This window comes from Streptomyces sp. NPDC021622 (genome assembly GCF_040640795.1).
GTDB lineage: Bacteria > Actinomycetota > Actinomycetes > Streptomycetales > Streptomycetaceae > Streptomyces.
The window spans coordinates 1-56,445 of the sequence record NZ_JBFACK010000018.1; the positions used below are offsets into that span (position 1 = coordinate 1).

General features: G+C 69.7%; 52 protein-coding genes and 1 pseudogene (1 of these 53 only partly in view). 30 read left to right on the forward strand and 23 right to left on the reverse strand.

The window, feature by feature from the left end; all coding sequences use genetic code 11:
* Nucleotides 1-294 precede the first annotated feature (294 nt).
* From AB0G47_RS30780 to AB0G47_RS30795, 4 genes and pseudogenes are all read left to right on the forward strand, one after another.
* Nucleotides 295-579, forward strand: a complete 285-nt coding sequence (locus tag AB0G47_RS30780; RefSeq protein WP_360776703.1) for a hypothetical protein — start codon at nt 295-297, stop codon at nt 577-579.
* A gap of 163 nt (nt 580-742) precedes the next feature.
* A pseudogene (locus tag AB0G47_RS30785) lies at nt 743-829 on the forward strand (chaplin family protein); the annotation flags it as partial.
* A gap of 182 nt (nt 830-1,011) precedes the next feature.
* Entirely contained in the window at nt 1,012-1,689 is a 678-nt protein-coding gene (locus AB0G47_RS30790) for a vitamin K epoxide reductase family protein (protein ID WP_360776705.1), read from the forward strand.
* Nucleotides 1,690-1,801: 112 nt separating this feature from the next.
* Entirely contained in the window at nt 1,802-2,260 is a 459-nt protein-coding gene (locus AB0G47_RS30795) for a hypothetical protein (RefSeq protein ID WP_360776707.1), read from the forward strand.
* A 70-nt stretch (nt 2,261-2,330) separates the two neighbouring features.
* On the opposite strand, the gene AB0G47_RS30800 is transcribed toward AB0G47_RS30795, so the two are convergent.
* Nucleotides 2,331-2,618, reverse strand: coding sequence for a chaplin (locus tag AB0G47_RS30800; protein WP_360776709.1), 288 nt, complete (start codon nt 2,616-2,618; stop codon nt 2,331-2,333).
* A 159-nt stretch (nt 2,619-2,777) separates the two neighbouring features.
* Between AB0G47_RS30800 and AB0G47_RS30805 the strand changes: the two genes are divergently transcribed.
* Entirely contained in the window at nt 2,778-3,053 is a 276-nt protein-coding gene (locus AB0G47_RS30805; protein WP_360776711.1) for a hypothetical protein, read from the forward strand.
* Between the two features lie 22 nt (nt 3,054-3,075).
* Here AB0G47_RS30805 and AB0G47_RS30810 read toward each other — a convergent pair whose 3' ends face one another.
* Nucleotides 3,076-4,170 carry a S1 family peptidase gene (locus tag AB0G47_RS30810; RefSeq protein ID WP_360776713.1) on the reverse strand — a complete coding sequence of 365 codons (1,095 nt, stop codon included), beginning with the start codon at nt 4,168-4,170 and terminating at the stop codon, nt 3,076-3,078.
* A gap of 455 nt (nt 4,171-4,625) precedes the next feature.
* Between AB0G47_RS30810 and fusA the strand changes: the two genes are divergently transcribed.
* On the forward strand, nt 4,626-6,707 hold the full coding sequence (gene fusA, locus AB0G47_RS30815; RefSeq protein WP_360776716.1) for an elongation factor G: 2,082 nt from the start codon (nt 4,626-4,628) through the stop codon (nt 6,705-6,707).
* A 72-nt stretch (nt 6,708-6,779) separates the two neighbouring features.
* Here the strand turns inward: fusA and ychF are convergent, their stop codons facing one another.
* Entirely contained in the window at nt 6,780-7,868 is a 1,089-nt protein-coding gene (gene ychF / locus AB0G47_RS30820; protein WP_360776718.1) for a redox-regulated ATPase YchF, read from the reverse strand.
* Between the two features lie 199 nt (nt 7,869-8,067).
* On the opposite strand from ychF, the gene AB0G47_RS30825 reads away from it, so the two are divergent.
* Nucleotides 8,068-8,706, forward strand: a complete 639-nt coding sequence (locus tag AB0G47_RS30825; RefSeq protein ID WP_360776720.1) for a DUF6542 domain-containing protein — start codon at nt 8,068-8,070, stop codon at nt 8,704-8,706.
* A 12-nt stretch (nt 8,707-8,718) separates the two neighbouring features.
* Here AB0G47_RS30825 and ppgK read toward each other — a convergent pair whose 3' ends face one another.
* Both ppgK and AB0G47_RS30835 read right to left on the reverse strand, forming a co-directional pair.
* On the reverse strand, nt 8,719-9,462 hold the full coding sequence (gene ppgK, locus AB0G47_RS30830) for a polyphosphate--glucose phosphotransferase (RefSeq protein ID WP_360776722.1): 744 nt from the start codon (nt 9,460-9,462) through the stop codon (nt 8,719-8,721).
* Nucleotides 9,463-9,492: 30 nt separating this feature from the next.
* Nucleotides 9,493-10,479, reverse strand: a complete 987-nt coding sequence (locus tag AB0G47_RS30835; protein ID WP_266870440.1) for a 4-hydroxy-3-methylbut-2-enyl diphosphate reductase — start codon at nt 10,477-10,479, stop codon at nt 9,493-9,495.
* Between the two features lie 85 nt (nt 10,480-10,564).
* Here AB0G47_RS30835 and AB0G47_RS30840 point away from each other — a divergent pair, with 85 nt between their 5' ends.
* The 4 genes from AB0G47_RS30840 (at nt 10,565) to AB0G47_RS30855 (ending at nt 14,605) form a co-directional block, all read left to right on the forward strand.
* Nucleotides 10,565-11,959 carry an APC family permease gene (locus AB0G47_RS30840; protein ID WP_360776725.1) on the forward strand — a complete coding sequence of 465 codons (1,395 nt, stop codon included), beginning with the start codon at nt 10,565-10,567 and terminating at the stop codon, nt 11,957-11,959.
* 415 nt (nt 11,960-12,374) lie between these two features.
* Nucleotides 12,375-13,592, forward strand: coding sequence for an exodeoxyribonuclease VII large subunit (xseA, locus tag AB0G47_RS30845; protein WP_360776727.1), 1,218 nt, complete (start codon nt 12,375-12,377; stop codon nt 13,590-13,592).
* Between the two features lie 9 nt (nt 13,593-13,601).
* Nucleotides 13,602-13,859 carry an exodeoxyribonuclease VII small subunit gene (locus AB0G47_RS30850; protein ID WP_266870437.1) on the forward strand — a complete coding sequence of 86 codons (258 nt, stop codon included), beginning with the start codon at nt 13,602-13,604 and terminating at the stop codon, nt 13,857-13,859.
* Nucleotides 13,860-14,014: 155 nt separating this feature from the next.
* Complete coding sequence (locus tag AB0G47_RS30855) at nt 14,015-14,605, forward strand: malonic semialdehyde reductase (RefSeq protein ID WP_360776729.1); 591 nt, start codon at nt 14,015-14,017, stop codon at nt 14,603-14,605.
* Nucleotides 14,606-14,702: 97 nt separating this feature from the next.
* On the opposite strand, the gene AB0G47_RS30860 is transcribed toward AB0G47_RS30855, so the two are convergent.
* Entirely contained in the window at nt 14,703-15,221 is a 519-nt protein-coding gene (locus AB0G47_RS30860) for a DUF4245 domain-containing protein (RefSeq protein ID WP_360776731.1), read from the reverse strand.
* A gap of 217 nt (nt 15,222-15,438) precedes the next feature.
* Between AB0G47_RS30860 and glpX the strand changes: the two genes are divergently transcribed.
* Nucleotides 15,439-16,470, forward strand: coding sequence for a class II fructose-bisphosphatase (gene glpX, locus AB0G47_RS30865; protein WP_360776733.1), 1,032 nt, complete (start codon nt 15,439-15,441; stop codon nt 16,468-16,470).
* Nucleotides 16,471-16,569: 99 nt separating this feature from the next.
* Here the strand turns inward: glpX and AB0G47_RS30870 are convergent, their stop codons facing one another.
* Nucleotides 16,570-16,947, reverse strand: a complete 378-nt coding sequence (locus tag AB0G47_RS30870) for a WhiB family transcriptional regulator (protein ID WP_360776735.1) — start codon at nt 16,945-16,947, stop codon at nt 16,570-16,572.
* A gap of 116 nt (nt 16,948-17,063) precedes the next feature.
* Nucleotides 17,064-17,744, reverse strand: coding sequence for a DUF1707 domain-containing protein (locus AB0G47_RS30875; RefSeq protein WP_360776737.1), 681 nt, complete (start codon nt 17,742-17,744; stop codon nt 17,064-17,066).
* A 158-nt stretch (nt 17,745-17,902) separates the two neighbouring features.
* On the opposite strand from AB0G47_RS30875, the gene AB0G47_RS30880 reads away from it, so the two are divergent.
* Nucleotides 17,903-19,570 carry a fumarate hydratase gene (locus AB0G47_RS30880; protein ID WP_360776739.1) on the forward strand — a complete coding sequence of 556 codons (1,668 nt, stop codon included), beginning with the start codon at nt 17,903-17,905 and terminating at the stop codon, nt 19,568-19,570.
* A 28-nt stretch (nt 19,571-19,598) separates the two neighbouring features.
* Here AB0G47_RS30880 and AB0G47_RS30885 read toward each other — a convergent pair whose 3' ends face one another.
* Nucleotides 19,599-20,090, reverse strand: a complete 492-nt coding sequence (locus AB0G47_RS30885; RefSeq protein ID WP_360776741.1) for a dirigent protein — start codon at nt 20,088-20,090, stop codon at nt 19,599-19,601.
* Between the two features lie 121 nt (nt 20,091-20,211).
* Nucleotides 20,212-21,762: a ricin-type beta-trefoil lectin domain protein gene (locus AB0G47_RS30890; protein ID WP_360776743.1), complete on the reverse strand. Its 1,551-nt coding sequence runs from the start codon at nt 21,760-21,762 to the stop codon at nt 20,212-20,214.
* A 122-nt stretch (nt 21,763-21,884) separates the two neighbouring features.
* On the opposite strand from AB0G47_RS30890, the gene AB0G47_RS30895 reads away from it, so the two are divergent.
* The 5 genes from AB0G47_RS30895 (at nt 21,885) to AB0G47_RS30915 (ending at nt 28,563) form a co-directional block, all read left to right on the forward strand.
* Nucleotides 21,885-23,285 (forward strand): class II fumarate hydratase, encoded by a 1,401-nt coding sequence (locus AB0G47_RS30895; RefSeq protein ID WP_360776745.1) that lies wholly within the window; start codon nt 21,885-21,887, stop codon nt 23,283-23,285.
* 65 nt (nt 23,286-23,350) lie between these two features.
* On the forward strand, nt 23,351-24,037 hold the full coding sequence (locus AB0G47_RS30900) for a DUF402 domain-containing protein (RefSeq protein WP_360776747.1): 687 nt from the start codon (nt 23,351-23,353) through the stop codon (nt 24,035-24,037).
* Nucleotides 24,038-24,164: 127 nt separating this feature from the next.
* On the forward strand, nt 24,165-24,854 hold the full coding sequence (locus AB0G47_RS30905) for a class I SAM-dependent methyltransferase (protein WP_360776749.1): 690 nt from the start codon (nt 24,165-24,167) through the stop codon (nt 24,852-24,854).
* A gap of 54 nt (nt 24,855-24,908) precedes the next feature.
* Nucleotides 24,909-27,026: a SpoIIE family protein phosphatase gene (locus tag AB0G47_RS30910; protein ID WP_360776751.1), complete on the forward strand. Its 2,118-nt coding sequence runs from the start codon at nt 24,909-24,911 to the stop codon at nt 27,024-27,026.
* 91 nt (nt 27,027-27,117) lie between these two features.
* Entirely contained in the window at nt 27,118-28,563 is a 1,446-nt protein-coding gene (locus AB0G47_RS30915; protein WP_360776753.1) for a catalase, read from the forward strand.
* 30 nt (nt 28,564-28,593) lie between these two features.
* Here AB0G47_RS30915 and AB0G47_RS30920 read toward each other — a convergent pair whose 3' ends face one another.
* Nucleotides 28,594-30,861 (reverse strand): transglycosylase domain-containing protein, encoded by a 2,268-nt coding sequence (locus AB0G47_RS30920; RefSeq protein ID WP_360776755.1) that lies wholly within the window; start codon nt 30,859-30,861, stop codon nt 28,594-28,596.
* 259 nt (nt 30,862-31,120) lie between these two features.
* On the opposite strand from AB0G47_RS30920, the gene AB0G47_RS30925 reads away from it, so the two are divergent.
* The 3 genes from AB0G47_RS30925 to AB0G47_RS30935 are packed head-to-tail and all read left to right on the forward strand — an operon-like array spanning nt 31,121 to nt 34,745.
* On the forward strand, nt 31,121-31,648 hold the full coding sequence (locus AB0G47_RS30925) for a PadR family transcriptional regulator (RefSeq protein WP_360776757.1): 528 nt from the start codon (nt 31,121-31,123) through the stop codon (nt 31,646-31,648).
* Entirely contained in the window at nt 31,645-32,331 is a 687-nt protein-coding gene (locus AB0G47_RS30930) for an ABC transporter ATP-binding protein (RefSeq protein ID WP_360776759.1), read from the forward strand. The genes AB0G47_RS30925 and AB0G47_RS30930 overlap by 4 nt, the downstream gene beginning before the upstream one ends.
* Complete coding sequence (locus tag AB0G47_RS30935; RefSeq protein ID WP_360776761.1) at nt 32,328-34,745, forward strand: FtsX-like permease family protein; 2,418 nt, start codon at nt 32,328-32,330, stop codon at nt 34,743-34,745. The genes AB0G47_RS30930 and AB0G47_RS30935 overlap by 4 nt, the downstream gene beginning before the upstream one ends.
* An 81-nt stretch (nt 34,746-34,826) precedes the next feature.
* On the opposite strand, the gene AB0G47_RS30940 is transcribed toward AB0G47_RS30935, so the two are convergent.
* Nucleotides 34,827-35,765, reverse strand: coding sequence for a LysR substrate-binding domain-containing protein (locus tag AB0G47_RS30940; RefSeq protein WP_360776763.1), 939 nt, complete (start codon nt 35,763-35,765; stop codon nt 34,827-34,829).
* Nucleotides 35,766-35,895: 130 nt separating this feature from the next.
* On the opposite strand from AB0G47_RS30940, the gene AB0G47_RS30945 reads away from it, so the two are divergent.
* Nucleotides 35,896-36,450: a peroxiredoxin gene (locus AB0G47_RS30945; protein WP_360776765.1), complete on the forward strand. Its 555-nt coding sequence runs from the start codon at nt 35,896-35,898 to the stop codon at nt 36,448-36,450.
* A 15-nt stretch (nt 36,451-36,465) separates the two neighbouring features.
* Nucleotides 36,466-36,999 carry an alkyl hydroperoxide reductase gene (locus AB0G47_RS30950; protein ID WP_266870419.1) on the forward strand — a complete coding sequence of 178 codons (534 nt, stop codon included), beginning with the start codon at nt 36,466-36,468 and terminating at the stop codon, nt 36,997-36,999.
* A gap of 62 nt (nt 37,000-37,061) precedes the next feature.
* Here AB0G47_RS30950 and AB0G47_RS30955 read toward each other — a convergent pair whose 3' ends face one another.
* From AB0G47_RS30955 to AB0G47_RS30980, 6 genes are all read right to left on the reverse strand, one after another.
* Nucleotides 37,062-38,345 (reverse strand): hypothetical protein, encoded by a 1,284-nt coding sequence (locus AB0G47_RS30955; protein WP_360776767.1) that lies wholly within the window; start codon nt 38,343-38,345, stop codon nt 37,062-37,064.
* Nucleotides 38,346-38,359: 14 nt separating this feature from the next.
* Nucleotides 38,360-41,770: a PQQ-binding-like beta-propeller repeat protein gene (locus AB0G47_RS30960; RefSeq protein WP_360776769.1), complete on the reverse strand. Its 3,411-nt coding sequence runs from the start codon at nt 41,768-41,770 to the stop codon at nt 38,360-38,362.
* Between the two features lie 53 nt (nt 41,771-41,823).
* A complete protein-coding gene (locus AB0G47_RS30965; protein ID WP_360776771.1) occupies nt 41,824-43,230 on the reverse strand; it encodes an AI-2E family transporter in 1,407 nt (468 codons plus the stop codon).
* Between the two features lie 130 nt (nt 43,231-43,360).
* Entirely contained in the window at nt 43,361-44,101 is a 741-nt protein-coding gene (locus AB0G47_RS30970; protein WP_360776773.1) for a transglycosylase SLT domain-containing protein, read from the reverse strand.
* A 391-nt stretch (nt 44,102-44,492) separates the two neighbouring features.
* A complete protein-coding gene (locus tag AB0G47_RS30975) occupies nt 44,493-45,815 on the reverse strand; it encodes a PhoH family protein (protein ID WP_360776776.1) in 1,323 nt (440 codons plus the stop codon).
* A gap of 332 nt (nt 45,816-46,147) precedes the next feature.
* Nucleotides 46,148-46,921, reverse strand: a complete 774-nt coding sequence (locus tag AB0G47_RS30980; RefSeq protein WP_360776778.1) for an isoprenyl transferase — start codon at nt 46,919-46,921, stop codon at nt 46,148-46,150.
* A 110-nt stretch (nt 46,922-47,031) separates the two neighbouring features.
* Here AB0G47_RS30980 and mgrA point away from each other — a divergent pair, with 110 nt between their 5' ends.
* A complete protein-coding gene (gene mgrA, locus AB0G47_RS30985) occupies nt 47,032-48,069 on the forward strand; it encodes an L-glyceraldehyde 3-phosphate reductase (RefSeq protein ID WP_360776780.1) in 1,038 nt (345 codons plus the stop codon).
* 120 nt (nt 48,070-48,189) lie between these two features.
* Here the strand turns inward: mgrA and AB0G47_RS30990 are convergent, their stop codons facing one another.
* Nucleotides 48,190-48,672 carry a hypothetical protein gene (locus AB0G47_RS30990; protein ID WP_360776782.1) on the reverse strand — a complete coding sequence of 161 codons (483 nt, stop codon included), beginning with the start codon at nt 48,670-48,672 and terminating at the stop codon, nt 48,190-48,192.
* 562 nt (nt 48,673-49,234) lie between these two features.
* Complete coding sequence (locus AB0G47_RS30995) at nt 49,235-49,636, reverse strand: helix-turn-helix domain-containing protein (RefSeq protein WP_360776784.1); 402 nt, start codon at nt 49,634-49,636, stop codon at nt 49,235-49,237.
* Between the two features lie 64 nt (nt 49,637-49,700).
* Between AB0G47_RS30995 and AB0G47_RS31000 the strand changes: the two genes are divergently transcribed.
* Complete coding sequence (locus tag AB0G47_RS31000; RefSeq protein WP_360776786.1) at nt 49,701-50,864, forward strand: winged helix DNA-binding domain-containing protein; 1,164 nt, start codon at nt 49,701-49,703, stop codon at nt 50,862-50,864.
* A 24-nt stretch (nt 50,865-50,888) separates the two neighbouring features.
* Here the strand turns inward: AB0G47_RS31000 and AB0G47_RS31005 are convergent, their stop codons facing one another.
* Nucleotides 50,889-51,644, reverse strand: coding sequence for a methyltransferase domain-containing protein (locus tag AB0G47_RS31005; protein WP_360776788.1), 756 nt, complete (start codon nt 51,642-51,644; stop codon nt 50,889-50,891).
* Between the two features lie 162 nt (nt 51,645-51,806).
* Between AB0G47_RS31005 and htpX the strand changes: the two genes are divergently transcribed.
* From htpX to AB0G47_RS31020, 3 genes are all read left to right on the forward strand, one after another.
* Nucleotides 51,807-52,706 carry a zinc metalloprotease HtpX gene (gene htpX / locus AB0G47_RS31010; RefSeq protein WP_360776790.1) on the forward strand — a complete coding sequence of 300 codons (900 nt, stop codon included), beginning with the start codon at nt 51,807-51,809 and terminating at the stop codon, nt 52,704-52,706.
* A gap of 2 nt (nt 52,707-52,708) precedes the next feature.
* Nucleotides 52,709-53,272: a hypothetical protein gene (locus AB0G47_RS31015; protein ID WP_360776792.1), complete on the forward strand. Its 564-nt coding sequence runs from the start codon at nt 52,709-52,711 to the stop codon at nt 53,270-53,272.
* A 74-nt stretch (nt 53,273-53,346) separates the two neighbouring features.
* Nucleotides 53,347-53,691, forward strand: a complete 345-nt coding sequence (locus AB0G47_RS31020) for an antibiotic biosynthesis monooxygenase family protein (protein WP_360776794.1) — start codon at nt 53,347-53,349, stop codon at nt 53,689-53,691.
* Nucleotides 53,692-53,755: 64 nt separating this feature from the next.
* Here the strand turns inward: AB0G47_RS31020 and AB0G47_RS31025 are convergent, their stop codons facing one another.
* Complete coding sequence (locus tag AB0G47_RS31025; RefSeq protein WP_360776796.1) at nt 53,756-55,069, reverse strand: hypothetical protein; 1,314 nt, start codon at nt 55,067-55,069, stop codon at nt 53,756-53,758.
* 218 nt (nt 55,070-55,287) lie between these two features.
* On the opposite strand from AB0G47_RS31025, the gene AB0G47_RS31030 reads away from it, so the two are divergent.
* Nucleotides 55,288-55,818 (forward strand): hypothetical protein, encoded by a 531-nt coding sequence (locus AB0G47_RS31030; protein ID WP_360776798.1) that lies wholly within the window; start codon nt 55,288-55,290, stop codon nt 55,816-55,818.
* Between the two features lie 111 nt (nt 55,819-55,929).
* Nucleotides 55,930-56,409, forward strand: coding sequence for a Uma2 family endonuclease (locus AB0G47_RS31035; protein WP_360776800.1), 480 nt, complete (start codon nt 55,930-55,932; stop codon nt 56,407-56,409).
* Between the two features lie 19 nt (nt 56,410-56,428).
* On the opposite strand, the gene AB0G47_RS31040 is transcribed toward AB0G47_RS31035, so the two are convergent.
* A protein-coding gene (locus AB0G47_RS31040) for an OmpA family protein (protein WP_360776802.1) crosses the window boundary here: on the reverse strand, nt 56,429-56,445 show its 3' portion. Its footprint extends 643 nt past the window's final position; 17 of the gene's 660 nt are visible here — the last part of the coding sequence; its start codon lies beyond the right edge, outside the window; it ends in the stop codon at nt 56,429-56,431.

A 56,445-nucleotide genomic window follows, 5' to 3' on the forward strand; every position in this document is an offset into this window, starting at 1 on the left:
GTCCTTGCGCCGGACGCGGTCGTAGCGGTGCAGGTGTCGGTGGGCGTCCCGGATGACGCGGGGCCCCCGCCGCGTCGGCCTTTCCGGGCCGGCGCGGCGGCCTTTTCATGTCCGCGCCCTATGCCCTTCCCGCCGCCCATCTCATACGAGCATGAGACACCGCCTTCGTTCGGGTGGGTTCCTGGAATTTCCCGCCGCACAGAGTTTCCGCTGTACAGAGCGCTCGTTAGCCACGGCGAAGTGAACGGTGAAAATCCCCTCTGGCGACCACCCGTCGCCCAAGAAAGGAACACGATGAAGCCCCTGAAGGCTGCCGCTGTCGTTGCCGGATCCATGGTCATCGCTGGTGCCGCCGCACCCGCCTTCGCCGCCGACCTCACGCCCACCAGCCTGAACGGTGCACTGAACACGATCGGCACCCAGTCGACCCTCGACGCGTCCCCGGTAGCCACCAACTCCCTCGACTCCGAAAACCCCAGCTCGGTCGTCAACACCGTGAAGGGTGCCACGGAAAAGGTGCGCGCGAGCGGCAACGGCGCGCCGTCGCAGCTTCTCGGCGGACTTCCCCTCGCGAAGTAGAGCTGAATCGGATCTCTGCTCCACCCCTTCCTCTCGGCTTGTTGCACCGAATGAGGGAACCAAATACCTGGGCGTGCCCCTGCGGAATCCCCCGCAGCCAAGTCCATAAGGCAACGAAGACCCGAAGGGCAGGTTTGAATATGAACACTGCCGGCTCCCGGTCCACGTTCCGGTGAACGTCTCGGGCAACACCGCCAACCTGATCGGCGCCCTGAACCCGGCGTTCGGCAACCAGGCCACCAACAGCTGACGCGCTCCCCCGAGGAGCGCCGCCGCGGCCGTACGGCGCGCGAAGGCGAGGGCCGGTTCCGCGGATGATTCCGCGGAACCGGCCCTCGGGGCATGCCGTCCCTCGGAACGTGCCGCACCTCAACACCCAGTGCGCCGTGCCCGCCGCCCCCCCCCCCCCGAATTCAGTGAGGACCGCAGCCCATGCACACCGAGGCGCCTCTGCCCGGAGCACGTACGCCGGAGGACCGCAGGCCCGAAGTCCGTACGTCCGAAGCACCCGCACACCAGACGGACGCACCACCCGGTGTCGCCGGCAGCCGTGCCTTCGCGCTGCTTCTGGTCATCACGGGGGCAGCGGGCCTCCTTGCCGCGTGGGTCATCACGCTGGACAAGTTCAAGCTGCTCGAGGACCCGAACTTCACGCCGGGCTGCAGCCTCAATCCCGTCGTCTCGTGCGGCAACATCATGAAGAGCGAGCAGGCGTCCGCCTTCGGGTTCCCCAATCCGATGCTGGGCATCGCTGCGTACGCGGTCGTGATGTGTATCGGCGTGGGCCTGCTGGGCCGGGCCCGCTTCCCGCGCTGGTACTGGCTGTCCCTCAACACGGGCACGCTCTTCGGGGTGGGGTTCTGCACCTGGCTGCAGTACGAGTCGCTCTACACGATCAACTCGCTGTGCCTGTGGTGCTCTCTGGCCTGGGTCGCCACGATCGTCATGTTCTGGTACGTGACGTCGTTCAACATCCGTAACGGCCTGCTGCCCGCGCCCTCCGGGCTGCGTACGTTCCTCGGCGCATTCACCTGGGTGCTTCCGGTACTGCACGTCGGCGTGATCGGGATGCTGATCCTGACCCGCTGGTGGGACTTCTGGACCAGCTGAATATCGGGGAATTGCTGCGACCGGGGGAATTCTGCGCTGATACCGCCCGCGGGGTCGTTTCCCGGTCATGAAGACGACTACTCGAGGAACTCTTGCGGGTCTCATCACCTGCGTGGCCGCCGCGACCGCGTCGGCGGCTCCGGCCGAGGCCGCGGAGCACGCCCCCGTGGCCATCCCGCTCAGCGCCCTGGGATGGGCCCTGGACACCGAGGCCCCGGAGATCAGCACCGGCGTTCCGATCCCCAGGCCGGGCGTGCCCGACCGCCCGCACATCGGGAAGGACCGGCTGTTCCCCGACCCGAGCCTGCCGCAGGTCCCGTTCGGCACCGTACTGCCCGCAACCCGGGTGGCGGCGCCCCTGTCCGACGCCCTCGGCAGTACCGGTCCCGATCAACTCGACGTCACCGCGCCGGAATCAGACCTGAACACCGCGACACCGGGGGCCTCGATCGGCGCCCCCCTGACCCGCCCCCGGCGCGAACGCCCCATCCCCGGGACGGCGCTTCCCCATGCCGCCCTGCACGCACCGGTGTTGCAGACGGCGCCGGCAGCCGTGGCCGGCCTCACGTAAGAGAAGTCCAGCAGCGGTCATCACAGAAAACCCCCGGCGGTGGTCACCGCCGGGGGCTTCGCGCCGAGGGTCAGCGGCCGTAGCCCTTGCTCTTGCTCTTGGTCTTGCCGTTGCCACCGTCGCTGTTTACGCAGGTGTTCCCGAACGCCGGGTTCAGCACCCCGATGACGTTCACGGTGTTGCCGCAGACGTTGGCCGGGACGTGGGCCGGGACCTGGACGAGGTTCCCCGACAGGACGCCGGAAGAGTCAACGGCCATGCCCTTGGCCCCCGCGTCCGCCGCGGCCAGACCGGCCCCACCGAGCACCATGGCGCCCGTGCCGAGAGCGACGCCGGCTGCCTTCGCGATGCGAGACATCACGTTCTCCTTTGAATTGACGAGTACGGGCGCATGGACGCGCCCGTACTTCCCTTTGAACGGCGCCACCGACAGCAGGTAACGGCACTGATAGGTACATCATTGGCGAAATCGGCCGTAAGGCCGTGTCCACCACAGGGGAGAGCCGTTGCGCAGAACATGATTTCAACACGACGCATCGTTGCCGCCGTCGCTCTCGCCGCCGGGGCCTCGGCCCTGGCCGCCCCCGCGGCGAACGCCGCCACCGCCCCCATCGCCCCCGTCTCCCCCGTCTCCCCCGTCTCCCCCGTCTCCCCCATCGACACGATCGACGGGCTCGCCAAGTCCGGGATTCCCGAGGAGCGCCGGGGCAAGGTCCCGACCGTCGCCGGTCAGCTCGGCCAGTTGAGCGAGCTGGCCGAGCCGGTCAAGGGCGGCGTCCCCGCGGTGCAGTAGCCGGCGTGCGGAGCCGGGCCTGTCAGAGCTCGGCCCCCGTGGCGCTCAGCGCGTCGGTCACCGGTTGGAAGAAGGTCTCGCCTCCCGACGTGCAGTCGCCGCTGCCGCCGGATGTCAGGCCCACGGCCGCGTCGCCGGAGAACATGGCGCCGCCGCTGTCGCCCGGCTCGGCGCACACATCCGTCTGGATCAGGCCGTTGACGATGTCGCCGTTGCCGTAGTTCACCGTGGCGTCCAGGCCGGTCACCGTGCCCTCGGAGGTCCCCGTGGTGCTTCCGCTGCGGGTCACCTGCATGCCGACGCTCGCCTCTGCGGCCTGTGTGATCTCCTGCTGCGAGCCATTCTGCAGGTCGACCGAGCTGGGCGCCTCGGTGGCCGGGTCGTCGTACTTCACCAGGGCGAAGTCGCTCTCCGGGAAGACCGATTCGACGACCGTGCCGAGCGGTTCGGCGCCTGCCTGATCACCGGTCCAGGTCTGCGATGCGTTGCCGCAGTGGCCCGCGGTGAGGAAGGCGGGCTCCCCTTGCAGGGTGACGTTGAAGCCGAGCGAGCAGCGTGAGCCGCCGCCGAAGATCGCGTCCCCGCCCTCCGCGAACGGCTTGAACTCCCCCGCCGACCGCTTGACTGTCACCATTCCGTCCATGCTCTCGGCGGCCGCGTTCAGCTGGGCCAGGCCGCCACGCGTGACCGTCCGGTCCGCGATCACCGACACCTTGTTGGTCTTCGGGTCGATCGCCCACGAGGTGCCGGGCACCGCGGCCTTGTCGCTCAGCGTCCCGGTCGCGGCCTTCAGCTCGGCGGTGCTGTTCTCCACCACCCTGGCCACCGCGCCCTCGGCCCGCACGCGCTCGGCGGAGCTCTCGTCGGTGACGTTCATGACCAGTTGGCGCTTCTCGCCGTCGTAGAACCAGCCCGCGCCGCCGCCCCCGAGGTCCGCCGCGAGCGACGTTCCGACCCGGGCCGCCGAGCGTTGGGTGTACGCGCGTGCCTCCTGGTCCTGCTTGTCCTTGGCGCCGCTCGCGTTGGCGTGCGGGAGCAGCGTCGCCGCGGCGGCGATCGCGACGGCACCCGCCCCTATCAGCGCACCGGTCCTCTTGTTGACTCGTCGATGGCTCAAGTCGCTGACCTCCCATGAGTGTTGGGCACACCGGGGGCACGAGGGACTGGCGGCCCCGGTGTGACCGCTGATGCATCCACGTACGTATGGGAGGCGCGTGGGACTCAATGGGGCACGCGGACGGCCGAATAATTCCCGTGCCCGCGGCCCGCCCGCTCGCTTAGGCTCGGTGCGCGCGCCGCGACGGCAAGGCGGTGCGCCTTTCGTCGAGCGATTCATGTGAGGGGGCCGGGCCATGTGTGACCGCACTGCTGCCCGCGCTCCCCGGTCGCGGTACGACGTGATCCCGGTGTCTTGGTGCGCCCGGTGACGGCTGCGCGGCCGTCACCGAATCTCCGCGACGCGAAAAGCTGACTCCGCACTTCGGCTCTTCCGCTCTTCCGCCGGAGTCCCTTTGGAGTCCCGTCCGGAAATCGCGCTGCCCTGCTCCTGAGCACACCGAAAGGCCTTGGGCCATGCGCACCAACTTGCCTGCCCCGTCCACCCGTTCATCGGCGAACGTCCGCAATCTCGGCATCCTCGCCCACGTCGACGCCGGCAAGACCACCGTCACCGAACGGATCCTGTTCCTCACCGGCGCCACCCACAAGCGAGGCGAGGTCCACGACGGCACGACCGTCACCGACTTCGACGCGCAGGAACGCGACCGCGGGATCACCATCTTCGCGGCGGCCGTCAGCTGTGCCTGGGACGGCCACCGGATCAACCTGATCGACACGCCGGGCCATGTCGACTTCGCCGACGAGGTGGAGCGTTCGCTGCGGGTGCTCGACGGGGCGGTCGCGGTGTTCGACGCCGTCGCGGGCGTCGAACCGCAGAGCGAGTCGGTGTGGCGGCAGGCCGATCGGTACGGCGTGCCGCGGATCGCGTTCGTCAACAAACTGGACCGCGCGGGCGCCGATCTCGACACGGCGGTCGCCTCGATACGGGAGCGGCTGCACACGGTCCCGCTGGTGGTGCAGCTGCCGATCGGGCAGGAGGACGAGTTCACGGGCGTCGTGGACCTGCTGCGGATGCGCGCCCAGGTCTGGCACGCGGGCCGCGGCGATACGTACGACACCCATGACGCGTACGAAGTGGTCCCGATCCCCGCGGCTCTGCGCGAACAGGCGGACCGGCGGCGGCACTTGCTGGAGGAGACGGTGGCCGAGCTCCACCCGGCGGCGATGGAGGAGTACTGCACGACGTCGGCGCTCTCGACAGGGACACTGACCGCCGCGCTGCGCGATCTCACCCTCAGCGGTGAGGGCGTGGTGGTCCTGTGCGGCTCGGCCTACCGCAACCGCGGCATCGAGCCGCTGCTGGAGGCCGTGGTGTCCTACCTGCCGTCGCCGCAGGACGTACCGGCGATGCGCGGGAGCTGGGACGACGCCGTGCAGGAGCGCGCCGCCGACCCGACGGCGCCGTTCGCCGGCCTCGTCTTCAAGGTGAACGCGACGGCGACGGGACGGATGACGTATCTGCGCGTGTACTCGGGAACGATCACGAAGGGAGACACGGTGATGAACGCGGGCACGGGCCGCGGCGAGCGCATCGGCCGCATCCTGCGCGTACAGGCCGACCGCCACGCGGAGTTGGACCGGGCGGTCGCCGGCGACATCGTGGCCGTGATCGGCCCGAAGTCCGCACGCGCCGGCAGCACGCTGTGCGCGCCCGGCGCCCCGCTGGTCCTCGAACCGCCCGCGGTGGCGGCAGCGGTGGTCTCCGTGGCGGTCGAGGCCCGCAGGAACGTCGACACCGGACGGCTGTCGTCGGCGCTTGCCCGCCTGGTCGAGGAGGACCCCTCGCTGGCCGTGCGGGTCGACCCCGAGACCGGCCAGACGGTGCTCTCCGGCATGGGTGAACTGCATCTGGAGGTCGCGGTGGAGAAGATCCGCCGTACGCACGGCTTCGACGTCGAGGTCGGCCGCCCGCAGGTGTCCTACCGGGAGACGGTCGTGCGCGGGGTGCCAGGACTGACGTACCGGCATGTCAAACAGGAGGGAGGCGCGGGGCAGTTCGCGCATGTGGTGCTCGATGTCGAGCCACTGGAGGCGCACGCCTTTGTGTTCGACTCCACGGTCGTCGGCGGCCGGGTGCCGCAGGAGTACGTCCGTGCGGTGGAGGCCGGTTGCCGGGACGCTCTCGCGGAGGGCCCGCTCGGCGGCCATCCGGTGACGGGGCTGCGGGTGACGCTGACCGACGGGGCGACCCACTCCAAGGACTCCTCGGAGATGGCGTTCCGCACGGCGGGCCGCTTCGCGCTCCGTGAGGCGCTGCGGGCCGCCGAGATGGCCCTGCTCGAACCGGTCGTCGAGCTGACGGCCACGGTGCCGGACGACGCCGTCGGGGCCGTGCTCGGCGACCTGGCGGCGCGCCGCGGCCGCGTCTCGGCCTCGACCACGCGGGCCGGCACGGCGGTCCTCACGGCAACGGTGCCGCTGGCCGAGCTGTTCGGCTACGCGTCGCGCCTGCGCGGCCGTACGCAGGGCCGGGGGACGTTCACGACCCGGCCGACCGGGTACGCGGTGGTGCCGGCCGGGGTGCTGGTCCGGTAGCGCGCGAGGACGGCCCCGCCCCTTGGGGGGCGGGGCCGTCGTCGGTGCGGGCTGGGGAGGGCCCCCGGGGGGTCAGACGTTGAAGCGGAACTCCACCACGTCCCCGTCCTGCATCACATACTCCTTGCCCTCCATGCGTGCCTTGCCGGCCGCGCGGGCGTCGGCGACCGAGCCCGTTTCGACCAGGTCCGCGAAGGAGATGACCTCGGCCTTGATGAAGCCCTTCTGGAAGTCCGTGTGGATCACACCGGCCGCCTCGGGGGCCGTCGCGCCCTGGGGGATCGTCCAGGCGCGGGACTCCTTGGGCCCTGCCGTGAGGTAGGTCTGGAGGCCGAGGGTGCGGAAGCCGACGTGGGCGAGGGTGGCCAGGCCGGGCTCTTCCTGGCCGACCGACTGGAGGAGCTCGAGGGCCTCGTCGTCGTCCAGCTCGGCGAGGTCCGCCTCCAGCTTGGCGTTGAGGAAGATCGCCTCGGCGGGGGCGACCAGGGCGCGCTGCTCGGCCTTGAAGTCGTCGTCCGTCAGCTCGTCCTCGTCCACGTTGAAGACGTAGAGGAAGGGCTTGGTGGTGAGGAGGTGCAGGTCGTGCAGGAGTTCCTCGTTGCCCGAGCCCTGGACGATGCCCGCGGAGAACAGCGTGTCGCCGCGCTCCAGGATCGCCTGGGCCTCCTCGACCGCCTTCACCTTCGGGGCGATGTCCTTCTTGATCCGCGACTCCTTCTGGAGGCGGGGGAGGACCTTCTCGATGGTCTGGAGGTCGGCGAGGATCAGCTCGGTGTTGATCGTCTCGATGTCGTTCTTCGGGGAGACCTTACCGTCCACGTGGACGACGTTCTCGTCCTTGAAGGCACGGATGACCTGGCAGATCGCGTCAGACTCGCGGATGTTCGCGAGGAACTTGTTGCCGAGGCCCTCGCCCTCGCTCGCGCCGCGCACGATGCCCGCGATGTCGACGAAGTCGACCGTGGCGGGAAGGATCTTCTGCGAGCTGAAGATTCCGGCGAGCTGGGTGAGGCGGGGGTCGGGGACGCCGACCACGCCTACGTTGGGCTCGATCGTGGCGAACGGGTAGTTGGCCGCAAGCACGTCGTTCTTGGTCAGGGCGTTGAACAGGGTCGACTTGCCGACATTGGGCAGACCGACGATTCCGATCGTGAGCGACACGTTGCGACTTCCCGTACGTGAGGGCTGTGGGTGGACGGCCCTGAGGGCCGGAGAGCGACCGTGGGGCGATCCCCCAGTCTACGGCGTGCGGGCCCGGCCCTCGTCGGCGTACCGCTCGCGGATCGAACGCTTGGCCAAGGTCGGCCAAAGGGCGTGTCCCAGGCAGGATTATCAGTATGGGTCGACCTAGGTTGGTCCGGTGGAGCAACACAGGACGCGTCCCCCTCAGCATCCGGCCCGGCCACGACGCACCGCGCCCCTGCCCCCGCAGGGCAGGCCCGCCGAATCGTCGGCGGTCTACCGCGCCGCGTCCCGCCCCCGCCGCCCCGCCCCGCCCTTCGTACGCAGACTGCGCATGCTGCCGCTCTATCGCTGCTACCGCTGGCTGCGCCGGATGCCCAACCCGCGTCTGACCGGTATCGGGTCCGGGCTCTTCTGTGCCGCGACGATGTTTCTGCTCGCCTGTCTGCTGTGGCTGTTCTTCGGCAGCTCGAACGGGTCTCTCGTCGCGTATGGGGTGCTTTTCGTGCCCGTCAGTGCGCTGACCGCGTTCTGGGTGCGGCCGGTCGACCTGGTGACCGCGCCGGTCGCGGTGCCGATCGCCTTCGTGGCCGGGCTGCCGCCGGTCTCGGGGGGCAGCGGCGGCTTCGGCGGGCAGTTCATGGGGATGATCACCGCGCTCGCGCTGCACGCGGGCTGGCTGTACGGGGGGACGCTGGTCGCCGGGGTCGTCGTGATCGTCCGGCGGATCCGGTTCCTGGCGCAGCGGCGGCGGGCGCGGGCCGCTGCTGCCGCCGCCGGGCCGCGGGCGCCTCGGCGGCGGATGCCCGCCACGTAACCCCGAAGGGGGCTAGGCCTCGCCCGCGGCCGCCATCGCCGCGCCCACGATGCCCGCGTTGTTCTGCAGCTGCGCCGGGACCAGCTCCGCGCGGATGCCCTTGATCAGGGGCAGGAACTTCTCGGCCTTGCGGCTCACACCGCCGCCGATGATGACGAGCTCGGGCGAGAACAGCATCTCGACGTGCGCCAGATACTTCTGGACCCTGCGCGCCCAGCGCTCCCAGCTCAGGTCCTCGTCCTCCTTGGCCTTGGACGAGGCGCGCTTCTCCGCGTCGTGGCCGTGCAGTTCGAGGTGGCCGAGCTCCGTGTTCGGGACCAGGCGGCCGCCGGTGAAGAGGGCGCTGCCGATGCCGGTGCCGAACGTGAGCAGCAGGACCGTGCCCTTGTGGCCGCGCCCCGCGCCGAAGTGCATCTCGGCGACGCCCGCCGCGTCCGCGTCGTTCAGGACGGTGACGGGGACGCCGCCGAGCCGGTCGGACGCCAGGGCCTGGATGTCCGTACCGATCCAGCTCTTGTCGACGTTGGCCGCCGTGCGCGCCGTGCCGTCGGTGATCACGCCGGGGAACGTGGCGCCGACCGGGCCCTTCCAGGCGAAGTGCTCGACGACCTCGCGCACCTTGTCGGCCACGCCGTCGGGCGTGGCCGGATGCGGGGTCAGGACCTTGTGCCTCTCTTGTGCCAGGTCTCCGCGGTCCAGGTCAACGGGAGCGCCCTTGATCCCGGATCCGCCGATGTCCACACCGAAGATCTGCATGGACACCACGTTACGACGCCGGACTGACAGTCACTTCTCGGCGGAGAGCTCCGCAGCCTCCGCGCGCAGGTCGCGGCGGAGCTCCTTGGGCAGCGAGAAGGTGATGGACTCCTCGGCCGTCTTCACCGTCTCCACGTCGCCGTAGCCCCGCTCGGCGAGCCACTCGATGACGCCGTCCACCAGGACGTCGGGAACGGACGCGCCCGAGGTCAGGCCGACCGTGGTCACGCCCTCCAGCCAGGCCTCGTCGATCTCGTCGGCGTTGTCGACAAGGTGCGAGGCCGGCACGCCCGCCTCCAGGGCGACCTCGACCATGCGGATCGAGTTCGAGGAGTTCTTGGAACCGACGACGATGACGAGATCGGCGTCCTCGGCGAGCTTCTTCACGGCGATCTGGCGGTTCTGCGTGGCGTAGCAGATGTCGTCGCTGGGAGGGGAGATGAGGCCCGGGAACTTCGTCTTCAGGGCGTCTACCGTCTCCATCGTCTCGTCTACCGAGAGCGTGGTCTGGGAGAGCCAGACGACCTTGTCGGGGTCGCGGACCTCGACGTTCGCGACGTCGTCGGGGCCGTCGACCAGCGTGATGTGGTCGGGCGCCTCACCGGACGTGCCGATGACCTCCTCGTGGCCCTCGTGGCCGATCAGGAGGATGTCGAAGTCGTCCTTGGCGAAGCGGACCGCTTCTTTGTGGACCTTCGTGACGAGGGGGCACGTGGCGTCGATGGTGGCGAGCTTCCGCTCGGCGGCCTCGGCGTGGACGGTCGGGGCGACGCCGTGCGCGGAGAACATGACGATGGAGCCCTCGGGGACCTCCGCCGTCTCCTCGACGAAGATCGCGCCCTTCTTCTCCAGGGTCTGCACCACGTACTTGTTGTGCACGATCTCGTGGCGGACATAGATCGGGGACCCGTACTGCTCAAGGGCCTTCTCGACGGCGATCACGGCACGGTCCACACCCGCGCAGTAGCCGCGGGGGGCGGCGAGCAGGACTCGGCGGGCAGGAGTCGAAGCAGTCATACCCACCATCGTAAGGCCGAGCCCAGCGCGTCAAAGATCGCCTTCTTGGGGAGACTGGGGGTCCGCGTTCACTTACGGAGGCGAGATGTCCGGTAACTCAGACAGTGCGGCGGATTCCGGTCCTGGTACCGGTACCGGCACCGCTGTCGAAGGGGACGGACTGCGGCGCAGTCTCGGCTTCCGGGATCTCGTCGTCTACGGACTGCTGTTCATCGCCCCCATGGCGCCGGTCGGTGTCTTCGGGACGCTCGACGCCAAATCGCACGGGGCCGTCGCGCTCGTCTACGTCATCGCCACGATCGCCATGGCGTTCACCGCTTTCAGTTACGCCCAGATGGTGAGGGTGGTCCCCCAGGCGGGCTCCGTCTTCGCGTACGCGCGCGTGGGGCTCGGCAACGGGGCCGGGTTCATCGCCGGGTGGATGGCGATGCTGGACTATCTGCTGATTCCGGCGGTGGCGTATCTCTTCTCCGGGATCGCGATGGAGGCGCTGGTGCCTTCTGTGTCCCGGTGGGTGTGGACGGCGATCGCGGTCCTGGTGACGACCGCGCTGAACCTGTGGGGCGTGCGGGCGGCCGCGCGGGTGGGGTTCCTCGTGCTCGCCATGGAGATCGTGGTCCTGCTCGTCTTCATCGTGTCGGCGATCGTTGTCCTGGCACGGGACGGGGCTGAGCGGGACTGGCTTTCGCCGCTGACCGGGGATGGCTCGCAGGGGGCGTTCGCGCTGTCCGCTGTGGTGGGGGCGGTGTCGGTGGCGGTCCTGTCCTATCTGGGCTTCGACGCGATCGCCTCGTTCGCGGAGGAGGTGACGGGGGGCTCGGCGAAGGTGGCGCGGGCGGTGCTGTTCTGTCTGGCGCTCGCGGGTGTGCTGTTCATCGCCCAGACCTATCTGGTGGCCCTCCTGGAGCCGCTGTCGTCCGCGGAGCTGGCGGCGGAGCCGGGCAAACAGGGGTCTGCTTTCTACGATGCCGTCGACTCGGCGGTGGGTGACTGGCTGCACGACACGGTGGCCGTCAGCAAGGCCATCGGCGCGGCGTTCGCGGCGCTCGCCGGGCAGGCGGCGGCGGGGCGGCTGCTCTTCGCCATGGCGCGGGACCGGCGGCTTCCGCGGGTGCTGTCGCGGACGGATTCCGGTACGCCGCGGGTCGCGCTGTTGTGCGCGGCCGTGGTGACGATGGTGGCCGCGGTGTGGGCGGCGCGGCGGGACGACGGGATGGACCACCTGGTGTCGGTGGTCGACATCGGGGCGCTTTCGGCGTTCGTGCTGTTGCACGCGAGCGTGGTGGGGTGGTTCGTGGTGCGGCGGCGTGGGGGTGCGGTGAGCTGGTGGCGGCATCTGCTGATCCCCGTGCTCGGGGCGGCGATCACCGTCGCGGTGATTGTCGAGGCTTCCGGGACCGCGCAGGTGGTGGGGCTGATCTGGTTCGCGGTGGGGGTTGCGGTGCTGATCCTTCAGGGGGCTCGGCGGGGGGAATCCTGATCCTGCGGGCTGTTGCGCGGGGCTTGGCCCCGGGGGGCGTCGTGGACGCCGCTGCGCGGTCTGTGCGGGTTGGCTCCTGTCTGGGCCGCCGCTTCGCGGCGGATCTTTCCCGCCCACCCACCCGATTGCCCGGCGGTGTGGGGGTGGGTGGGCCAGGGGGTGGGCGTTGGGCCAAGGGTTGGGGGGGGCAGTGGGCGGGTGTCGGGCCAAGAGTGGGGGGCTAGTAGGCGGCCGTCGAGCCAAGAGTCGGGGGGGCCAGTAGGCGAGCGTCCGGGCGGTGGGTGGGTGTTGGCGGTGGGCCTGGGCGTTGGGTCAGTGGGGGGCGGTTCTAGGGGGTTGGGGTGTCGGTGGGGCCTGGCCAGTGGGGGTGGTTTTGGGCGGTTGGACTGTCGGTGGGGGCCTATACGCTCGGGGGATGGCTCTCAATACGTCTGCTGATGCTCCGTTGCCCGTGGGTGAGGTGTCTCGGCTCATCGGGGGGTGGATCGATCGGCTTGGTGCCGTGTGGGTCGAGGGGCAGATCACGCAGTTGTCGCGGCGGCCCGGTGCCGGGGTCGTGTTCATGACGCTGCGGGATCCGTCCCACGACATCTCGGTCAGCGTCACCTGTTATCGGCAGGTGTTCGACGCCGTCGCCGACGTCGTCTCCGAGGGCGCCCGCGTCGTCGTACTCGCCAAGCCCGAGTGGTACGCGCCCCGGGGGCAGCTCTCCCTGCGGGCCACCGAGATAAAGCCGGTGGGTGTCGGGGAACTGCTTGCTCGGATCGAGCAGTTGAAGAAGAGTCTTGCCGGGGAGGGGTTGTTCGCCGCCGAGCGGAAGCAGGCCCTGCCCTTTCTGCCCCAGCTCATCGGGCTCGTCACGGGGCGCGCTTCCGCCGCCGAGCGTGACGTGCTGGAGAACGCCCGGCACCGCTGGCCCGCCGTCCGCTTCGAGGTGCGCAACGTGCCCGTCCAGGGCGTACACGCCGTTCCGCAGGTCGTGCAGGCCGTGAAGGACCTCGACGCGCTCGATGACGTCGACGTGATCATCGTGGCGCGCGGCGGCGGCAGCGTCGAGGATCTGCTGCCGTTCTCGGACGAGCAGCTGGTGCGGGCCGTCGCCTCGTGCCGTACGCCCGTCGTCTCCGCCATCGGGCACGAGCCGGACAATCCGCTGCTCGATTACGTCGCCGATCTGCGCGCCTCGACTCCGACGGACGCCGCCAAGAAGGTCGTGCCGGACGTCGGCGAGGAGCACGAGCGGGTGCGCTGGCTGCGGGACCGGGCGCGGCGCAGCATCGACGCCTTCCTGCAGCGCGAGGACCGCGGGCTCGCGCATGCCCTCGCCCGCCCCTCCATGGAGAACCCGCACCGCATGGTCGAGGAGCGCGAGGAGCAGGTCTCGGCCCTCGTGGACCGCAGCCGCCGCACGCTCGGGCATCTCCTGGACCGCGCCGGTTCGGAGCTGACGCACACCCACGCGCGCGTGGTGGCCCTCTCCCCCGCCGCGACCCTCCAGCGGGGGTACGCGGTGCTGCAGAAGGCGGACGGCGCCGTGGTGCGCGCCGCCGACGAGGTCGCCGCCGACGAGGAGTTGCGGGCACGCGTGGCCGAGGGCGAATTCACCGTACGAACCGTACAAGTCGACATTTAGGGTGGGCACATGACCAGCAAGACGGACGAGGCCACCGGCGCGGCGGACGCGCTCGGCTACGAGCAGGCGCGGGACGAGCTCATCGAGGTCGTACGCCGCCTGGAGGCGGGCGGCACGACCCTGGAGGAGTCGCTCGCCCTGTGGGAGCGGGGCGAGGAACTGTCCAAGGTGTGCCGGCGGTGGCTGGACGGGGCGCGGGCCAGGCTGGACGCCGCCTTGGCCGGACCCGAGGGCGACGGGGACGCCGAGGGCGACGACCAGGGCTGAGCCCGGGTTCGGGCGGGGGCGGAATCTCCCCGCCCGCCCCGTACGGAAAGTTGTGAAGCGGATCACCATGATCCGGTTTTTGTTGAATCTTAAACCGCAGCGGCGTACCTTCGGTCGAGCAAGCTGATCCACGCACGCACCGAGAAGGTTGATCCATGTCTCTCGCCCTTGACCCCGCCGCCCAGGACCTGCTCTTCCGCGAGGCCCGCACCGCGAACACCTTCACCGACGAGCCGGTCACCGAGGAGCAGGTTCAGGCGATCTACGACCTGGTCAAGTTCGGCCCGACCGCCTTCAACCTCTCCTCGCTGCGCATCACGCTCGTCCGCTCCCCCGAGGCCCGCGAGCGCCTGGTCAAGCACATGGCCGAGGGCAACCAGCCGAAGACCGCGAGCGCCCCGCTCGTCGCGATCCTCTCCGCGGACAACGAGTTCCACGAGGAGCTGCCGGCCCTGCTCCCGCACTTCCCGCAGGCCGCGGACATGTTCTTCACCGAGCGCCCGGTCCGTGAGGGTGCCGCGCACCTCAACGCCGCCCTCCAGGCCGCCTACTTCATCATCGGCGTGCGCGCCGCCGGCCTGGCCGCGGGCCCGATGACCGGCTTCGACTTCGCCGGCGTCCAGAAGGAGTTCCTGGACGACGACCACACCCCGGTGATGGTCATCAACATCGGCAAGCCGGGCGACGACGCCTGGTTCCCGCGCTCCCCGCGCCTGGAGATCGACCAGGTCATCACGACCGTCTGAGCCGCACCCGCGTACGGCAATGCGAAGGGCCCCCGGCAGCTGCCGGGGGCCCTTCGCATTGCCGTACGCGGGATGAGGAAAAGACCTCAGGAAGGCTTCAGGACGTCTTCAGCGCCTGCGCCATCTCCGTCAGCTGACCGAACGACGCCGTGCCCGCGACCACCGTCGTCGCGCCCTTGTCCCGGCTCACCAGGGCGTCGTACGTCTTGCCCTCGTAGCGCTGCCAGGTCCGGCCGCCGATCTCCTCGGTGGTCTTCGTCTTCACCGCGCGCTGCGTGGCCTCGTCGATGAACTCGGACGGCTTGCCCGTGGACTGCTTGACCGCGACGTACTCACCGTCCGGGTCCAGGAAGCCCAGATGCCAGCTGTCGTGCTTGGCGCCGTCGAAACGGACCGACGTCGGCTTCCACGCCTTGGCCAGACCCTCGGGCGCGGCCACCGGATACGCCGCGGCCCTGCGAGCGGTCAGCAGCTCCACGCGGTAGTCCACGCGCTTGACGGGGGTCTTGGACTCGTCGTGCGGGATGAAGATGTAGATGACGCCCGCGACGAGGCAGATCACCACCATCGACCACAGCATGTTCCGCACGGTCTGCTTGCCTTGTCTTCCAGCCACGTGCCCCATCGTCGCAGGTCCCCGCGGACCCCTTGCGCCCGCCCTGGGCACCGGCGTCCGGTCCGCTCATGCGTGGGGCCCTCTGCTCATTTTGTCGGCCTGCGGATAGAGTCATTCCAAACCCTCATCCGGCCGCCCTCCCGTCTCCCACCACCGCCCTTCCAAGGACGCCCTACGGGCGCGCCACTTTTTTGTATCAGCAGAAAGGTGCTCTCCGATGACCGAGCATCATCTCCCGTCCGAGCTCGAAGTCTCTCCCGAGGCCCCCGACCGCAACCTCGCCCTGGAACTCGTCCGGGTCACCGAGGCCGCCGCCATGGCCGCGGGCCGCTGGGTCGGCCGCGGCGACAAGATCGGTGCCGACGGTGCCGCCGTCAGGGCCATGCGGACCCTCGTCTCCACCGTCTCGATGAACGGCGTCGTCGTCATCGGTGAGGGCGAGAAGGACGAGGCCCCGATGCTCTTCAACGGAGAGCGCATCGGTGACAGCACCGGCGCCGAGGTCGACATCGCCGTCGACCCGATCGACGGCACGACCCTGTGCGCGAAGGGCATGCCGAACGCCATCGCCGTGCTCGCCGCCGCCGACCGCGGCGCCATGTTCGACCCGTCCGCGGTCTTCTACATGGACAAGCTGGTCACGGGTCCGGAGGCCGCCGACTACGTCGACATCAACGCCCCGGCCTCCGTGAACATCCGCCGCGTCGCCAAGGCCAAGGGCCGTTCGCCCGAGGACGTCACCGTCATGATCCTCGACCGCCCCCGCCACGAGGGCATCGTCAAGGAGATCCGCGAGACCGGCGCGCGCATCAAGTTCATCTCGGACGGCGACGTCGCGGGTTCGATCATGGCCGTGCGCGAAGGCACCGGCGTCGACATGCTCATGGGCATCGGCGGCACCCCGGAAGGCATCATCTCGGCCTGCGCGATCAAGTGCCTCGGCGGTGTGATCCAGGGCAAGCTGTGGCCGAAGGACGACGCGGAGCGGCAGCGCGCGATCGACGCGGGCCACGACCTGGACCGCACGCTCTCCACGACCGATCTGGTCCGCGGGGACAACGTCTTCTTCGTCGCGACGGGCATCACCGACGGCGAGCTGCTCCAGGGCGTGCGCTACGCCGCGGAGACCGCGTCGACCTCGTCGCTGGTCATGCGCTCCAAGTCGGGCACGATCCGCAAGATCGAATCCGACCACCGGCTTTCGAAGCTGCGCGCCTACAGCGCCATCGACTTCGACCGCGCCAAGTAGCAAGCAGCGCCAAGCAGCAAGCAGGCCCTGCGAAGCGCCAGTTGCGTACGTCGAAGGGGGCGCCCCGTGCGGGGGACGCCCCCTTCGGCGTACCGACTGTTATCCGGCGGCGGCGATCGGGCCTGCGGTGTGCGCCGCCTTCTTGAGCTCCAGCTCGCGCCTGCGGCGCCGGGCGAGCACCACGCGGCGCTCGGCGGCCGTGAGGCCGCCCCAGACGCCGTACGGCTCGGGCTGGAGCAGGGCGTGCTCCCGGCACTCGACCATCACGGGACAGCCGCCGCAGACACGCTTGGCGGCTTCCTCGCGGGAGAGGCGGGAGGCGGTCGGTTCCTTGGACGGGGCGAAGAACAGCCCCGCCTCGTCTCGCCTGCACACCGCTTCGGTGTGCCATGGGGAGTCCTGATTCCGATCGCGCACTGGCACCCGCTGGCCGGGAACGGCGGCGACCTGCAGGGACTGATGCGACGGCTGCAGCACGGGTCTACTCCTGACGACGGCTTCGCGAGCGAGAGACGATGCAGCAAGCTCTACCCGCTGTGCATGCGCCTATGCACTGAGTTCCGATGTACGCCCGCCGCCGCCCCCGAGGGCCGTCAGTGCCCCAAGTGCTTGCGCAGCTGCTTGTGCAGATCGCGCACCAGCTTGCCGCGCCTGGGCCGGGCCTCGATGCTGCCGAAGACCGCGAAGCCGTCGACGAAGACGACCGGGGCGTCGCGCTCGGCCGAGTCGAGCGTCTCCACCTCGAAGCTGCCGAGCACGCCCGTGCCGCTGCCCCGCAGCGAGATGTTCTCCGGGACGCGGATCTCGACGCTGCCGAAGACGGAGACCGCCTTGATGACGACCTGCCGCTGCTCGAAGATCGCCTCGCTGAGGTCGATCTCTACGCTGCCGAAGATCGCGTACGCATGGGTGCGGCGGCCGACCCGCCAGCGGCCCTTGCGCACCGAGCTGCTGAAGACCGCGACCAGGTTCTCGTCGGCGACCGGGGGCACCATGCCGTCCGACGGCCGGGAGGGGACCGGCTCGGGAGCCGCCGTCGCATACCCGGAAGCGCCGGCCGCGGGCAGGTCGCTGACCAGGGGAGCCAGCTCCTCCACCGTCTTCGCGCGGTAGACGCCGTCGATGCGCTCGCCGTGCTCCTCGGCCGTCAGCCGGCCCTCGGCAAGGGCCTCGCGGAGGATGTCCGCCGTGCGGTCCCGGTCCGCGTCGGAGGCGCGCAGGGCTGCGGGCCGCGGTTCCGGCGATGGCTGCTGAGGGCGCTTCTCTAGGTCCACACCAGTCAGCGTACCCAAACGCGATAGATCGCGACTACCCCTCGAACCGCGGTACTGAGCCTTACCTCACAGACTCGGCCGTCCTGTCGCGTTCTACGCTGGTTGGCGCGTCGCCAATGGAGGCCGCGCCGCCGTCTGCCGAGTGAGGAATGGCCGTAATGCCAGAGTTTGAGTACTCCGATCTGCTCCCGCTGGGAGAGGACACCACCCCGTACCGGCTGGTGACCTCCGAGGGTGTCGCCACCTTCGAGGCCGACGGGCGGACGTTCCTCAAGGTCGACCCGGAGGCGCTGCGCAAGCTGGCCGCCGAGGCGATCCACGACATCCAGCACTATCTGCGGCCCGCGCACCTGGCGCAGCTGCGGCGCATCATCGACGACCCCGAGGCGTCGTCGAACGACAAGTTCGTGGCGCTCGACCTGCTGAAGAACGCGAACATCGCGGCGGCCGGCGTGCTGCCCATGTGCCAGGACACCGGCACGGCGATCGTCATGGGTAAACGCGGCCAGAACGTCCTCACCGAAGGTGAGGACGAGAAGGCCCTGAGCCGCGGCATCTACGACGCGTACACGAAGCTCAATCTCCGGTACTCGCAGATGGCTCCGCTCACCATGTGGGAGGAGAAGAACACCGGCTCCAACCTCCCCGCGCAGGTCGAGCTGTACGCGACCGACGGCGGCGCCTACAAGTTCCTCTTCATGGCCAAGGGCGGCGGCTCGGCCAACAAGTCGTTCCTCTACCAGGAGACGAAGGCCGTCCTGAACGAGGCCTCCATGATGAAGTTCCTGGAGGAGAAGATCCGTTCGCTCGGCACCGCCGCGTGCCCGCCGTACCACCTGGCGATCGTCGTCGGCGGCACCAGCGCCGAATTCGCCCTGAAGACCGCCAAGTACGCCTCCGCGCACTACCTGGACGAGCTGCCCGCCGAGGGCTCGCCGACCGGGCACGGCTTCCGGGACAAGGAGCTCGAGGAGAAGGTCTTCGAGCTGACGCAGAAGATCGGCATCGGCGCGCAGTTCGGCGGCAAGTACTTCTGCCACGACGTACGCGTGGTGCGCCTGCCCCGCCACGGCGCCTCGCTGCCCGTCGCGATCGCCGTCTCCTGCTCGGCCGACCGCCAGGCCACCGCGAAGATCACCGCCGACGGCGTCTTCCTGGAGCAGCTGGAGACGGACCCGGCGCGCTTCCTTCCGGAGACCACGGACGAGCACCTCGACGAGGCCTCGGACGTCGTCAGGATCGACCTGAACCAGCCCATGGACGCGATCCTCGCCGAGCTCACCAAGTACCCGGTGAAGACACGGCTTTCGCTCTCCGGCCCCCTGGTCGTGGCCCGCGACATCGCGCACGCCAAGATCAAGGAGCGGCTCGACGCGGGCGAGGAGATGCCGCAGTACCTGAAGGACCACCCGGTGTACTACGCGGGCCCGGCGAAGACCCCCGAGGGTTACGCGTCCGGCTCCTTCGGCCCGACCACGGCCGGCCGGATGGACTCCTACGTAGAGCAGTTCCAGGCCGCGGGCGGCTCCAAGGTGATGCTCGCCAAGGGCAACCGCTCGAAGCAGGTCACCGATGCCTGTGCCGCGCACGGCGGCTTCTACCTGGGCTCGATCGGCGGCCCCGCCGCGCGCCTCGCCCAGGACTGCATCAAGAAGGTCGAGGTCGTCGAGTACGAGGAGCTCGGCATGGAGGCCGTCTGGAAGATCGAGGTCGAGGACTTCCCTGCGTTCATCGTCGTGGACGACAAGGGCGACGACTTCTTCCAGAACCCGGCCCCGGCGCCGACGTTCACCAGCATCCCGGTGCGGGGCCCCGGCCTGAGCTGACTCGGCGGCAGCACCCCGTCAGGGCCGTTCACTTGCTGACATGGAACTCCAGCTTCTGGTAGTCCCCGTCATCGGTGGAGTGGATGTAGCCGCGTGCCTCTTCGTAGTCGCCGGTTCCGCCCGTGATCGCGATGTCGAACGTGGGCTGTTGCTCCGACTCGGTGAGCGGCAGTACGGCCTGACCGGCGATGTGGCCGCCCGAGAGCACGAAGGTGCCCACGCACAGCAGGTCGCCGGGGTCGGCGGCGCGCACCACGGTGCACGTCACGCCGTCCCTGCCGACCTTGCCACCGCCTTTGCTGTCATACAGGTCGTCGGCGAAGGCGAAGCTGTCCCCGACTTCGGGTGCCTGCTGCTCGCTCTCACCCTCGTCGTCCTCGCTCGCGACTTCCTTCGCATAGAGCGTGAACGTCTCGTCGTCCTGGGTGGGCGCGGCGAACGCGGGGGACGAGGCGGTGAGGGCGACGGACGCGGCCAGGCAGACGCCGAGCGCGCCGAGGGTCCTGAGGTGGGGAATCATGTGCCGCCTCCTGTGAGGTGGTGGGTCTCCCCCCCCTCATTCCCTTCCTCATTCTCCGACGTTCGCCCCGGGCCCGCCTCCTGGAGGGCGGTGGCGGAGGAGGCCCGGGGCGAACGGGGGCCTACGCGAACTTCTGGTTCGGCGACCCGTCGCACTTCTGGAGCTTCAGCGGCTCCTTGGGCGATGCGAGCCCCAGGCAGAGCCCGGTGTCCGACGCGGGGCGCAGGGTCCCGGCCTCGCGCACGAACTTCTGGTTGGCGCCGCCGTGGCAGTTCCACAGCGTGACGGCGGTGCCTTCCTTCGCCGTTCCGGGTACGTCGATGCAGCGGTCCTGGGTCAGACCGGTGTGCAGTGACTGCTGACCACCGGGGCCGCCGTCGTACCACCAGGTCTGATTGCGGTTGCCCGTGCAGTCCCAGCCCTGGACCTTGGTGCCGTTGCGGCTGCTCGACGCGTCGACGTCCACACAGGTCCCCGTGCCCTGGTTCTTCAGGGGCTTGTACGCGTCGTCCCATCCGCCCGGGTACAGCTTGGGGCTGCCCGTGCTCGCCGGGTCGGCGCAACTGGCCTCACGCTGCGCGGAGTTGTGGATCTGGGTGAGGCAGGACGCGAAGGCCGCGTGGCCCCGCGCGTTGGGGTGGAAGGACTGCCGTACCGAATTGGAGTCCGGCGGGAAGGGGTTGGAGAGCTCGATGTAGAGCCCGCGCGCCCAGGTGTCCTCCATGCAGACCTCGTGGCCGTGGAAGAGCCGGGAGTTGTCGAGGTAGGTCGCGCCGGCGTTCTTCGCGGCCTTGCGCATGCCGGTCTCGAAGGCCGGCACCGCGTAGTTGCGGGCCCACGCGGTGTCGGAGTCGTAGCCGAGACCGCCGCAGGCCAGCTTGCCGGGGAAGTTCGGGTTGTCGCGGAAGTCCGGGCCGACCGGGCTCGGGTAGCCCATGGCGACGAGCTTGTAGTCGCCCTCCTGGTAGCCCGCGTCCTTCATCACGGTCTTCAGGTCGCGGATGGACTGCTCGACCTTGGGCACGAGGGCGTCGACCCGGGCCTGCCAGCCGTCGTTGTACTTGCCGGCGCAGGCTCCCTGGCTGAGCAGATAGCGGGTGACGCAGTCGGTCATCACCGGCGCGAATTCGAGGTCGTCGTTGGCGCCGATGACGAGCAGGATCGTCTTGATCTTGGTGTTCCGGGCCTTGATGGCGAGGTTGTCGCTCTGCACCAGCTCGTCGGCGTACTGCTTCTGGCCGCCGATCCTGATGTTGACGGTGCTCGCTCCCGAGCAGGCGACGTTGTACGTCACGTCGGCCGGGATGCCGGTGCGGTGGATCGCGGCGTCCGGGGAGCGGTGGCACCAGTTGTCGGGGCCGTCGGTACCGGGTTCGTACGTCCCGACACCCTCCCCGGAGATCTCGCTGTCGCCGAGCGAGATCAGCCCGGTCTTGCGGTCGGCGAGCGGGCGCTCGGCCGGGTCGCCGTAGAGCTTGGTGGCCTCCTCCGCCCGGATCTTCTCCAGGTCGGGCGGGAGCGGCGTCGAGGCCGGTGCCGCCTTCGGGCTCCCGCCGTTGCCGTCCGCCGCCTGGGCGGGCATCGCCGCCGTGCCGAACACCGCCGCCATCGCGACGGCCGCCGCGAACGTACATCTCAGCCTGCCCTGGCGGCTGCTTCTGGTGCGCTTCATCGCGCCTCCCCGGTTTGGTGTTACCCCCGGTTTTTACTGGCCAGTAGGGCGCTTGGGAATACCTGGAACAAGACAAGTGCTCAACTTTTCAGCGGGTTCTGACGGAGAGGTAGGTTCGAGGCATGACCAGCGACGCCAGCGGTGAGTACCGGATCGAACACGACTCCATGGGCGAGGTGCGGGTCCCCGCACACGCCAAGTGGCGGGCCCAGACACAGCGGGCGGTGGAGAACTTCCCCATCTCCGGGCAGCGCATCGAACGCGCCCACATCGCCGCTCTCGCGCAGATCAAGGCGGCCGCCGCGAAGGTCAACGCGGAGCTCGGCGTGCTCGACAAGGACATCGCGCAGGCGATCGCCGACGCGGCGGGCGAGGTCGCCGAAGGCCGCTGGGACGAGCACTTCCCGGTGGACGTCTTCCAGACGGGGTCCGGCACGTCGTCGAACATGAACACCAACGAGGTGCTCGCCACGCTCGCCACGGAGCGGCTCGGTCGCGACGTACACCCCAACGACCACGTGAACGCCTCGCAGTCGTCGAACGACGTCTTCCCGTCCTCCATCCACATCGCGGCGACGGGCGCCGTGACGGGCGATCTGATCCCCGCCCTCGAGCACCTCGCCGCGTCCCTGGAGCGCAAGGCCGAGGAGTTCGCGGACGTCGTGAAGTCCGGGCGTACGCATCTCATGGACGCGACGCCGGTGACGCTCGGCCAGGAGTTCGCCGGGTACGCGGCACAGGTGCGGTACGGCGTGGAGCGGCTGCGCTCTTCGCTGCCGCGCCTGGCCGAACTGCCGCTGGGCGGCACGGCGGTGGGCACCGGGATCAACACGCCGCCCGGGTTCTCGGCCGCCGTGATCGCGGAGGTGGCGCGGGCCACGGGTCTTCCGCTGACCGAGGCGCGGGACCACTTCGAGGCGCAGGGCGCGCGGGACGGCATCGTCGAGACCAGTGGGCAGTTGCGCACGATCGGCGTCGGCCTGACGAAGATCTCCAACGACCTGCGGTGGATGGCGTCCGGGCCCCGGACCGGGCTCGCCGAGATCAACCTGCCCGATCTGCAGCCCGGTTCGTCGATCATGCCGGGCAAGGTGAATCCGGTGATTCCCGAGGCGGTGCTCATGGTCGCCGCGCAGGTCACCGGGAACGACGCGACGGTCGCCGCGGCGGGGGCCGCGGGCAACTTCGAGTTGAACGTGATGCTTCCGGTCATCGCCAAGAACGTCCTGGAGTCCGTGCGGCTGCTCGCCAACGCGTCGCGGCTGCTCGCCGACCGGACGGTGGACGGGATCACGGCGAACCGTGAACGGGCCCTCGAGTACGCCGAGTCCTCGCCTTCCGTCGTCACTCCGCTGAACAAGTACATCGGGTACGAGGAGGCGGCGAAGGTGGCGAAGAAGGCACTGGCCGAGCGGACGACGATCCGGGAGGTCGTCCTTGCTTCCGGGTACGTCGAGCGGGGAGACCTCACGGTGGAGCAGCTCGACGCGGCCCTTGACGTGCTGCGGATGACCCGGCCCTAGGGAGCGGACGCCCCGGCCCAGGGAGCCGCCGCCGGACGGTCCTGCCGGGCTACTAACATCTCTGCATGACAGAGCACATGACGCCGCCAACGACGAGCAGCGACGACGCACGCTGGGCCCCCGGCTCCCACGTGCTGTGGCGGTACAAGGAGAACGCCGGGGAGCGGGTGCACATCTGCCGGCCCGTCACCGTCGTACAGGACACGGACGAGCTGCTCGCCGTCTGGATGGCGCCCGGGACGGAGTGTGTGAAGCCGGTGCTCGCCGACGGGACGCCCGTCCACCACGAGCCCCTCGCCACCCGGTACACCAAACCCCGCGCCCTGAGCAGGGACCGCTGGTTCGGCACCGGCGTGCTGAAACTGGCGCGGCCGGCCGAGCCGTGGTCGGTGTGGCTTTTCTGGGATCCGGGATGGCAGTTCAAGAACTGGTACGTGAACCTCGAAGAGCCGCGCGCACGTTGGGCCGGAGGCATCGATTCCGAGGATCACTTTCTGGACATCTCTGTGCGACCGGACCGCAGTTGGAGCTGGCACGACGAGGATGAGTTCGCACAGGCTCAGCGTGCCGGACTGATGGGGGAAGCAAAAGCGCAGGAAGTGCGGGCCGCGGGGCTCGCCGCGATCGAGGTGATCCACGCGTGGGGCGCACCGTTTTCGGACAACTGGCAGCAGTGGCGGCCCGATCCGGACTGGGGCATTCCGCCCCTTCCGGATGACTGGGACCGCACGCCCGCGCATGTGACGTCATGAGACCCTTGATGCGCCCCCATGGTTCAAACGTAGGATCGTCCTCCGCAAGGGCGCACAGCAGCAACTCAGCAGCAACTCCCTGAGCTTGCACGATGCCTGACTGGTTGTCATCGAGGAGCGGCAGAACGTGAGCGAGGCGAGCGAGTTCGACAGGTACGGCGGGCCATCCGGCGCGCCCGACCGCACGGGCCAGGCCGAAGCGTTCGACGCCATCGGGCAGCAGTACGACGATGCCTTCCCGCACAAGGAGGGCCAACTGGCCGCCGGGCGCCGGATCGCCGACGCGCTGCCGCCCGGGGCGAGGGTGCTCGACGTGGGCTGCGGGACCGGACTGCCGACCGCCCGTCAGCTCACCGACGCCGGGCACACCGTCCTCGGCGTCGATCTGTCGGCCGGCATGCTCGAACTGGCCAGGAAGAACGTGTCTGCGCCGGGGGCCGAGTTCCGGCAGCTCGACGTGGCTCAGCTGCGGGCCGAAGGGCCGGACGGCGTGGGGCACTTCGACGGGATCGTGGCCTTCTTCGCGCTCCTCATGCTGCCGCGCGAGGAGATCCCGCACGCCCTGCGGCTGCTGCACGGACTGCTGCGCCCCGATGGCCTGCTCACACTGTCCATGGTCGAGGCCGATCTGGATGACGCGGCAATTCCGTTCCTGGGGCACACAATCCGGGTATCCGGTTACCTGCGGGACGAACTGCGGCAGGTCGTGCGTGACGCGGGCTTCGACATCATCGATGAGGACACGTACTCCTACGCCCCCGCAAGCACCGACGTACCACCCGAGCACCAGCTCTTCCTGCACTGCCGACGCGGCTGACCCACCTAGCCCCCGGAGACCACGGCGCAGCCCCGGACGGACGGATCGAAACGCGTGACGGAGCACCCCACCCCCGACAAAGGCCGACAGCCCCGAGCTGCCCGGCCGACCGCCCCCGCGGACCCTCGCGGGGCGCTGGTGCGTGCCCAGGAGGCACCGGGCGGCACGGGCGCGCCCGCTTTACCCGCACAGGCACGGACCGGCGACGCGGGGTCCGCCCAGGCCCGCACCGGCGACCCCGCCGCGAGCCCCAGCGACGAGCACGCCCAGTCGTCGGGTGCCCCGGCCTCGCAGCCCGACCCGCACCGCCCGCGCCCCGTGCCCGAGGGCGTGCCGTCCCAGCCGGGACCTGAGCAGCCCAGGCCCGCGGCCGGCCCCGGCAGTCCCGGCGGTCCCGGCGGCGAAGAGCGGCGCACCGGGCAGCCACGGCCGCCGGGATCGGGCCCCGCCGCGATGCGCCGCGACGGTGACCGGCTGCGTTTCGTGGGCGCGGCCACCCGGCGCATCGCCCGCGGCATCGACCTGGACGAGATCGTCATGGGCCTGTGCCGGGCCACGGTGCCGACGTTCTCCGACGCGATACTGGTCTATCTGCGCGACCCGCTGCCGGTCGGCGAGGAGCGGCCGACCGGTGCGCTGATGCTGCGCCTGCGCCGCACCGACCGGATCCCCGAGGAGCCGGACACCGACGGCGGCACCATGCCCGCGCTCCAGGTGCAGCCCGACCTGGTGACGACCGCCGAGCTGTGCGAGGTACGCCCCGGCGGGGCCCTCGCCGAAGTCCTGCGCGGCGTACGCCCGGTGTTCGCCGACTCCCCCGGCGCCCGCGCCGCGCTGCCCGAACTGCTCGGCGACGGCCGGAGCGTGCCGACGGGGCAGCGCACGATCCTCGCCCCGCTGCGCGGCAGGCGCCGGGTGATCGGCGCTGCGGTGTTCCTGCGCCGCCCCGACCGCCACCCCTTCGAGGCGGACGACCTCCTGGTCGCCGCGCAGCTCGCGACGCACAGCGCGCTCGGCATCGACAAGGCGGTGCTTTACGGCCGCGAGGCGTACATCGCCGACGAGCTGCAGCGCACCATGCTGCCGGAGACGCTGCCGCGCCCGACCGGCGTGCGGCTCGCCTCGCGCTACCTCCCGGCCGCCGAGACGGCCCGGGTCGGCGGCGACTGGTACGACGCGATCCCGCTGCCCGGCAGCCGCGTCGCCCTGGTCGTGGGTGACGTCATGGGCCACTCCATGACATCGGCGGCGATCATGGGCCAGCTGCGGACGACCGCGCAGACCCTGGCCGGGCTCGACCTGCCGCCCCAGGAGGTCCTGCACCATCTGGACGAGCAGGCCCAGCGCCTGGGCTCGGACCGCATGGCGACCTGTCTGTACGCGGTCTACGACCCGGTCGCGCACCGCATCACCATCGCCAACGCCGGGCATCCGCCGCCCGTCCTGCTGCATCTGGGCGGCCGCGCCGAGGTCCTGCGGGTCCCGCCGGGCGCGCCCATCGGCGTAGGCGGTGTGGACTTCGAGGCGGTGGAGCTGGACGCGCCCGCCGGTGCCACGCTGCTCCTGTACACGGACGGGCTCGTCGAGTCACGCCTGCGCGACGTGTGGACCGGCATAGAGCAGCTGCGCGAACGGCTCGCCGCCACCGCCCAGTTGACGGGCCCGGACCACCCGCCGCCCCTGGAGGCGCTCTGCGACGAGGTGCTCGACATGCTCGGCCCCGGCGACCGGGACGACGACATCGCGCTGCTCGCCGCCCGCTTCGACGGGATCGCGCCGAGCGACGTCGCGTACTGGTTCCTGGAGCCCGAGGACGCGACGCCCTCGCGCGCCCGGCGGCTCGCCCGCAGCGCCCTGGAGCGCTGGGGCCTGGAGGAGCTGACCGACTCCGTGGAGCTGCTCGTCAGCGAGGTCGTGACCAACGCCGTGCGGTACGCCTCGCGCCCGGTGACCCTGCGGCTCCTGCGCACCGACGTGCTGCGCTGCGAGGTCGGCGACGACGTGCCACAGCTGCCTCGGGTGCGGCAGGCGCGCACCACCGACGAGGGCGGACGCGGGCTCTATCTCGTCAACCGGCTCGCCCGGCGCTGGGGGGCGACCCGGCTGAGCACCGGAAAGGTGGTGTGGTTCGAGCTGAACCACGGCTCGACCCCGGAATCGAGCCGGAATTAGACCCTGTCCGAACCTGGTAAATGTTGCCGACGTCCCGTCGGCGGAGTTCACTGGCACGTGTCCCCGAGCTCCGTCCGATGGGAGGACGCTCATGACGTACACGACGAACAACGCCGGCGTGCCGGTCGAGAGCGACGAGCACTCGCTGACCGTCGGCGCGAACGGACCGGTCCTGCTCCAGGATCACTACCTCATCGAGAAGATGGCCCAGTTCAACCGCGAACGGGTCCCCGAGCGGGTGGTGCACGCCAAGGGGTCGGGCGCGTACGGAATCTTCGAAGTCACCAATGACGTCAGCCAGTTCACCAAGGCCGACCTCTTCCAGCCGGGCAAACGCACCGAGATGCTGGCCCGCTTCTCGACCGTCGCGGGCGAGCAGGGTTCCCCCGACACCTGGCGTGACCCGCGCGGCTTCGCGCTCAAGTTCTATACCGAGCACGGCAATTACGACCTGGTGGGCAACAACACCCCCGTCTTCTTCGTCCGTGACCCGCAGAAGTTCCAGGACTTCATCCGCTCGCAGAAGCGCCGCCCCGACAACGGCCTGCGCGACCACGACATGCAGTGGGACTTCTGGACCCTCTCCCCCGAGTCCGCGCACATGGTGACGTGGCTGATGGGCGACCGGGGCATCCCGAAGACGTACCGCAACATGAACGGGTACAGCTCGCACACCTATATGTGGGTCAACGGCGGCGGCGAGCGCTTCTGGGTCAAGTACCACATCAAGACCGACCAGGGCATCGACTTCCTCACCCAGGCCCAGGCCGACGAGCTCGCGGGCCAGGACGGCGACGCCCACCGCCGCGATCTGTTCGACTCGATCGCGAAGGGCGACCATCCGAGCTGGACGGTGCACGTCCAGATCATGCCCTTCGAGGACGCGCCGGACTACCGCTTCAACCCCTTCGACCTGACCAAGGTGTGGCCGCACGGCGACTACCCGCTGATCGAGGTCGGCCGGATGACCCTGAACAGGAATCCGGAGGATTTCTTCGTCCACATCGAGCAAGCGGCCTTCGAGCCGTCGAACCTGGTGCCGGGCATCGGCCCGTCCCCGGACAAGATGCTGCTCGGCCGCCTCTTCTCGTACCCGGACACGCACCGCTACCGGATCGGCCCCAACTACGCGCAGCTGCCGCCGAACCGGGCACACTCGGCGGTCAACTCGTACGCCAAGGACGGGCCCATGCGGTACGAGCCGGCCAACACCGCGGCGCCGTACGCACCCAACTCCTACGGCGGTCCCGCGGCCGACTACCAGGGCCGGTTCGGTGACCCGGCGGGCTGGGAGTCCGCGGGCGAGATGGTCCGCGAGGCCTACAAGCTGCACCGCGAGGACGACGACTTCGGGCAGGCGGGCACACAGGTCCGCCAGGTCCTCGACGACGCGGCGCGCGAGCGTCTCGTGTCGAACATCAGCGGCCACCTGCTCGACGGCGTGAGCGCGCCGGTCCTCGAACGCGCCCTGCAGTACTGGCGCAACGTGGACAAGGAGATCGGCGACCGCGTCGCGACGAAGGTCGGCGGCGGCTAGAGCCGGTCAGGCCGGGCTGCCCGGTCAGGCCTAGTCCCTGCCGGGCCGGGCCCCGTTCGGGTTCTCCGGGATCTCGATGGAGTCCGACGGGTCCGGCTCCTCCGGCTCGTCCGTGGGCGGCTCGGTCGTGGGCTCATCCGTCGGCGGCTCGGTGCTCGGCTCCTCCGTAGGCGGCTCGCTGGACGGGGTCTCCGTCGGCGGCTTCGTCGTCGGGTCCTTGGGCTCCTCCGGCTCCTCGGTCGGCTCCCGCGGGGCGTGCGTCGTCGGGTCCGGCGGCGGCGCGATGGCCGCGCCCATGGACGTGTCCAGGTCGAACTCGCTGGGCGAACCCATCGCGTCGAAGGTGTACGCCGCCCAGATCTGGGCCGGGAAGCTGCCGCCGTCGACGCGCGGCAGACCGCCCGCGCCCCGCATGGAGACCTGCTTGCTCTCCTCGGCCGTGCCCGCGGCGCCCTCGCCGAACAGGCCGACGGAGGTGACCAGCTTCGGCGTGTAGCCGGTGAACCAGGCCGACTTGTTGTCGTCGGAGGTGCCGGTCTTGCCCGCCACGTCCTGCACGGGGCTGCGCACCGCGCTGCCCGTGCCGTCGTCGACCACACCCGTCAGGACCGAGGTCAGCGAGTCGGCGGTGCCGCGCTCGACGACCTGCTCGCCGATCGGGTCCGGCAGCTCGATCGTGCGGTCCTTGTGCTCGACGGACGCCACGATCGCCGGGGTGACCTTCTTGCCGTGGTTGTCGAGCGTCGCGTACACACCCGCCATCTCCAGCGGGCTCGCGCCCATCGTGCCCAGGGTCTGCGCGGGCACGGCGGGCAGGCCGTCGACGTCCATGCCGAGATCGCCGGCCGTCTTCAGGACGTTCTCCATGTCGACGTCCACGCCCATCTGCGCGAAGACGGAGTTGATGGACTTGTTCATCGCCTTCTGGACGGTGACCGGGCCATAGCTCTTGTCGTCCTCGTTCGGCGGGGCGAAGGCGACTTCGCTGCCCTTGACCGGGCGCTCGCTGGTGCCGTCGTAGACCGTGTTCGCGGTGATCGGCTGGCCGGACTGCGTCTTGCTGCCGTTCTCCAGGGCCGCGGCGAGGATCAGCGGCTTGAACGTGGACGCGGGCTGGTAGTCACGCCGCGTCGCGTTGTTCGTGTAGTGCTTCACATAGTCCTCGCCGCCGTACATCGCGAGGACCTTGCCGGTCTTGGGGTCGACGGAGGCCGCGCCCGCCTGCACCCGGGCGTCCGCCTTGCGCTTGTCCGGGTCAAGCTGGTCGTTCAGTTTCTTGTCGACGGCCTTCTCGAGCAGCTTCTGCTTCTTCTTGTCGATGTTGAGCGTGATCGTGTAGCCGCCCGCGTCGAACTGCTCCTCGCTGAGGTGCCCGGCCCGCATGACCTCGGCCTTGGCCTCCTTGACCAGGTAGCCGGTCTGGCCCTCGAGGCCCGGCGCGGCCTGCGGCTTCTGCGGCACGTCGAACGTCAGGCCCTCGCGCTTGCTCGCGGGCAGCCAGTTCTCCTCGACCATGTTGTCGAGTACGTAGTTCCAGCGCTCCTTGACGAGCTTGCGGCTCGCGGGCGTCGCGGACGTCCAGTCGTACTGGCTCGGCGCCTGGAGCAGGGCCGCGAGATAGGCGCCCTGCGAGACGTCCAGCTTCTCGGCGTCCACGCCGTAGTACGCCTGGGCCGCGGCCTGGATTCCGTAGGCGCCGCGGCCGTAGTAGCTGGTGTTGATGTACCCGGCGAGAATGTCTTCCTTGCTCGTCTCGCGGTCCACCTTCAGGGAGATGACCAGCTCCTTGAGCTTGCGGGTCACCGTCTGGTCCTGCGTCAGGTAGTAGTTCTTGACGTACTGCTGGGTGATCGTCGAGCCGCCCTGCTTGCCCTTGCCGCTGACGGTGTTGATCAGGCCGCGGGCGGTGCCCTTGAAGTCGACGCCCGTGTCCTTGTAGAAGGACTTGTTCTCGGCGGCGACGAACGTCTTCTGGACTTCCTTGGGCACCTTCTCCAGGTCGACGACCTCGCGGTTCAGCTCGCCGGTCCTGGCGAGGACCGAGCCGTCCTTGTACTTGTAGACGTTGCTCTGCAGCTTGGCCGCCGCGTTGCCCTCGGGCACGTCGACCACCATGTAGAGGACGACGAAACCGAGCATGCCGAGCAGGCAGAGCCCGAAGAACGTGCCGAGGATCTTCTTCAGCGTGAAGAAGCGCCGTATGCCGCTGCGCTTGGGTTTGCCGCCGCCGGCTGGGCTCGGGCGCGCTGCCCGGCGCGCGCCGCGCTGCCGCGCCTGTCGCTCTTCCGCTCGGCCCATGGCTCTGAGTGCTCCGCTTCCGTCTAGTCCACATACGTACGTCGAGTCAGCTCACGAAGCTAACACCGCACCCTGGGACAAACTCCTGCCGATCCGGTCTTTTCCGGACGTGACAATGAGCACCTGCCCTTAAGAACCGACGAACACAGGCCCCAGAAGGTTGCCCGCTTCTCGAACCTGTGAGCTCTCCATCAGTCCCGCACCAGCCCTCCAGGGCAGGTATACACACCACGTATACACACCGTGTAGAGTGCCGCGCATGTCCATCGGTCACACCCTCCTCGGCCTCCTTGAGTCGGGCCCGCGCCACGGCTACGACCTCAAGCGCACCTTCGACGAGAAGTTCGGTCACGACAAGCCGCTGCACTACGGCCAGGTCTACTCGACCATGTCCCGCCTCCTGAAGAACGGCCTCGTCGAGGTCGACGGCATAGAGGCGGGCGGCGGCCCCGAGCGCAAGCGGTACGCGATCACCGAGGCCGGCATCACGGATGTCCAGCGCTGGCTCGCGACGCCGGAGAAGCCGGAGCCCTATCTCCAGTCGACCCTCTATACGAAGGTCGTCCTCGCCCTCCTCACCGAGCGCGACGCCACGGAGATCCTCGACTCCCAGCGGGCCGAGCATCTGCGCCTCATGCGCATCCTCACCGACCGCAAGCGCAAGGGTGATCTCGCGGACCAGCTGATCTGCGACCACGCGCTGTTCCACCTTGAAGCCGATCTGCGCTGGCTCGAACTGACCGCCGCGCGCCTCGGCAAGCTCGCCAAGGAGGTTCGCTCCGTATGACCCCCGCAGGTTCCCTCCTCACGGCCACCGGCCTTCGCAAGGCGTACGGCGCGACGAACGCGCTCGACGACGCCGAGTTCTCCATCCACCCCGGCGAGGTCGTGGCCGTCATGGGCCCCTCCGGCTCGGGCAAGTCCACCCTGCTGCACTGCCTCGCGGGGATCGTCAGGCCCGACGCGGGCTCCATCACGTACAACGGCCGCGAGCTGACCGGTCTGCCGGACGCCACGCTGAGCGCGCTGCGCCGCAGCGAGTTCGGTTTCGTCTTCCAGTTCGGGCAGTTGGTGCCGGAGCTGACCTGCGTCGAGAACGTCGCCCTTCCGCTGCGTCTCAACGGCGCCAAGCGCAAGGACGCCGAGGCCACCGCCCGTACCTGGATGGAGCGCCTGGAGGTCGACGACGTACTCGCCAAGCGGCCCGGCGAGGTCTCCGGCGGCCAGGGCCAGCGGGTCGCCGTGGCCCGCGCGCTCGCCACCGGACCGCGCGTGCTCTTCGCCGACGAGCCGACCGGCGCGCTCGACTCGCTCAACGGCGAGCGCGTGATGGAGCTGCTCACCGACGCCGCGCGCTCGACGAACGCCGCCGTCGTCCTGGTCACCCACGAGACGCGGGTCGCCGCCTACTCGGATCGCGAGATCGTCGTACGCGACGGAAAGTCACGCGACATGGAGCGGGTCGTATGAGCCTCGGCACCCGCCCCGAGGCCCCCGCGGAGCACCGGTCGCCGCACGCCGGGGACACCGCGCCGACCGGCGTCCGCGCCTGGCTCCGCGATCTGGCGATGGGCATACGTTTCGCCGTCGGCGGCGGCCGTGAGGGCTGGACCCGCACGATCCTGACCGCCGTCGGCGTCGGTCTCGGCGTCGCGCTGCTGCTCGGCGCCGCGTCGGTGCCGAACCTGCTGCAGAACCGCGACGACCGGTCGTACGCGCGCACTCCGTACGCCTCGATGGACATGAAGCCGCCCAAGGCGGGCGATTCGACGGTCCTTGTGCGCGACACCGGCACCCAGTTCCACGGGCGGACCGCCACCGGCATGTTCCTGCAGGCCGACGGCGACCGCCCGGTCCTGCCGCCAGGCCTCGACACGATGCCGGCGCCCGGCGAGATGGTCGTCTCGCCCGCGCTGCGCGACCTCCTCGACGACCCGGCGAACAAGCTGCTCAAGGAGCGCTTCAGCGACTTCCGCGTGGTCGGCACCATCGGCGACGCGGGACTCGTCTCCCCGCTCGAGCTCTACTACTACGCGGGCGCCGACAAGCTCACGGGGGCGGACGGCGCCCATCGCCTGGCCCGCTTCGGGCAGGACAACTCCCTGCCCCTCGACCCGTTCCTGATGGCACTCGTCGTACTGATCTGCGTCGTCCTGCTCACCCCGGTGGCGATCTTCATCGGTACGGCCGTACGGTTCGGCGGCGACCGCAGGGACCGGCGGCTCGCGGCGCTGCGCCTGGTCGGTGCGGGCGCCCGCACCGTACGCAGGATCGCGGCGGGCGAGGCGCTGTTCGGGGCGCTGCTCGGGCTCGCCGTGGGCGCGGTCTTCTTCCTGCTCCTTCGCCGGCTGGTGGGCGTGGTCGACCTGACGAACGTCAGCGCCTTCCCGTCCGACATGGCGCCCGAGCCCGGCCTCGTCGCCCTGGTCGCGGTGGCCGTGCCGGTCTGCGCGGTCCTGGTGACGCTGATCTCGCTGCGCTCCGTCGCCATCGAGCCGCTCGGCGTCGTCCGGGGCGGCAAGCGGCGCGAGCGCCGCCTGTGGTGGCGGGTGCTCCTTCCGCTCGCCGGCATCGGCATCCTGCTGACGTCGGGCCGCGTCGACCGCTCCATCGGATCGACCGTGAACGTGCCCGCCATCGCGGCGGGCTCCGCCCTCACCCTGATCGGCCTCAGCGCGCTCCTGCCCTGGCTGGTCGAGGCCGTCGTGGGACGGCTGCGCGGCGGCCCCGTGCCGTGGCAACTGGCCATCCGCAGGCTCCAGTTGACCAGCGGCACGGCCGCGCGGGCGGTCAGCGGGATCACCGTCGCGGTGGCGGGCGCGGTGGCGCTGCAGATGATGTTCGCGTCCATGCACGACGACTTCAACCAGGCGACCGGCCAGGACACTTCGCGCGCCCAGCTCACCGTCCGCAGCGTCAGCGGCAGCGGCCCGCTCGCCCAGCGGATGATCGACGACTTCACCGGGACCGAGGGCGTCACGAAGGTCATCGGCACCGTTCAGGCGTATGTCACCCGCCCCGGCAACACCAAGGTCAACGACATCACGCCGACCACGCAGCTGACCATCGGCACCTGCGCGACCCTGCGCGAGCTGGCGGACATCGGCTCCTGCAAGGACGGCGACACCTTCGTCTCGCACACGAAGGACCGCAAGATGAACACCTGGGTGGACACGACCGCACGCCCCGGCAAGCCGATCAACATCGGCGAGGACCCCGACTTCGACAAGGACGCGAAGCCGGTCCTGTGGACGCTCCCCAAGGACACCCGCACCGTCAGCGCCAGGCCCAACCCGTCCGGCAGCAAGATCGACGGAATTCTCGCCACACCCGCCGCCGTCGACATCGGGAAGCTGTCCGACGCGACCACGACCTCCTGGGTCAAGCTCGACCCGAAGGAGCCGGAGGCCGAGGAGCATGTGCGCAACGCCGCGGCCCACATCAGCCCGCTGCTCGGCGTGGACTCGATGAAGGCGGTCGACCGCGACAAGCAGTACGCGTCCATCGCGCGCGGCCTGCAGATCGGCGCGAGCGTCACGATGGCGCTGATCGCCGCGTCCATGCTGGTGTCGATGATCGAGCAACTGCGTGAGCGCAAGCGCCTGTTGGCGGCCCTCACCGCGTTCGGCACGCGCCGCTCCTCGATGGCGTGGTCGCTCCTGTGGCAGACGGCGGTCCCCGTCGTCCTGGGTCTCGCCCTCGCGGTGGCGGGCGGCCTCGGCCTCGGCGTGGTCATGACCCGCATGATCAGCAAGGAGGTCACCGACTGGTGGTCGTTCCTCCCGCTGACGGGTGTGGGCGCGGGGATGGTCGTGGCCGTGACACTGCTCAGCCTGCCGCCGCTGCGGCGGATGATGCGGCCGGACGGCTTGCGTACGGAGTAACTCCGAGCCCCGAAGGGGCGCGGGGAACTGCGCGACCAGCCACATCCGGCCCGCGGAATACGACGAAGCGCCGGTGCGGGATCACACGACTCGCACCGGCAGCGGCCGCACCGCCTCCTTCAGGGCACGGGCAAGCTGCTCATACTCCGCAGCGCGGGCCGCGCCTGAACGCATCGCGAGGGCGATCCGCCTCGTCGGCGCCGGGTCCGCGAAGAACCCGGTCAGCAGCTGATTGCTGCGGCTGGTCTCGACGCGCACGGCGGTGCGCGGAAGCAGCGTCACGCCGAGCCCACCGGCCACCAGCTGCACGAGGGTGGAGAGCCCGGCGGCGGTCGTGGTGACCGGCGCGTCCGCACGGCCCGCCTCCCGGCAGATGTCGAGCGCCTGGTCGCGCAGACAGTGCCCCTCGTCGAGCAGCAGCAGGTTGAGTTCACGCAGGGCGTCGCGCGGGATCCCCTCCCGCCCGCCGAGCCAGTGGTCAAGCGGCGTGACGAGCACGAAGTCCTCGTCGAACAAGGGCAGTTCGGTCACACCAGGAACCCCCAGCGGCACGGCGAGCAGCAGCAGATCGAGCCGCCCGGCACCGAGCCCCTCGATGAGCGAAGAGGTCTGCTCCTCGTGCACCTGGAGATCCAGATCCGGATACTTCTCGTGTACGAGCCCGATGACGGTCGGCAGCAGATACGGCGCCACGGTCGGGATCACCCCGAGCCTGAGCACCCCGGTGAACGGCGCGCGCACCGCGTCGGCCTCCTCCATCAGCGCCCCGACCTCGTCGAGCACGGCCCTGGCCCGCACCGCGAGCCGCTCGCCGGCCGGGGAGAGCAGCACCTTGCGGGTTGTGCGCTCCAGGAGCTGGACACCCAGTGCCTCCTCCAGGGCCGAGACGGCACCGGACAGCGCGGGCTGACTCATCCCGATTGCCACCGCCGCGTCCCTGAAGTGCAGATGCTCGGCCACGGCCGCGAAGGCGCGGAGCTGCGCCAGGCTGGGCTGCTTGCCCCTATTTATGGCTCGCACTGATAGCCACCTCCGATCAACAAGACAGAGTGTAGCTATTTCCCTAATCAATGCACTCTGTGCCACGATCGAAAGCAGTCCAACCCCCTGGAGCCCCTTACCGGGGTTCCTTTGTTTGCAAGGAGAGCGCGTGCTCACTGTCGGTGACAAGTTCCCCGAGTTCGACCTGACTGCCTGTGTCTCGCTGGAGAAGGGCTCGGAGTTCGAGCAGATCAACCACAAGACCTACGAGGGCAAGTGGAAGATCGTCTTCGCGTGGCCCAAGGACTTCACCTTCGTGTGCCCGACCGAGATCGCCGCTTTCGGCAAGCTGAACGACGAGTTCGCCGACCGTGACGCCCAGGTCCTCGGCTTCTCCGGCGACTCCGAGTTCGTGCACCACGCCTGGCGCAAGGACCACCCGGACCTGACCGACCTGCCCTTCCCGATGCTGGCCGACTCGAAGCACGAGCTCATGCGTGACCTCGGCATCGAGGGCGAGGACGGCTTCGCGCAGCGCGCCGTCTTCATCGTGGACCAGAACAACGAGATCCAGTTCACGATGGTGACCGCCGGTTCCGTCGGCCGTAACCCCAAGGAGGTCCTCCGGGTCCTCGACGCCCTCCAGACGGACGAGCTCTGCCCGTGCAACTGGAGCAAGGGCGAGGACACCCTGGACCCGGTCGCGCTCCTCTCGGGCGAGTGAACGGAGCCTACTGACATGGCACTCGACGAACTGAAGTCCGCCGTACCGGACTACGCCAAGGACCTGAAGCTGAACCTCGGCTCGGTCATCGGCAACTCGGACCTGCCCAAGCAGCAGCTCTGGGGCACGGTGCTCGCCTGCGCGATCGCATCGCGCTCCCCGAAGGTCCTGCGCGAGCTGGAGCCCGAGGCGAAGGCGAACCTGTCGGCCGAGGCGTACACGGCCGCCAAGTCGGCCGCCGCCATCATGGCGATGAACAACGTCTTCTACCGCACGCGCCACCTGCTTTCGGACCCCGAGTACGGGACGATCCGGGCCGGCCTGCGGATGAACGTCATCGGCAACCCGGGCGTGGAGAAGGTCGACTTCGAGCTGTGGTCGCTCGCGGTCTCCGCGATCAACGGCTGTGGCCAGTGCCTCGACTCCCACGAGCAGGTTCTGCGGAAGGCGGGCGTGGATCGCGAGACGATCCAGGAAGCCTTCAAGATCGCCTCGGTGATCCAGGCCGTGGGCGTCACGCTGGACTCGGAAGCGGTGCTCTCCGAGTAAGCGGGTCGTCGAAAGGGCCCCGCCGACCTCCGGGTCGGCGGGGCCCTTTCGCATGCATCCCGCTACGGCGCGAGCACCCGCCCCGCCGCGAGCACCGACGCCACGGTGCCGCCCGCCACCACGGACGAGGCGGCGACTACGGGCACACGCAGCGCCCATACGCGCAGCCTCGCCGAGCCGGACGCCCTGGTGAGCAGGGCGTCCCGCCCCTTCAGTACGGCGAGGCCGACCCCGGCGAGCGTCAGCGCCATGCCGGCTCCGAAGGCTCCCACCATCGCGAGTGCCGTGCCGGTCCGCCCGGTGAGCAGACCGGTGAGCAGCACGAGGAACGCCGACGGCGAGGGGAGGAGGCCGCCGGAGGTGCCGAGGAGCAGGAGGCCGCGCCAGGTGAGGAGGGAGGGGGCGGTGGGGATGTGGTGGGTGTGGCTGTGGTCGTGGTGGCCGTGGTCATGGTCGTCGTCGTGGTGTCTGCGGCGCCACTGTGGCTGGGCGCGCAGTTCCCCGCGCCCCTTCGGGGCCCGGCTCCCACTCAACCTCACCAGCAGCGCCACCCCCACCCCCACCACGACCAGCGCCGCCGCGAGGTTCAGCCAGCCCGTCAGTGACGCGATGTCCGGTGTGCTCTCCGCCGCCAGCCACCAGCCCACCGCCAGGGCCGTGACCGACAGGGTGTGCATGAGCGCGACGATCGCGCCGAGCCATACCGCGTCCCTGGCCCGGCCACGCCCTCCCACCAGGTAACCGGCGGCAAGCGACTTGCCGTGACCTGGTGCGCACGCGTGGAGGGCACCCACCGCCATGGACACCAGGAGGGCAAGCGGAAGGAACACCCCGTGGTCGAGGACCGCCGTCAGGTCCGTGGTCCAGGCACTGCCGGACGAGGCGGGGCCTGCGGGCGCCCCGGACGAGGTGAGCGTCAGCGTGCGGGCCGGGGCCCGCGCCGTGTGCAGCCCTCCGCCGCCCCGCGGCGTCACGGAGACCGTGCGGTAGGCGCGGTCGACGTCCGTCAGGGCGGTGACGGTGAGGGTGATCCGGTCCACGGGCCGCGGGCAGGCGAAGCGCAGGCGGGTGCCGGACGCCTGCTCGACGGGGCAGTTGGCGCCGTCCTGCCGTACGCGGATGTGTGAGCCGAGGTAACCGGCCTCGTCGCCGCCGGACTTGTCGGCCAGTACGGCCATGTCGTCCGGCTGCGCCGACCAGTTGACGTCGACCGCCGATTCCCGCGCCTCGACCTTGACGACGGGTGGCGTACCGAAGGGGTGCGCCTGCGCCGTCCCCGCGCTGCCGAACAGCAGCGCGGGGACGGCGGCCAGGACGAGCAGCACCCCGGTCAGGAGTGTTCGCACAGTGCCGCTTCCCCTCAGCCGCGGCGCGCGGCCAGCGCGTGGATCGTGCCGTCGTCGGTGAGGGCGAAGATCCGCCCGCCGCTGACGGACAGCGCCGATGTGACGCCCGCGCCCAGGTCGTAGGCGTGCACCTGCCGACCCGTCGAGCGGTCGATGACGAGCAGCCGGCCGTCCCAAGTTCCCACGTACACATGGGACTTGGTGACCAAGGGGTGCATGGTCGGCGATCCTTCGCCCGCCGTGCAGCCCATGGCGACCCGCCACTCGTCGTCCAGCGGACTCTCCCCCGGCAGATAGCCGGCCTTGGTCTGCCAGAGCGGCTTCGACGGGTCGGCCGCGCTCGTGTCATAGGCGCGTACGACACCGTCGCGCCCCGCCACGTACGCGGTGTCACCCCATACGGCCGGGCTCGTCAGCGGCGCGGGGCCCGGCTCGCAGACGCCCGAACCGCCCGCCGTCGACTCCCACGTCTGTGCGCCCGACTTCGGATCGAATCCGCGGACCCCCGAGGACGTGAACGTCACCAGTCGCGGATCGCCCGAGGCAGCCGGGTCGGTGAGGACGGGCGACGAGTGACTGTCGATGCCGCCCTTGGTGTCCTTCGCCCACAGCTGCTTGCAGCTCGCCAGGTCCATCGCGATGACGGAGTTGCTCGAACCGGAGTGCAGATAGGCGGTGTTGGAGCCGGGCTCGCGCACCGCGGTGCTGTGGAACTGCCCCCACGAGCCCGCCGCCGCGAATCCGCCGGGCAGCTTCTCGCCGGTCTTCGCGTCCCGGCAGCGCACCGTGTCCCAGTCCTGGTAGACGGCGACGGAACGGCCGTCGGCCGATTCGCCGGTGAGCCCGAAGACGCTGACCGGACCGCCGGCCCGACCGTAGCGCCGCACGGTGTCCCCGTGCTGCTCCTCGCGGTCGACCGCCTCCCAGGCGATGTGCCCGTCGTCCGGGTCGATGGCGTAGATGCGGCCGACGCCGGTCGTCAGGTAGACCCGGCCGCCGTGCAACGTGGGCGCCGACTCCGCGTCGCCGTCCACATACGTACGCCAGATCTCGCGCCCGGACTTCACGTCGTACGCGAGCAGCATGCTGTACGGCGAGTCGAAGGCCCGCGAGGAGACGATGACCTTGCCGTCCGTGACGACCGAGCCGTTGAGGTTGAACTGCTCCCCGGTGTGGCGCGCCCACTTCAGGTCGAGCACCGGGCCCGGATCGTCCGCGCTCGCGGAGCGTCCGGCCTCGTCGCCGCCCTGCCGCACCCAGTCCTGTCCCGCGGGCACCGCTTCGGTCTTGCGCACCACCGTGAACGGGTTCTTCAGCGCGGGCCAAGCCTTGCCCCTGGTGTCGTACGCGACGGTCTCCGCCGTGTACGCGCCGGGCCTGAGGCCGCGCAGCAGGTCGCTCGCCCGCGTCCAGGAGCCGCGGGCGCCGGGACAGGGCTCGGGCTTGCCGCCCGGCGGCGTGTAGCAGTTCTCGATGCCGGGCTTCGACGCGCCGTCCCCCTGACCGAGTTCGCCGAACCGCAGCGACTCGCGCCGCACGACATCGCCGCGCTTGTCCCGCACGGTCACCTTGGCCCGCTGCGGAGTGCGCCCGTCGTCCTCGGCGTACACCTCGACGGGCACGCCGTCCTTCGCCGCGTGCACACTGCCCTTCGCGGGGCTGACCAGCGTGGCGTCGTCGTCGACCTCGAACTGCCGGTGGATTCCGGTGACATGACCGGTGTCTTCGTTCCGGTCCGTGCGCGGGTCGTCGGTGATGGCGCTGAAGTCGAGGACCTTGTAGTCCGGGCGTGCGCCGTCGATCCCGTACGTTCCCTGGTTGTTGATCTCGACGGAGCGCTTGAAGGCGCCACGCCGGAACTCGGCCTGCTGGTTGTGGCCCGCCGCGACCATCCGCACGTCGTACTTGGCGAGTTCGTCGATGGTCGGCTGCATGCCCGCGCCAGGACCCCACTGGGTGAACAGCGAGCGGTGCGCGAAGACGAACACCTGCTTGCCGACCGCGTGCCGGGCCAGATCCCGGCGCAGCCACTCCAGCTGCGGCTTGAGGCCGCTCGCGTCGTAGTTGTCCTCGAGTACGACGATGTGGCGGCCGTCGCGGTCGAAGCTGTACCACTCGGGGCCGAGATTGCGACGGTAGTACTCCAGGCTGCCCGCATAGCCCTTGGAGGCCGCCGTGCCGCCGAAGTCGTGGTTGCCCATCACCGGGTAGAAGGGGTGGCCGAGCCTGCCCTCCTTGAGCCCCTTGCTGAACAGGTCGTAGGCGCCCTGGCGGCGCGGCTCCTCGGCGTAGTCGGTGACGGTGAGGTCGCCGGTGGCGATCTGCATCGTCGCCCCGTCGACCTCGGACATCGCCCGCACCTGCCCTGTCCACTGCGGAAGGGCCTTCTTCGCCTCCTCGTCCGTGCGGTTGCCGACCTCGGTGTCGGAGTTCATCACCCACTTCTCGGTGGGGTTCGCCGCGTTCTTGTCGGGGACGAGCGCGAAGTCGGCGTCCGTCGAGCCGCTCTCGGCGACCTCGCGGAAGTACGTCGGTATGTAGTCGTCGCGCAGCGCGGGCGTGTAGCCGTCCGGCGAGACGATGCTGACGAGGTCCGTCTCACGCCGGGTCGGATCGATGTCCAGGCGGTACGAACCGTCGGGCCCGGACGCCGTCCACACCGCCCCGTCGGTGACATCGACGCCCTTCATGGGCCGCTCGCCCTTGTCCCGCTTGCCGTTGGCGTTGGTATCCCGGAAGACGGTGCCCGTCACGGTGACGGTGTCCGCCGCGTCCGCACCATCGGCGTACGCGGCCTGGGGTGCGAGGCAGGACAGCACGACCGTCCCCGCGACGGCGAACCGCAGCCGCCGGGGCCGCATCAGCCTGACGAGGAGCGGGAGCTGCCAGGCGGCGAGCGCGAGGAAGACTCCGGCCGCCGTCACCAGGAGCACGGTGGCCCAGGGGAACGAGGGCGGCGCGTGCACACCACGGGCGTCGACGATCGGCGTGGCCGCGTCGGCGTCCGCCGCCGTGCCGTCGAACTCGACGACGACCTGGCTCAGTCCGCCCTTGTCGAGCAGGGCGCTCAGGTCGACGGCGTCGAGCCGGCAGCTCCACGCCAGTTCCACGACGACGCCGCCCGGCACTCCGCCGCTGTCACCGGCCACGCCGGAGCCGTTGACCGGGCAGTCGGCCGAGAGGAGCCGGGACACCCAGGCGCCGGCCTCCCCCGCGGACACCACGTCGTGGTGCACGATCAGCCGCCCGCTCGTGACGCCGTCACCCGGGGCGACGACGAGTTCGGCGTGCTCGCGCGAGACGTGCGCTGCGGCGGGCTGAGCCCCGATGCCGAGCATCAGGACGAGCAGCCCGAGCACGAGCCCGCCCGCGGTGCGTATCCGTCTGTATCTCTGCCTGTGGCTCTGTCTATCGCTCTGTCTCATGCGCGCGGACTCTAGCCACCACAGGTGGACGCCAGGCCAAGACCCAGAGATCTTTACTCGGCGGCTGTTCCGCGGTCCACGGGGGCGACGTCCAGAGCGCTGGCGCCCCGCGGTTGAGGCGCCTGCTTCAGGGCGGCCTCACGTGAGTACGCGCGGAGGTAGCCGACGACGGTGTTCGTCACGGCGACCAGCGGCACGGCCACCACCGCACCCCCGATCCCGGCGACAAGACCACCCGCCGCCACGGACAGCACAACGGCCAGCGGATGCACCCGCACGGCACGCCCGAGAATGAACGGCTGCAGGATGTGCCCCTCGATCTGCTGCACGGCGAGCACCACGGCCAGGGTCATCACCGCGGTGAACACGCCCTGCGTGACCAGCGCGACGACCACCGCGAGTGCGCCCGAGATCACGGCACCCACCAGCGGAATGAACGCGAAGAGGAAGATGAAGACGGCGAGCGGCACCGCCATCGGCACCCCGAGGAAGTAGATCCCGAGCCCGATGAAGATCGCGTCGATGAGGGCGACTATCACCGTGCCCCGCACATAGGCGGTCAAAGTGCGCCATGCGCGCGGCCCCGCTCCGGCGATCCCCGGCCGGGCGGGCGCAGGCACCAGCTTCAGGACCCACTGCCAGATCCGCTTCCCGTCGTACAGCAGGAAGAGCGTCGAGAACATCGTGAGCAGGATGCCGGTCATGGCCTCCACGATCACGGTGACGCCTTCGAGCCCCGCCGACGTCAGCTCCTCCGTGTTCGCCCCGACCGCCTCGCGCAGCGTCTTGGCGATGTCGTTGATCTGGTCCTCGGTGACGTGGAAGGGGCTGTTGAGCAGCCAGTTGCGCAGATCGTCGATGCCGTCCTGGACCTGGTTGGAGAGCGTGTCCGCGTTCTCCATGACCTGCCAGACCACGAACCAGCCGACGAGCCCCATGACCACGAAGCCGAGTACGGCGGTGAGCACGGTCGCCAGGCTCCTGGGCAGACCGAGCCGCCTGAGCCGGGCCACGGTCGGCTGCAGCATCGCGGTGATGAGCAGCGCCGCGATGAAGGCGAAGACGACCAGCTGCACGGCGCTGATGACCTGCATCAACACCCAGAGCGTGCCCGCGAGTACGAGCAGCCGCCAGCCGGCCTCGGCCGCGACCCGCATCCCCCACGGCACCGCGTCGACGGGGTCGGGCCTGGCCGCTATGGCCGGCGCGTAGGCGGGCGGCGCGGGCACCACCGGTTCCGGTGCGGCCCCCGCTGCCTCGACCGCGGCCGCGTCCCCCTCGGCGGCGGCGGCCTCATCGGCGGCCGACCGCCGTGAGCGCTTGGCCGTGTCCGGAGATTCGGCGTCCGGAGCGTCCGGGTCCGGAGCATCGGCGTCCGGTCCCGGACGCCCCTCCATCCGCTCGCCCATCCGAGACAGTCCGGCGCCGAGCCGGCCGAGCCACCCTGGCACTCGCGACATGATCCGTCCTCTTCCCCCGTCTTGCTTCCCCACCACTCCCCCCCTGGAAGTTGTCGGACTGACCGTACACGGCTGAGACCCCCCACCGAAGGACGGTGAGGGGTCTCCAAAAGGTTGAGCGACAGGCGGCTCAGTACCAGTTGTTCGCCTGCCAGAAATCCCAGGCTCCGCACGGGCTGCCGTAGCGGTCGTTCATGTAGTTCAGACCCCACTTGATCTGCGTGGCGGGGTTCGTCTGCCAGTCGGCTCCGGCCGAGGCCATCTTGGAACCTGGCAGCGCCTGGACGAGGCCGTACGCACCCGAAGAGGGGTTGCTGGCCTGGTAGTTCCAGGTGGACTCGTGGTCGACTATGTTGCTGAAGCACTGGAACTGGTCCCCGGGGACCATCTGCCGTGCCATCGCCTGGACGTCCGCGACGGAGTACGAAGTCTGCTTCGCGAAGTCGCCGGCGTCACGCGTGGAGGAACGGCTGGCCTTGGTCTCGGCCGCCTCCTCGCGCTCCTTCTTCTCGGCGGCCTTCTCGGCTGCCTCCGCCTCTTCCGCGGCCTTCTGCTTCGCGATCGCCGACTCGGCGGCCTGCTTGCGCGCTGCTTCCGCCGCGGACTTCTTCGCGGCCGTGTCCGCAGCGGTGGCCTGTGCGTCGGCCTGCTGCGTCAGGGACGCGGTCTGTACCTGGGCCTGCTGGCCCGCGGGTATGTCTGCGAGGAGAGTCGCGTCGCTTGCCGTCGCCTCGAAGTCGTTGTCGTTCGAGGCGCCCTGGGTGCTCCCCGAGGCGACACCGACGACAGCGCCGACAGTGGTGACCGCGGTGGCTGACGCCACGGCGAATCCCCGGACCGAAATCCGGCTCACACGGTTTCCTTCCAGCATCGCCCGCATAGGTGACCTCGCGGACGCAATCGTGCCCCTGGCGCTGGCCTCCGCTTGGTACTCGGTCACGGGAGGCACGGGCCCGGTGGACAACTCCCGTTACGGGAGCGCCGCGTGGTGCTTCGGGCGGCATGCGACGGCCACTATGAAGTTCTGCTGTTCCTGAGTTGCGGTACCGCTGGGGGTACAGGTGTGTCGCATGCGGGGCCTGACAGGACCCAGACTCTGCCGCAGCCGGACGCCGCAAGGCAATTCTCCGTTGCGTGTGAAAGCTCACACCTCGTTTGCCCCAGGAGTTTTCAGGAAAGTGGCACACGCCAAGACGCCGCCCGGCTAGGCTCCTTCGCTTCGCCGGGCGGCGCCAACTACCGCGTAACCACCGTGAAATGGTTCAGATCTGACCGTCCTCCAGCATTTCGGTCACGAGCGCCGCGATCTGCGAACGCTCGGAGCGGGTGAGTGTCACGTGGGCGAAGAGCGGATGGCCCTTCAGCTTCTCGACGACGGCGACGACCCCGTCGTACCGACCGACGCGCAGGTTGTCGCGCTGGGCGACATCGTGGGTCAGTACGACACGGGAATTCGCGCCGATACGCGACAGAACGGTCAGAAGAACGTTCCGCTCCAGGGATTGGGCCTCGTCGACGATCACGAACGCGTCGTGCAGCGAGCGTCCCCGGATGTGCGTGAGCGGAAGCACTTCGAGCATGCCGCGCGCGGTCACCTCCTCGATGACCGCCTTGCCGGCCACCGAACCGAGGGTGTCGAAGACGGCCTGCGCCCAGGGCCCCATCTTCTCGGCCTCGGTGCCGGGCAGATAGCCGAGCTCCTGCCCGCCCACCGCGTACAGCGGCCGGAAGACCATCACCTTCTGGTGCTGCCTGCGCTCCAGGACGGCCTCAAGTCCCGCGCACAGCGCGAGCGCCGACTTGCCGGTGCCCGCGCGGCCGCCCATCGAGACGATCCCGACCTCCGGATCGAGGAGCAGATCGAGCGCTACCCGCTGTTCCGCGCTCCTCCCCTTGATGCCGAAGGCCTCACGATCGCCGCGTACGAGACGGACATTGCCGTCGGCCGTGACCCGGCCGAGCGCCTTGCCCTTCTCGGACTGGATGGTGAGGCCCGTGTGGACGGGCAGGTCGGCCGCCTCGGGGACGTACAGATGGTCTTCCTCGAAGAGGAGGTCCACCTGCTCACCGGAGAGGGTCAGTTCGGACATTCCGGTCCAGCCGGAGTCCGTGATGGCGAGCTCGGCGCGGTACTCCTCGGCGAGGAGACCGACCGATGACGCCTTGATCCTCAGCGGCAGGTCCTTGGAGACGACCGTGACGTCGTACCCCTCTGCCTGGAGATTGCGCGCTACGGCGAGAATCCGTGAGTCGTTGTCCCCCAACCGGTAGCCGGCCGGAAGCACGCCGGGATCGGAGTGGTTGAGCTCGACGCGCAGCGAGCCGCCCAGGTCGCCGATCGGGATCGGCGCGTCCAGGCGTCCATGCCGGATGCGGAAGTCGTCGAGCAGGCGCAGCGCCTGCCGGGCGAAGTATCCGAGCTCCGGATGGTGCCGCTTGGCCTCGAGCTCCGTCACCACGACGACGGGCAGCACTACTTCGTGCTCGTCGAAGCGGGTCAGGGCGCTCGGGTCTGCGAGCAGAACGCTGGTGTCGAGAACATAGGTGCGCCTGTCGGGCATGCGGCGCTTTGTGCTGGTCACCACGGAAGGACGTACCCCCTCGGATGAGGTCGGGGAGCGACGGGAAGGATGCCGGGAGAAATCCGGACCGGCTCTCGACCGCAGTGCGCGGGCCGAGATCCGGCCCTCCACTTCGCCCGTGCTCACCGCACGGTCGTCCTGGTGCAAAGGGCCTCCCGGGCGGACGGCCCCATGCCGCCCGCTGAGATACGACATCCGTGATTCGGATGTCGACCTGGAAGGCTTATTCCCTCGAACAAGCGCAGCCATGCCATGGCATATGACGGCGCGTCCGTGAACTCTGGGTTACTCACGCCTCACCGACATGAGCACCCGCGCGAGGGTCTTGCGCGGGGTCAGCCGCCGAAACGCCGGTTGCGGGCCGCGTAGTCACGCAGCGCACGCAGGAAGTCGACCTTGCGGAAGGCGGGCCAGAAGACGTCGCAGAAGTAGTACTCGGAGTGAGCGGTCTGCCAGAGCATGAACCCGGAGAGACGCTGTTCACCACTCGTACGGATCACCAGGTCCGGGTCCGGCTGGGCGCGCGTGTAGAGGTGCTTGCCGATGAGGTCGACGTCGACCTTGTCGGCCACCTCGTCGAGCGACTGCCCCTTGTCGGCGGCGTCGAGCAGCATCGAGCGGACGGCATCGGCGATCTCCTGGCGGCCGCCGTAGCCGATCGCGACGTTGACCACTATCCCGTCGACGTGGGCCGTGGCCTCCTCCGCCTCCTTGAGGACGTTGTGCATGCCCGACGGCAGGATGTCGGTGGCGCCGACGTGGTGGACGCGCCAGCGGCCGTCGCTGCCGAGGGAGCGGACCGTGTCCTCGATGATGCCGAGGAGCGGCCCCAGTTCGTCCTGGGGGCGGTCGAAGTTGTCCGTCGAGAGCAGCCACAGCGTGACGACCTTGACGTCCGTCTCGCTGCACCAGCCGAGGAACTCCTCGATCTTGTCCGCGCCTGCCTGGTGGCCCTGGGCGGTGGTGGATCCGGCGGCCTTGGCCCAGCGCCGGTTGCCATCCATGATGACCCCGATGTGATTGGGCACCTGGGCATGGTCCAGGTGGCCTTCCACCCGGCGTGCGTACAGCCTTACCAGCAGGCCGCGCAGCCTGTCCCGCAGGTTCACGGTTGTTTCAGCCCCTCCATGCAGATGGCAGTCCCCGAAGGCGAAAGCCTACCGCCGCAGGGGCGGGCCTCCACCCTCGGGTGGGCCCGCACTGAAGTAGCTTCGTACCCATGAACGACACGTCTCTGTATCGCGCGGCAGCGGACCGTTACGACTCGATGGAGTACCGGCGAACGGGCCACAGCGGCCTGAAGCTCCCGGCGATCTCCCTCGGCCTCTGGCACAACTTCGGCGACGACAAGTCCCTGGAGAGCCAGCGCGCCATCCTGCGCCGCGCCTTCGACCTGGGCGTCACGCACTTCGACCTGGCGAACAACTACGGCCCGCCTGCCGGTTCGGCGGAGCTCAACTTCGGCAAGATCTTCGCGCAGGATTTCGCCGCATACCGCGACGAACTGGTCATCTCGACCAAGGCGGGCTACCTCATGCACCCCGGCCCGTACGGCGAGTGGGGTTCGCGGAAGTACCTGATGTCGTCCCTCGACGCGTCGCTCAAGCGGATGGGCCTGGACTACGTCGACATCTTCTACTCGCACCGCTTCGACCCGGACACCCCCCTCGAAGAGACGATGGGCGCGCTCGCGTCCGCCGTCCAGCAGGGCAAGGCGCTGTACGTGGGCGTCTCCTCGTACAACAGCGAGCAGACGGCCGAAGCGGCGCGGCTGCTGCGGGAGATGGGTGTACCCGCGCTCATCCACCAGCCCTCGTACTCGATGATCAACCGCTGGACCGAGGACGACGCACTGCTCGACACCCTTGAGGACGCGGGCATGGGCTGCATCTCCTTCGTGCCGCTCGCCCAGGGCCTGCTCACCAACAAGTACCTGAAGGGCATTCCGGAGGGTTCACGGGCGACTCAGGGCAAATCGCTCGACCCGGAGCTGCTGAGCGACGAGGTCGTCCGCCGCCTCAATGGCCTGAACGACATCGCCGCCCGCCGCGACCAGTCGCTCGCGCAACTGGCGCTGAACTGGGTTCTGCGCGATGAGCGGATGACGTCGGCGCTGATCGGCGCCTCCAGCGTGAAGCAGCTGGAGGAGAATGTGGCGGCGTTGGCGGGGCCGAAGCTGACGGATGAGGAGTTGGCCTCCATCGATACGTTCGCGGTTTCCACGCCCGGCACCAATATCTGGGCCGGGCGGGGCTGATCGCTCCGCGGGGAACTGCTGTACACGGCTGCGGGTGCGTTGTAGCTGGTCGCGCCCACGCGGCGGAGCCGCACATGTCACAGCCCCGCGCCCCTTCGGGGGCGCCCCCTGCGGGCTTTCTTACGCGCGGGGGCGCTTGAACCAGGCGCCCGCGGCGCCCTGGGAGAGCAGTACTACGACGGCGATGGCGCCGAGCAGGGGCAGCAGGCCTGCCGGGTTGCCGTTGGCCGCGCCGCCGAGGGCCATGGCGATCTGCACGCTCATCAGGACGATGCACGTGACGCGGATGCCGTTGCCCACGGTGCCGTAGCGGAAGGCCATGCCCGCGGAGACCAGCAGGCAGACGTTGACTCCGAGGGCCGCGCCCGCCGTCTCCGGGTTGACCGTGAAGATCAGGCCGATCGAGCCGAGGACGAGGAGTCCGCCGAGGACCCAGAGGACTATCTGCGCGGCGCGGACAACGCCGGGCATCTTCTGCGGGGCGACCGGGCCGTAGCCATACCCGTAGGCGTATCCGGGGTCCTGGGCGGGGCCGGTGTAGGTGGGGAGACCGGCCTGCGGGTTGTGCTGGGGGTCGGACGGCGGGGGGAATTGGTTCGACATGTCCCTGACCATATCCGGAGGTCTTGGCTCCGAGTTCTGGCGGCCCTTCCGGCCGTCCGTCGTCCGGGCACAAAAAATCGGGCCGGTCCGTGGGGGGGAGACGGACCGGCCCGAGGGGGGGTTTCCACCATAACCCTTCGTAAGGGATGGCGCGCGCATCGGCGCGAGACAACTACTCTCCGAGACCGTCCGGCGACTGCGCGACGACCGCGCGGCCCTGTTCCACCACCGGATTTCGGCCCCCTGGGCGGAATTTCGGCCGCGCGGGGCCTTAGCCCATTGGGGGGACGCGAGGTGGGGCGCCGGCTTGACGCGGCCGGCGCGGGGGCCGCGGCGTCGGTGGCGGGTGAGGGCGCGCGGGGCCGCGCAGCCCCCTCCACCGCGCGGCACCGCACACGTGGCTTTGCTCACGCGAATTCGCCTTGGTCTGAACTTACGTGATGCGGGGGGCTGGATCGAGCCAGCCCGGATAACGATGCGGAATCAACGCACCCTGTTCTGGCATCACTTGCTTAACAATCGGGGCGCAGGGCAACCTCTGGGGCGTTTTTGACGTCAGGCCTCAGGCGACCTTCTCGTCGCACTTGCCCTGCCGGTTGGCCACCAGGACCTTCATGTGCTCGTCGCCCCAGATGCCCAGCGGGATCAGCGCGGCGTTCAGCGACTGGCCGAGGTCGGTCAGCGAGTACTCGACCTTGGGCGGCACCTCGCGGTACACCTCGCGGTGCACGATGCCGTCGGTCTCCAGCTCGCGCAGCTGCTGGATGAGGACCTTCTCGCTGATGCCGGTGAGGTTCCTGCGCAGCTCGCCGAAGCGCTGGACCTTGCCCGCGTGCAGCGCCCAGAGGATCATCGGCTTCCACTTGCCGCCGACGACGTCCACGGCGGCGTCGAGCCCGCAGGCGTACACGGACTTGCTCTCCTTATTGCTCTCCTTATTGCCCTCCGCACCGGTCTTCGGCATGGTCCACTCCTCATATCCGTACGTACGGCCGCCTGCCCGATCGACAGTACAGAGGAGATCGCCGATGAGTGTCGCTGTTTCATGGAGCGCGGCCAACGCCCGGCGCATGGAACGGCAGTTCCTGCGTACGCCCGCGAAGCCGGGCGAGGCGACGCCGGCCCAGGCCGTCGACGCGATGCTCGCCGCGCAGGCGCAGGTGCTCTCCGCCGCCGAACTCTCCGTGGGCGTGCGGCTGGACGGCACGACCCGGCAGGACGTACGCGACGCACTGTGGGGCGATTCCCCCAGCCTGGTCAAGACGTTCGGCCCACGGGGCACGATTCACCTCCTGCCGACTGCTGAACTCCCGCTCTGGACAAGTGCGTTGCCCGCCGTACCCGCTGGCCCGAGCCCCTTCAAGGCGGAAGCGGGCATGACGCCCGAGCAGACGGAGGAGGTCGTCGCGGCGATCGGTGCGGCGCTGGACGGGACCCGGCTGACCATCGACGAACTGAGCGACGAGGTGGTGGCGCGGACCGGCCCCTGGGCCGGCGACCTGGTGATGCCCGCGTTCCAGGGCATGTGGCCGCGCTGGCGCCAGGTCATGCACAAGGCGGGCCAGCGCGGCGCGCTGTGCTTCGCACCGAACCGCGGCCGCAAGGTGACGTACACCCGCCCGCCGCACGTCGGGGCGCCCCTGGACGCGGAGACGGCGTCGGCCCGTCTGGTGCGGCGGTTCCTGTACGCGTACGGTCCGGCTACGCCGCGCGAGTTCGCCAAGTGGCTTTCGGGACCCGCGGGTTGGGCATCCGGGCTCTTCGCCTCCCTCGCCTCAGTCGGGGAGATCGAGGCGGTCGACATGGACGGTGAGCCCGAGTCGTACGTGGTGGCGGGCGACACGGCCTTCCCGGAGGAGCCGGTGCGGGGCGTGCGGCTCCTCCCCTACTTCGACGCGTACGTCATCGCCTCCCACCCCCGTGCCCGCCTCTTCCCCGGCCGCGCCTACCAGCGCGCGCTGGCCGGCGGGCAGGCGGGCAACTTCCCCGTGCTCCTGGTGGACGGAGTCGTGGCGGGCGTCTGGCACCAGCGGCGGGCGGGCCGCCGGACGACGGTCACGGTCGAACCGCTGGATCCGCTGAGCGCGGGGCAGGAGCGGGAGCTTGCGGGGCAGGTGGGGCGGGTGGGTGAGGTCCTGGAGGCGCGGGCGGAGTTGGTGATCGGGGACGTGACGGTGGGGGCGCACGCGTAGCGCGTGAATCTGGGGGCTCCGGAGTCAACGCTTCCGGGCGTCGAAGAGGTGCCGGGTGCTGTGGGCGACGAACGGGCCCTCCGCCTCGATCTGCTCGTGCAGCTCCCGCAGCCGGGGCCGGTACTTGTCCACGGAGAAGTCGGGCACCATCCAGACGACCTTGCGCAGGAAGTGCACGACGGCACCGACGTCGTGGAACTCCATCCGCAGCCGCTCGGCCCGGAGGTCGACGATCTGCAGGCCCGCCGCTTCGGCCTCGGCGCGCTCAAGGTCCGGATGGCGCCCGTTCCTGACCTCCTCCGGCTGCGCCCCGAGGAAGTACTCCACGACCTCGAAGACGCTGGCGGGCCCTACGTGCTGGGCGAAGTACGTCCCGCCGGGCCGCAGTACCCGCGCGATCTCGGGGAAGTTCGCCTTCACCGGGTGCCGGCTGGTGACGAGGTCGAAGGCCTCGTCGGCGAACGGCAGCGGAGCGTCCGCTGCGGAGGCGACGACGACCGCGCCGCGCGGGTGGAGCAGGGCGGTGGCCTTGGCGACGTTCGGCGGCCATCCCTCCGTGGCGACGGCGAGCGGCGGCAGTACGGGGGCGGAGGCGAGGACTTCGCCGCCGCCGGTGTCGAGGTCGAGCGAGGCGGAGGCGTGCCGCAGCCGCTCGGCCATGGCGCGGGCGTACCCCCAGGAGGGGCGCTCCTCGGTGGCCCGTCCCTCGAACCAGGAGAAGTCCCAGCCTTCGGTGGGGGCGGCCTCGGCTTCGGCCACGAGGTCATCGAAGCTGCTCATGGCCCGATCCTCGCACCCTGCGGGGCACCGCTCACCTGGATTTCTCCCCTGACGCGCTGACCAGGGATTTATCTCACGTATAGGCGATAAGGGGCACAATCGGTGCATCGGCGCAGTCCGTCGCGCTGCGCGAGGCGGAGCGCGACGTGTTGTGGAGGAGCCATGGCACAGACCCGATTCGCTCCCGACCGCGGGCTGACCTCGCGCATGGTCACGACGATGTTCTTCATCGGCCTGCTGTACGTCGTGGTCGTCGGCGTCCTGGTGGTGCTGCTCGAGGGCGCCTGGGTGGTGATCACGCTCGTCGCAGGTGGCCTCTTCATCGCGCAGTTCTGGTACAGCGACCGGATCGCCGCGTTCAGCATGGGGGCGCGCGAGGTGACGCCGGAGCAGGCCCCGGAGCTGCACGGCGCCGTCGACCGGCTGTGCGCACTGGCGGACATGCCCAAGCCGCGGGTGGCGGTCGCCGAGTCGGACGTACCGAACGCCTTCGCGACCGGCCGTAACCGGAAGAACTCGATGGTGTGCGCCACGACAGGGATGCTGCGCCGTCTTGAGCCGGAGGAGCTGGAGGGTGTGCTCGCCCATGAGCTCTCGCATGTCGCGCACCGTGATGTCGCGGTGATGACCATCGCGTCGTTCCTGGGCGTGCTGGCGGGAATCATCACCCGGGTCGCCCTCTGGAGCGGCGTCGGACGCGACAACCGGGATCAGAACGCGGCCGTAGCCGTGCTGATCGTCACCGCCGTCAGCGCCGTCGTCTACGCGCTCAGCTTCCTGCTGACCCGACTGCTCTCCCGCTACCGGGAGCTGTCCGCCGACCGTGCCGCCGCGCTGCTGACCGGCCGCCCGTCGGCCCTGGCGTCCGCGCTGACGAAGATCACCGGGCAGATGGCTCGGATACCGACCCGCGATCTGCGCAAGGCGGAGCCGTTCAACGCCTTCTACTTCGTCCCGGCGTTCCACAAGGAAAGCCTCAGCCGCCTGCTGTCCACCCATCCGACGCTGGAGCAGCGGCTCGACCAGCTGGGCCGTATCTCCGCACAGTTGGGACGGTCGTGAGCATGGGTTTCCTCGACGCCATCCTCGGCCGCAGCAAGCCGGTACGCCCCGACCTCGACCAGCTCTTCGCGCTGCCGTCCGCCGCCGTCACCCTGCAGGCCACGGCCGGTTTCGCACCCACCGGCCTCGGGTCGGTCTGTTTCGCCAGCGTGGAGGGCGGGGCGTTCTCGCGGATCCAGGAGGAGGCGCGGGCGCTGCTCGACGGCCCGGTGGAGTTCAGCCAGGACGCGTACGGCTACACGTGGCTGCTCGTGCGGCATGCCACGGAGGACGTCGCGGGCCTGGTCAACGACCTGCACGCGGTCAATACGTCCTTGGCGGAGGCCGGTTTCGGACCACAGCTGCTGTGCTCGCTGATCGGATTCCGCGATGAGCAGGGCCGGGCCCTGGCCCTGGTCTACCTCTACAAGCGCGGCACCTTCTACCCGTTCGCGCCGCGGCCGGGCGAGGGCGAGAAGCGCGACAACCCGGTCGAACTGCAGGTGCGGGCGACGCTCGGGGACGATCTGACGATCGAGCGCGATCTGGCTCGGTGGTTCCCGGTGTGGGGGGCTCCGGGGCTCTGACGGAGGTCAGGTTCACCGTCTCCGCCCAACTGGCGCTTATCCGGGCTTAATTAGGACATCCCTAGGGTTCGATCATGACCACAGAGAGCCGGCCGAGTCAGCCGTCGGAATCCGTCACCTTCATCAACGTCTTCGAGATCGCCGCCGAGGATGTCGATGCCTTTGCCGAGAAGTGGGAGCAGCGGGCCGCGATCATGAGCAAGAAGCCCGGCTTCATCGATACGAAGCTGCATCGGGCGCGGGCCTCGGACGGGCGCTTCCAGCTCGTGAACGTGGCCCACTGGGTGAGCCAGGAGGCCTGGGAGGCCGCCACCGCCGACCCCGGGTTCGCCTCGCGGACGGATGCCGCGCGGGAGTCCAAGGAGACTCCGGCTACGCCGAATACGGGGCTGTACGACGTGGTTGTGCAGTTCCCCTAGCGGTGCGGGGCGCGCGGTCTGTTGAGGTGGGGCCTTCCGCCGGTGGAAGGCCCCACCTCGTGTGCTACTTCTTCGGCGTCACCTCTGGTATGGCTGCCCCGCGTGCCACTCCCGCCTCGAATGCCACGTGTGCCAGGCCGGTCGGCGCGTCCGCCCCGACCCGAAGCGGTGCCCAAAGGGTCGCGAACTCACCGGCGTTCAGGTCCAGTGGAATCCGTGCTGTCAGGGTGGTGCCGTCTGCCGACAGCTCACCCGGGGCCCACCAGTTCTGCGGCGTGCCGTTGCGCCCCCAGTACAGCCGGGGCTCGGTGAACCACATCCCCTGCGGTGCGCGGACGGTGACGGTCTGCGTGCCGATCCGCTCCACGCCGGTGTTCTTCACGGTCACGCTCGGCCAGAAGCTCTCCTGGCCCTGTGCCACGGTCTGCGGGATGCGGCGGTCGGTGATGGTGAGTGAGATCCGGGCCCACTCCGGCAGGTAGTTCTGGCACCGGAAGTAGATGCTGCCGACCTGGAAGGCGTCCTCGGGCTTGCTGGGGTCCCAGCTGTACTGGTGGCTGAAGCCGTCCTGGCCCTCGGCCGCCTGCGGCCACACCAGGAAGCGGTAGTAGCCGGGTTTGTCGCCGAGTTCGCCCATGTGGAAGGCGGGCAGGTCCACCCAGTCCGCCGTGCTGCTGTCGTTGCGCGCGCGCAGGTACTGCTTCTTCGGCAGCGGGGTGAGATGCGAGGGCTCGCCGTCCTCGTGCACCAGTTGGTAGTAGACGTAACCGTCGGCTTCATCGGGCAGGCGCGGGTTGACCAGGTTGATGAAGAGCGTCCGGTCGTGCACGAGGCCGCTGTCCGTGACGTAGCCGAAGCCCGCCTGGCTCTGTCCCTGCTGGTCGGGGTAACGGTCCCAGTTGTTGTCGTAGGGCAGGCGGACGAACGGGCGGCCGGTGCCCTCGGGGTAGTCCTTGTCCCAGTTCGGGTTGAGGGCCTCGACCCGGGGGGCAATGGTGCACACGCTGCCGTTGTCGAGGGTGGCCTCAACCTTGATCGAATAGGACTGGATGTTCTCGCCCCGGACCGTCTTGTCGACGTTCAGGTCGCCGCGCAAGGTGAAGGTGATCAGGTCCCGGTCCCCGACCGTGACCGTGTCGATGACCTCGAACTCCTGACCCGTGCCACCCTCGCCGCGGTCCTTCTTGCTGGTGCCGTGGTCGACCGTGCCCTCGCCGTCCCAGTCGTACTTGATCTCCTTGATCTTCACGCCCTTGGGGGCGGATATCCGGCCGTCGTAGCGGAATTCGCTGTCCCAGGTCGCGAAACGGTTGGCGTATCCGAGAGTGCGGATCTCCGGGGCATTGTTGCCGGCCTGAGCGTTACCGGTGGGGCTCATTGCTCTCCCAACGCATCGAGGGGGATCTGAGCTGACCGTGAACGGGGCCGCCGCCTGAGGCCAACGTTGGCAGCGGCGCAACCCCGATCAACACATCGGACCGTAGTTGCAGCGTCACGGAGACAGAACGGCCTTTCGAGCCAAACGAGGCCATTCAGGCAGTACGTAACACGCGGGCTGTCGTTGGCCACTCATTAGGGATCCGTTGGCGGTGCCTGATGGGATCGATGCATCGGGCCAACGACAACGGGGGTTATCTGATGTCACGTCAGCGCAAGATTCTCACCACCGCACTGGTATCCCTGTCGCTGGCTGCCGGAGGTGCGCTGGTCACCGCGCCTCAGGCGCAGGCCGGCGGCGTGCATGGGCTGCGGTGCGGAGACATGTGGATGACGGAACTCGACACGTCCGGCGAGAACATCGACATCGAGTACAGGAACTGCATCGGCTGGACCAAGACGAAGTTTCGCGCCGAAGGCTACGGCCGCGTCCTGGACGGCGGCGGCTCCCGGAAGGTCGACGCCTTCATCGTGGAGATGCGCGTGGACCGGGGCAACGTCACGGTACAGCGCACCCGGTGCAACTTCACCAAGGCCATCAACACCCACGACGGCGTCAACACCGACTGCGACAGCAAGGCCGTCATCGGGCGCAAGGGCCTGACCGGCGACAGCCGCATCTACATCGACCTGGACTCCGACGGCCGGGGCGGCAAGTGGTACCACCTCGCGGGGTCCGGCCGGGCCTGACCGACCGCACCTGCTCGCCTGCCCCCGGCCTCATACGGCCGGGGGCTTCGCCGTGCTGCGGGACGCTGCCGAGCTCGACGCCACCTCAACCAGGCTGGAGCCAAGCACTGGGTGATCCGCACCCAGCGGGAGATCTACATCCAGCTGTGCGAACAGGTCGGTGACGCAGCTCTTGGCGCGATCGAATTCGCTCACCCCGAGTGGGACCAGAAGCGAAGCCCGGACCTCATCGTCTGGCATGGCGACGAGGAGGACCCGGCCCCCTACGACGCAGATGCCATCGAGCTAGCCATGGAGATCGTCTCGCCGTCCTCGGTGGAGAACGACTACGTCATCAAGCCCGACGCCTACGCCGTCGCCCGCATCCCCGCATGCTTGGTCCTCGACCCGTACACGCGCTCCTGGACGCTCTTCACCGATCCGTCCCCGCGTGGCTACCGGGAGCGCGCCAGCGGCCCCTACGGCAAGACCGTCACCATCGAGGCGGGCGAGCGCACACTGGCCGTCGCTACAGCCGCGCTGCCTCCCGCCAAGGAGTGGCAACTGCGCGACGCCTGGCCCGCGCACCGCACGTCTGCCGGCGCCTACTGAAGGTGCTCCCGGCGACTGGTCAGCCCTGGCTCTCGG

Coding starts and splice junctions, on each gene's coding strand:
- AB0G47_RS31000 (WP_360776786.1), top strand. CDS start 49,701: ATGAGTGTCGCTGTTTCATGGAGCGCGGCCAACGCCCGGCGCATGGAA.
- mgrA (WP_360776780.1), top strand. CDS start 47,032: ATGAACGACACGTCTCTGTATCGCGCGGCAGCGGACCGTTACGACTCG.
- AB0G47_RS30920 (WP_360776755.1), bottom strand. CDS start 30,861: ATGGGCCGAGCGGAAGAGCGACAGGCGCGGCAGCGCGGCGCGCGCCGG.
- AB0G47_RS30960 (WP_360776769.1), bottom strand. CDS start 41,770: ATGAGACAGAGCGATAGACAGAGCCACAGGCAGAGATACAGACGGATA.
- AB0G47_RS31025 (WP_360776796.1), bottom strand. CDS start 55,069: ATGAGCCCCACCGGTAACGCTCAGGCCGGCAACAATGCCCCGGAGATC.
- glpX (WP_360776733.1), top strand. CDS start 15,439: ATGACCGAGCATCATCTCCCGTCCGAGCTCGAAGTCTCTCCCGAGGCC.
- AB0G47_RS30900 (WP_360776747.1), top strand. CDS start 23,351: ATGACAGAGCACATGACGCCGCCAACGACGAGCAGCGACGACGCACGC.
- AB0G47_RS30950 (WP_266870419.1), top strand. CDS start 36,466: ATGGCACTCGACGAACTGAAGTCCGCCGTACCGGACTACGCCAAGGAC.
- AB0G47_RS30915 (WP_360776753.1), top strand. CDS start 27,118: ATGACGTACACGACGAACAACGCCGGCGTGCCGGTCGAGAGCGACGAG.
- AB0G47_RS30780 (WP_360776703.1), top strand. CDS start 295: ATGAAGCCCCTGAAGGCTGCCGCTGTCGTTGCCGGATCCATGGTCATC.
- AB0G47_RS30840 (WP_360776725.1), top strand. CDS start 10,565: ATGTCCGGTAACTCAGACAGTGCGGCGGATTCCGGTCCTGGTACCGGT.
- AB0G47_RS31030 (WP_360776798.1), top strand. CDS start 55,288: ATGGGATCGATGCATCGGGCCAACGACAACGGGGGTTATCTGATGTCA.
- AB0G47_RS30835 (WP_266870440.1), bottom strand. CDS start 10,479: ATGACTGCTTCGACTCCTGCCCGCCGAGTCCTGCTCGCCGCCCCCCGC.
- AB0G47_RS30790 (WP_360776705.1), top strand. CDS start 1,012: ATGCACACCGAGGCGCCTCTGCCCGGAGCACGTACGCCGGAGGACCGC.
- AB0G47_RS30930 (WP_360776759.1), top strand. CDS start 31,645: ATGACCCCCGCAGGTTCCCTCCTCACGGCCACCGGCCTTCGCAAGGCG.
- AB0G47_RS31005 (WP_360776788.1), bottom strand. CDS start 51,644: ATGAGCAGCTTCGATGACCTCGTGGCCGAAGCCGAGGCCGCCCCCACC.
- xseA (WP_360776727.1), top strand. CDS start 12,375: ATGGCTCTCAATACGTCTGCTGATGCTCCGTTGCCCGTGGGTGAGGTG.
- ppgK (WP_360776722.1), bottom strand. CDS start 9,462: ATGCAGATCTTCGGTGTGGACATCGGCGGATCCGGGATCAAGGGCGCT.
- AB0G47_RS31015 (WP_360776792.1), top strand. CDS start 52,709: ATGGGTTTCCTCGACGCCATCCTCGGCCGCAGCAAGCCGGTACGCCCC.
- AB0G47_RS30925 (WP_360776757.1), top strand. CDS start 31,121: ATGTCCATCGGTCACACCCTCCTCGGCCTCCTTGAGTCGGGCCCGCGC.
- AB0G47_RS30855 (WP_360776729.1), top strand. CDS start 14,015: ATGTCTCTCGCCCTTGACCCCGCCGCCCAGGACCTGCTCTTCCGCGAG.
- AB0G47_RS30990 (WP_360776782.1), bottom strand. CDS start 48,672: ATGTCGAACCAATTCCCCCCGCCGTCCGACCCCCAGCACAACCCGCAG.
- AB0G47_RS30995 (WP_360776784.1), bottom strand. CDS start 49,636: ATGCCGAAGACCGGTGCGGAGGGCAATAAGGAGAGCAATAAGGAGAGC.
- AB0G47_RS30880 (WP_360776739.1), top strand. CDS start 17,903: ATGCCAGAGTTTGAGTACTCCGATCTGCTCCCGCTGGGAGAGGACACC.
- AB0G47_RS30895 (WP_360776745.1), top strand. CDS start 21,885: ATGACCAGCGACGCCAGCGGTGAGTACCGGATCGAACACGACTCCATG.
- AB0G47_RS30970 (WP_360776773.1), bottom strand. CDS start 44,101: ATGCTGGAAGGAAACCGTGTGAGCCGGATTTCGGTCCGGGGATTCGCC.
- AB0G47_RS30850 (WP_266870437.1), top strand. CDS start 13,602: ATGACCAGCAAGACGGACGAGGCCACCGGCGCGGCGGACGCGCTCGGC.
- AB0G47_RS30935 (WP_360776761.1), top strand. CDS start 32,328: ATGAGCCTCGGCACCCGCCCCGAGGCCCCCGCGGAGCACCGGTCGCCG.
- AB0G47_RS31020 (WP_360776794.1), top strand. CDS start 53,347: ATGACCACAGAGAGCCGGCCGAGTCAGCCGTCGGAATCCGTCACCTTC.
- AB0G47_RS30805 (WP_360776711.1), top strand. CDS start 2,778: ATGATTTCAACACGACGCATCGTTGCCGCCGTCGCTCTCGCCGCCGGG.
- AB0G47_RS30890 (WP_360776743.1), bottom strand. CDS start 21,762: ATGAAGCGCACCAGAAGCAGCCGCCAGGGCAGGCTGAGATGTACGTTC.
- AB0G47_RS30885 (WP_360776741.1), bottom strand. CDS start 20,090: ATGATTCCCCACCTCAGGACCCTCGGCGCGCTCGGCGTCTGCCTGGCC.
- htpX (WP_360776790.1), top strand. CDS start 51,807: ATGGCACAGACCCGATTCGCTCCCGACCGCGGGCTGACCTCGCGCATG.
- AB0G47_RS30800 (WP_360776709.1), bottom strand. CDS start 2,618: ATGTCTCGCATCGCGAAGGCAGCCGGCGTCGCTCTCGGCACGGGCGCC.
- AB0G47_RS30965 (WP_360776771.1), bottom strand. CDS start 43,230: ATGTCGCGAGTGCCAGGGTGGCTCGGCCGGCTCGGCGCCGGACTGTCT.
- fusA (WP_360776716.1), top strand. CDS start 4,626: ATGCGCACCAACTTGCCTGCCCCGTCCACCCGTTCATCGGCGAACGTC.